56 protein-coding genes and 4 pseudogenes (2 of these 60 cut by a window edge) are annotated in these 56,174 nt (G+C 66.1%); 38 read left to right on the top strand and 22 right to left on the bottom strand.

Going from position 1 to position 56,174, the window contains the following annotated elements; translation table 11 throughout:
* Positions 1-285: the 3' end of an alpha/beta fold hydrolase gene (locus tag ACVWWN_RS24005; RefSeq protein WP_457146082.1), read on the top strand. Its footprint begins 579 nt before the window's first position; the window shows 285 of its 864 coding nt (coding positions 580-864); its start codon lies beyond the left edge, outside the window; its stop codon occupies positions 283-285.
* A 12-nt stretch (positions 286-297) separates the two neighbouring features.
* Here ACVWWN_RS24005 and ACVWWN_RS24000 read toward each other — a convergent pair whose 3' ends face one another.
* Entirely contained in the window at positions 298-2,835 is a 2,538-nt protein-coding gene (locus ACVWWN_RS24000; protein WP_457146081.1) for a DEAD/DEAH box helicase, read from the bottom strand.
* A 132-nt stretch (positions 2,836-2,967) separates the two neighbouring features.
* On the opposite strand from ACVWWN_RS24000, the gene ACVWWN_RS23995 reads away from it, so the two are divergent.
* Together ACVWWN_RS23995 and ACVWWN_RS23990 are read left to right on the top strand one after the other, a co-directional pair.
* Complete coding sequence (locus ACVWWN_RS23995) at positions 2,968-4,425, top strand: phospholipase D-like domain-containing protein (RefSeq protein ID WP_457146080.1); 1,458 nt, start codon at positions 2,968-2,970, stop codon at positions 4,423-4,425.
* A gap of 191 nt (positions 4,426-4,616) precedes the next feature.
* Positions 4,617-5,021: a GMC oxidoreductase gene (locus tag ACVWWN_RS23990; protein ID WP_457146079.1), complete on the top strand. Its 405-nt coding sequence runs from the start codon at positions 4,617-4,619 to the stop codon at positions 5,019-5,021.
* Positions 5,022-5,115: 94 nt separating this feature from the next.
* Here ACVWWN_RS23990 and ACVWWN_RS23985 read toward each other — a convergent pair whose 3' ends face one another.
* The gene (locus tag ACVWWN_RS23985; protein WP_457146078.1) at positions 5,116-5,901 is read right to left on the bottom strand and encodes a DeoR/GlpR family DNA-binding transcription regulator; all 786 of its coding nucleotides are present in this window, start codon (positions 5,899-5,901) and stop codon (positions 5,116-5,118) included.
* Positions 5,902-6,035: 134 nt separating this feature from the next.
* On the opposite strand from ACVWWN_RS23985, the gene ACVWWN_RS23980 reads away from it, so the two are divergent.
* The 7 genes from ACVWWN_RS23980 to ACVWWN_RS23950 all read left to right on the top strand — a co-directional run bounded on the left by ACVWWN_RS23980 (position 6,036) and on the right by ACVWWN_RS23950 (position 13,842).
* A complete protein-coding gene (locus ACVWWN_RS23980) occupies positions 6,036-7,208 on the top strand; it encodes an SIS domain-containing protein (RefSeq protein ID WP_457146077.1) in 1,173 nt (390 codons plus the stop codon).
* Between the two features lie 6 nt (positions 7,209-7,214).
* Positions 7,215-8,210 carry an N-acetylglucosamine kinase gene (locus ACVWWN_RS23975; RefSeq protein WP_457146076.1) on the top strand — a complete coding sequence of 332 codons (996 nt, stop codon included), beginning with the start codon at positions 7,215-7,217 and terminating at the stop codon, positions 8,208-8,210.
* Entirely contained in the window at positions 8,207-9,517 is a 1,311-nt protein-coding gene (melA, locus tag ACVWWN_RS23970) for an alpha-galactosidase (protein ID WP_457146075.1), read from the top strand. Before ACVWWN_RS23975 ends, melA begins: the two co-directional genes overlap by 4 nt.
* Positions 9,518-9,579: 62 nt before the next feature.
* The gene (locus tag ACVWWN_RS23965) at positions 9,580-10,860 is read left to right on the top strand and encodes an ABC transporter substrate-binding protein (protein WP_457146074.1); all 1,281 of its coding nucleotides are present in this window, start codon (positions 9,580-9,582) and stop codon (positions 10,858-10,860) included.
* Between the two features lie 29 nt (positions 10,861-10,889).
* The gene (locus ACVWWN_RS23960; protein ID WP_457146073.1) at positions 10,890-11,810 is read left to right on the top strand and encodes a carbohydrate ABC transporter permease; all 921 of its coding nucleotides are present in this window, start codon (positions 10,890-10,892) and stop codon (positions 11,808-11,810) included.
* The gene (locus ACVWWN_RS23955; protein WP_457146072.1) at positions 11,807-12,715 is read left to right on the top strand and encodes a carbohydrate ABC transporter permease; all 909 of its coding nucleotides are present in this window, start codon (positions 11,807-11,809) and stop codon (positions 12,713-12,715) included. Before ACVWWN_RS23960 ends, ACVWWN_RS23955 begins: the two co-directional genes overlap by 4 nt.
* 35 nt (positions 12,716-12,750) lie before the next feature.
* Positions 12,751-13,842, top strand: coding sequence for an ABC transporter ATP-binding protein (locus tag ACVWWN_RS23950; RefSeq protein WP_457146071.1), 1,092 nt, complete (start codon positions 12,751-12,753; stop codon positions 13,840-13,842).
* Positions 13,843-13,888: 46 nt separating this feature from the next.
* On the opposite strand, the gene ACVWWN_RS23945 is transcribed toward ACVWWN_RS23950, so the two are convergent.
* On the bottom strand, positions 13,889-14,584 hold the full coding sequence (locus ACVWWN_RS23945) for an amidohydrolase family protein (RefSeq protein ID WP_457146070.1): 696 nt from the start codon (positions 14,582-14,584) through the stop codon (positions 13,889-13,891).
* 203 nt (positions 14,585-14,787) lie between these two features.
* On the opposite strand from ACVWWN_RS23945, the gene ACVWWN_RS23940 reads away from it, so the two are divergent.
* Complete coding sequence (locus tag ACVWWN_RS23940; protein ID WP_457146069.1) at positions 14,788-15,306, top strand: hypothetical protein; 519 nt, start codon at positions 14,788-14,790, stop codon at positions 15,304-15,306.
* Here ACVWWN_RS23940 and ACVWWN_RS23935 read toward each other — a convergent pair.
* Entirely contained in the window at positions 15,297-16,025 is a 729-nt protein-coding gene (locus ACVWWN_RS23935) for a cutinase family protein (RefSeq protein WP_457146068.1), read from the bottom strand. The two genes, ACVWWN_RS23940 and ACVWWN_RS23935, sit on opposite strands and share 10 nt — an antisense overlap.
* A 220-nt stretch (positions 16,026-16,245) precedes the next feature.
* On the opposite strand from ACVWWN_RS23935, the gene ACVWWN_RS23930 reads away from it, so the two are divergent.
* The 8 genes and pseudogenes from ACVWWN_RS23930 to ACVWWN_RS23895 all read left to right on the top strand — a co-directional run bounded on the left by ACVWWN_RS23930 (position 16,246) and on the right by ACVWWN_RS23895 (position 24,778).
* Positions 16,246-17,478, top strand: coding sequence for a cysteine desulfurase-like protein (locus ACVWWN_RS23930; RefSeq protein WP_457146067.1), 1,233 nt, complete (start codon positions 16,246-16,248; stop codon positions 17,476-17,478).
* 129 nt (positions 17,479-17,607) lie between these two features.
* Complete coding sequence (locus ACVWWN_RS23925) at positions 17,608-18,792, top strand: cupin domain-containing protein (protein WP_457146066.1); 1,185 nt, start codon at positions 17,608-17,610, stop codon at positions 18,790-18,792.
* A 213-nt stretch (positions 18,793-19,005) separates the two neighbouring features.
* Positions 19,006-20,069, top strand: a pseudogene (locus ACVWWN_RS23920) (aldo/keto reductase).
* A gap of 165 nt (positions 20,070-20,234) precedes the next feature.
* Positions 20,235-20,483: a BatC protein gene (locus ACVWWN_RS23915; RefSeq protein ID WP_457146065.1), complete on the top strand. Its 249-nt coding sequence runs from the start codon at positions 20,235-20,237 to the stop codon at positions 20,481-20,483.
* Between the two features lie 9 nt (positions 20,484-20,492).
* Positions 20,493-21,728 (top strand): cupin domain-containing protein, encoded by a 1,236-nt coding sequence (locus ACVWWN_RS23910; protein ID WP_457146064.1) that lies wholly within the window; start codon positions 20,493-20,495, stop codon positions 21,726-21,728.
* On the top strand, positions 21,725-22,615 hold the full coding sequence (locus tag ACVWWN_RS23905; protein WP_457146063.1) for a sucrase ferredoxin: 891 nt from the start codon (positions 21,725-21,727) through the stop codon (positions 22,613-22,615). Before ACVWWN_RS23910 ends, ACVWWN_RS23905 begins: the two co-directional genes overlap by 4 nt.
* Before the next feature lie 49 nt (positions 22,616-22,664).
* Positions 22,665-23,384, top strand: a complete 720-nt coding sequence (locus ACVWWN_RS23900) for an NUDIX hydrolase (RefSeq protein WP_457146062.1) — start codon at positions 22,665-22,667, stop codon at positions 23,382-23,384.
* A gap of 74 nt (positions 23,385-23,458) precedes the next feature.
* Positions 23,459-24,778, top strand: coding sequence for an acyltransferase family protein (locus ACVWWN_RS23895; protein ID WP_457146061.1), 1,320 nt, complete (start codon positions 23,459-23,461; stop codon positions 24,776-24,778).
* Positions 24,779-25,026: 248 nt separating this feature from the next.
* Here the strand turns inward: ACVWWN_RS23895 and ACVWWN_RS23890 are convergent, their stop codons facing one another.
* Positions 25,027-25,398, bottom strand: a complete 372-nt coding sequence (locus ACVWWN_RS23890; RefSeq protein WP_457146060.1) for a cupin domain-containing protein — start codon at positions 25,396-25,398, stop codon at positions 25,027-25,029.
* A gap of 286 nt (positions 25,399-25,684) precedes the next feature.
* Here ACVWWN_RS23890 and ACVWWN_RS23885 point away from each other — a divergent pair, with 286 nt between their 5' ends.
* Entirely contained in the window at positions 25,685-28,030 is a 2,346-nt protein-coding gene (locus ACVWWN_RS23885) for a Tex family protein (RefSeq protein WP_457149253.1), read from the top strand.
* A gap of 752 nt (positions 28,031-28,782) precedes the next feature.
* Positions 28,783-29,769, top strand: a complete 987-nt coding sequence (locus ACVWWN_RS23880; RefSeq protein ID WP_457146059.1) for an alpha/beta fold hydrolase — start codon at positions 28,783-28,785, stop codon at positions 29,767-29,769.
* On the opposite strand, the gene ACVWWN_RS23875 is transcribed toward ACVWWN_RS23880, so the two are convergent.
* The 8 genes from ACVWWN_RS23875 to ACVWWN_RS23840 form a co-directional block, all read right to left on the bottom strand.
* Complete coding sequence (locus tag ACVWWN_RS23875; RefSeq protein WP_457146058.1) at positions 29,766-30,497, bottom strand: cutinase family protein; 732 nt, start codon at positions 30,495-30,497, stop codon at positions 29,766-29,768. The two genes, ACVWWN_RS23880 and ACVWWN_RS23875, sit on opposite strands and share 4 nt — an antisense overlap.
* A 94-nt stretch (positions 30,498-30,591) precedes the next feature.
* Positions 30,592-31,227, bottom strand: a complete 636-nt coding sequence (locus ACVWWN_RS23870; protein WP_457146057.1) for a cutinase family protein — start codon at positions 31,225-31,227, stop codon at positions 30,592-30,594.
* A gap of 81 nt (positions 31,228-31,308) precedes the next feature.
* Positions 31,309-31,902, bottom strand: coding sequence for a class I SAM-dependent methyltransferase (locus ACVWWN_RS23865; protein ID WP_457146056.1), 594 nt, complete (start codon positions 31,900-31,902; stop codon positions 31,309-31,311).
* Positions 31,896-32,288 (bottom strand): DUF5078 domain-containing protein, encoded by a 393-nt coding sequence (locus ACVWWN_RS23860; protein ID WP_457149252.1) that lies wholly within the window; start codon positions 32,286-32,288, stop codon positions 31,896-31,898. The genes ACVWWN_RS23865 and ACVWWN_RS23860 overlap by 7 nt, the downstream gene beginning before the upstream one ends.
* A gap of 61 nt (positions 32,289-32,349) precedes the next feature.
* Positions 32,350-32,685: a DUF732 domain-containing protein gene (locus ACVWWN_RS23855; protein ID WP_457146055.1), complete on the bottom strand. Its 336-nt coding sequence runs from the start codon at positions 32,683-32,685 to the stop codon at positions 32,350-32,352.
* A 7-nt stretch (positions 32,686-32,692) separates the two neighbouring features.
* The gene (locus tag ACVWWN_RS23850; protein WP_457146054.1) at positions 32,693-35,626 is read right to left on the bottom strand and encodes an MMPL/RND family transporter; all 2,934 of its coding nucleotides are present in this window, start codon (positions 35,624-35,626) and stop codon (positions 32,693-32,695) included.
* Positions 35,623-36,051, bottom strand: a complete 429-nt coding sequence (locus ACVWWN_RS23845) for an MmpS family transport accessory protein (protein ID WP_457146053.1) — start codon at positions 36,049-36,051, stop codon at positions 35,623-35,625. The genes ACVWWN_RS23850 and ACVWWN_RS23845 overlap by 4 nt, the downstream gene beginning before the upstream one ends.
* A 157-nt stretch (positions 36,052-36,208) precedes the next feature.
* Positions 36,209-36,820, bottom strand: a complete 612-nt coding sequence (locus tag ACVWWN_RS23840; protein ID WP_457146052.1) for a TetR/AcrR family transcriptional regulator — start codon at positions 36,818-36,820, stop codon at positions 36,209-36,211.
* A 59-nt stretch (positions 36,821-36,879) separates the two neighbouring features.
* On the opposite strand from ACVWWN_RS23840, the pseudogene ACVWWN_RS23835 reads away from it, so the two are divergent.
* From ACVWWN_RS23835 to ACVWWN_RS23825, 3 genes and pseudogenes are all read left to right on the top strand, one after another.
* Positions 36,880-37,110, top strand: a pseudogene (locus tag ACVWWN_RS23835) (FAD-binding protein); the annotation flags it as partial.
* A complete protein-coding gene (locus tag ACVWWN_RS23830) occupies positions 37,107-37,862 on the top strand; it encodes a class I SAM-dependent methyltransferase (RefSeq protein WP_457149251.1) in 756 nt (251 codons plus the stop codon). The pseudogene ACVWWN_RS23835 and the gene ACVWWN_RS23830, both read left to right, overlap by 4 nt.
* A 5-nt stretch (positions 37,863-37,867) precedes the next feature.
* A pseudogene (locus ACVWWN_RS23825) lies at positions 37,868-38,324 on the top strand (secreted hydrolase); the annotation flags it as partial.
* 218 nt (positions 38,325-38,542) lie between these two features.
* Here ACVWWN_RS23825 and ACVWWN_RS23820 read toward each other — a convergent pair.
* Positions 38,543-38,865, bottom strand: a pseudogene (locus tag ACVWWN_RS23820) (aromatic ring-hydroxylating dioxygenase subunit alpha); the annotation flags it as partial.
* Positions 38,866-38,951: 86 nt separating this feature from the next.
* Between ACVWWN_RS23820 and ACVWWN_RS23815 the strand changes: the two are divergent.
* Entirely contained in the window at positions 38,952-39,944 is a 993-nt protein-coding gene (locus tag ACVWWN_RS23815) for an esterase family protein (protein ID WP_457146051.1), read from the top strand.
* 83 nt (positions 39,945-40,027) lie between these two features.
* On the opposite strand, the gene ACVWWN_RS23810 is transcribed toward ACVWWN_RS23815, so the two are convergent.
* Entirely contained in the window at positions 40,028-40,420 is a 393-nt protein-coding gene (locus ACVWWN_RS23810) for a hypothetical protein (RefSeq protein ID WP_457146050.1), read from the bottom strand.
* Between the two features lie 107 nt (positions 40,421-40,527).
* Between ACVWWN_RS23810 and ACVWWN_RS23805 the strand changes: the two genes are divergently transcribed.
* The 4 genes from ACVWWN_RS23805 (at position 40,528) to ACVWWN_RS23790 (ending at position 42,203) form a co-directional block, all read left to right on the top strand.
* The gene (locus ACVWWN_RS23805) at positions 40,528-40,974 is read left to right on the top strand and encodes a ketosteroid isomerase family protein (protein ID WP_457146049.1); all 447 of its coding nucleotides are present in this window, start codon (positions 40,528-40,530) and stop codon (positions 40,972-40,974) included.
* Positions 40,938-41,345 carry a hypothetical protein gene (locus ACVWWN_RS23800; RefSeq protein ID WP_457146048.1) on the top strand — a complete coding sequence of 136 codons (408 nt, stop codon included), beginning with the start codon at positions 40,938-40,940 and terminating at the stop codon, positions 41,343-41,345. Before ACVWWN_RS23805 ends, ACVWWN_RS23800 begins: the two co-directional genes overlap by 37 nt.
* A 41-nt stretch (positions 41,346-41,386) precedes the next feature.
* Entirely contained in the window at positions 41,387-41,572 is a 186-nt protein-coding gene (locus tag ACVWWN_RS23795) for a hypothetical protein (RefSeq protein WP_457146047.1), read from the top strand.
* 67 nt (positions 41,573-41,639) lie between these two features.
* Entirely contained in the window at positions 41,640-42,203 is a 564-nt protein-coding gene (locus ACVWWN_RS23790; RefSeq protein ID WP_457146046.1) for a hypothetical protein, read from the top strand.
* 6 nt (positions 42,204-42,209) lie between these two features.
* Here the strand turns inward: ACVWWN_RS23790 and cmaA1 are convergent, their stop codons facing one another.
* Complete coding sequence (gene cmaA1 / locus ACVWWN_RS23785) at positions 42,210-43,091, bottom strand: cyclopropane mycolic acid synthase CmaA1 (RefSeq protein WP_457146045.1); 882 nt, start codon at positions 43,089-43,091, stop codon at positions 42,210-42,212.
* Positions 43,092-43,114: 23 nt separating this feature from the next.
* Here cmaA1 and ACVWWN_RS23780 point away from each other — a divergent pair, with 23 nt between their 5' ends.
* Positions 43,115-43,480 carry a DUF732 domain-containing protein gene (locus ACVWWN_RS23780; RefSeq protein WP_457146044.1) on the top strand — a complete coding sequence of 122 codons (366 nt, stop codon included), beginning with the start codon at positions 43,115-43,117 and terminating at the stop codon, positions 43,478-43,480.
* Here the strand turns inward: ACVWWN_RS23780 and ACVWWN_RS23775 are convergent.
* From ACVWWN_RS23775 to ACVWWN_RS23760, 4 genes are read right to left on the bottom strand one after another with little or no spacing between them, the layout of a single operon-like run.
* On the bottom strand, positions 43,477-44,247 hold the full coding sequence (locus ACVWWN_RS23775) for an SGNH/GDSL hydrolase family protein (RefSeq protein ID WP_457146043.1): 771 nt from the start codon (positions 44,245-44,247) through the stop codon (positions 43,477-43,479). The two genes, ACVWWN_RS23780 and ACVWWN_RS23775, sit on opposite strands and share 4 nt — an antisense overlap.
* A 10-nt stretch (positions 44,248-44,257) precedes the next feature.
* A complete protein-coding gene (locus tag ACVWWN_RS23770) occupies positions 44,258-45,205 on the bottom strand; it encodes an ankyrin repeat domain-containing protein (protein WP_457146042.1) in 948 nt (315 codons plus the stop codon).
* A 56-nt stretch (positions 45,206-45,261) separates the two neighbouring features.
* Positions 45,262-46,074: a hypothetical protein gene (locus tag ACVWWN_RS23765; RefSeq protein ID WP_457146041.1), complete on the bottom strand. Its 813-nt coding sequence runs from the start codon at positions 46,072-46,074 to the stop codon at positions 45,262-45,264.
* A gap of 45 nt (positions 46,075-46,119) precedes the next feature.
* Positions 46,120-46,728, bottom strand: coding sequence for a TetR/AcrR family transcriptional regulator (locus ACVWWN_RS23760; protein WP_457146040.1), 609 nt, complete (start codon positions 46,726-46,728; stop codon positions 46,120-46,122).
* Positions 46,729-46,794: 66 nt separating this feature from the next.
* Here ACVWWN_RS23760 and ACVWWN_RS23755 point away from each other — a divergent pair, with 66 nt between their 5' ends.
* Genes ACVWWN_RS23755 through ACVWWN_RS23745 form a run of 3 tightly spaced genes read left to right on the top strand, consistent with a single transcriptional unit; the run spans position 46,795 to position 49,214 of the window.
* Positions 46,795-47,652 (top strand): hypothetical protein, encoded by an 858-nt coding sequence (locus tag ACVWWN_RS23755; RefSeq protein WP_457146039.1) that lies wholly within the window; start codon positions 46,795-46,797, stop codon positions 47,650-47,652.
* Between the two features lie 26 nt (positions 47,653-47,678).
* The gene (locus tag ACVWWN_RS23750; protein ID WP_457146038.1) at positions 47,679-48,989 is read left to right on the top strand and encodes an NAD(P)/FAD-dependent oxidoreductase; all 1,311 of its coding nucleotides are present in this window, start codon (positions 47,679-47,681) and stop codon (positions 48,987-48,989) included.
* A gap of 33 nt (positions 48,990-49,022) precedes the next feature.
* A complete protein-coding gene (locus ACVWWN_RS23745) occupies positions 49,023-49,214 on the top strand; it encodes a hypothetical protein (RefSeq protein ID WP_457146037.1) in 192 nt (63 codons plus the stop codon).
* On the opposite strand, the gene ACVWWN_RS23740 is transcribed toward ACVWWN_RS23745, so the two are convergent.
* Complete coding sequence (locus ACVWWN_RS23740; RefSeq protein WP_457146036.1) at positions 49,211-49,432, bottom strand: hypothetical protein; 222 nt, start codon at positions 49,430-49,432, stop codon at positions 49,211-49,213. The genes ACVWWN_RS23745 and ACVWWN_RS23740 overlap by 4 nt on opposite strands.
* Before the next feature lie 9 nt (positions 49,433-49,441).
* Positions 49,442-50,122: a TetR/AcrR family transcriptional regulator gene (locus ACVWWN_RS23735; protein ID WP_457146035.1), complete on the bottom strand. Its 681-nt coding sequence runs from the start codon at positions 50,120-50,122 to the stop codon at positions 49,442-49,444.
* A gap of 177 nt (positions 50,123-50,299) precedes the next feature.
* Between ACVWWN_RS23735 and ACVWWN_RS23730 the strand changes: the two genes are divergently transcribed.
* The 5 genes in view from ACVWWN_RS23730 to ACVWWN_RS23710 are tightly spaced (at most 8 nt apart) and all read left to right on the top strand, a layout consistent with a single transcriptional unit that may run on beyond the window.
* Positions 50,300-52,282, top strand: a complete 1,983-nt coding sequence (locus ACVWWN_RS23730) for a dipeptide ABC transporter ATP-binding protein (protein ID WP_457146034.1) — start codon at positions 50,300-50,302, stop codon at positions 52,280-52,282.
* 1 nt (position 52,283) lies between these two features.
* Entirely contained in the window at positions 52,284-53,153 is an 870-nt protein-coding gene (locus tag ACVWWN_RS23725; RefSeq protein ID WP_457146033.1) for an ABC transporter permease, read from the top strand.
* 8 nt (positions 53,154-53,161) lie between these two features.
* Positions 53,162-54,166: an ABC transporter permease gene (locus ACVWWN_RS23720; RefSeq protein WP_457146032.1), complete on the top strand. Its 1,005-nt coding sequence runs from the start codon at positions 53,162-53,164 to the stop codon at positions 54,164-54,166.
* Positions 54,167-54,796, top strand: a complete 630-nt coding sequence (locus ACVWWN_RS23715) for a cysteine hydrolase family protein (protein ID WP_457146031.1) — start codon at positions 54,167-54,169, stop codon at positions 54,794-54,796. It abuts the gene before it with no gap.
* Positions 54,793-56,174 carry the 5' portion of an ABC transporter substrate-binding protein gene (locus ACVWWN_RS23710; protein ID WP_457146030.1) on the top strand. 211 nt of this gene lie beyond the right edge of the window, so only the first 1,382 of its 1,593 coding nucleotides appear in the window; it begins with the start codon at positions 54,793-54,795; the stop codon falls past the right edge of the window. The genes ACVWWN_RS23715 and ACVWWN_RS23710 overlap by 4 nt, the downstream gene beginning before the upstream one ends.

Genomic DNA, 56,174 nt, shown 5'->3' with positions numbered 1-56,174 from the left:
TTCAAGGGCGACCTGCACTTCTACTCGGTCGACCACGACCTGCGGAACAAGCTGGGTGAGATCGACGGCGAGCAGTGCCCGGTCGTCATGCTGACCGGTGACTACGACTACCTCACGACACCAGAGGACAGTGCCCGGACCGCGGCGCAGATCACGAACGCCGAATTCATCGAGATGACCGAAATCGGCCATTTTCCGATGAGCGAGAACCACGCCGTCTTCCGCGGCTACCTCTTGCAGGCTCTCGAGATCCTGCAGAAGCGGGCACACACGCAGACGGTTTGACATCGATAGGCGCTAGTCCATGCGGGCGGCATCGATCAGGCGAATGACTGCCACCCCTTCCTCGTCGGAGGCCTCCAGGTCCACCTCGACGTCGAAGCCCCAGTCGTGATCGCCCACCGGATCGTCGAGGATCTGCCGTATGCGCCACAGTCCGGGTTCCCGGTCGATGATCAGCATCGCCGGGCCCCGGGCGTCGGCGCCGATGCCCACGTCGTCGTGTTCGGCGAAGTACGCTTCGCCGGCCTCCTGCCAGCGCTGGGATGTCCACCCAGAATCGGCGTCCAGCTCACCGAGGTCGTGCCAGCGGCGTCGCGCGAACAGCTCCACCCGCCGGAACAGCGCATTGCGGACCATCGCCGTGAACGCGCGCTCGTTTCCGGTCAGCGGGCGCGGCCGGGCGGGCACCGAGACCGGCGCGTCGAGTGGCTGGTCCGGACTGGTGAGCTGCTCCCACTCGTCGAGCAGACTCGAATCCACTTGGCGGACAAGCTCGCCGAGCCATTCGACCATGTCGGTGAGTTCCTCGCTGCGCGCCGTGGCGGGCACCCCTGACCGCAGCGCCTTGAACGCATCCGAGAGGTAACGCAGCACCGCGCCCTCTGACCGGGTCAGGCCGTAGACGCTGACGAACTCCCGGAAGGTGAACGCCCGTTCCCACATCTCGCGGGCTACGGACTTCGGCGACAGGTGTGCGTCGGCCGCCCACGGGTTGGTCTGCAGGTAGGTCTCGTAGACGTGTCCGAGCAGCTCTTCCAGCGGCTTGGGATAGGTGACGTCGTCGAGCAGTTCGATGCGCTCGTCGTACTCGATGCCGTCGGCCTTCATCTGGGCGACGGCCTCGCCGCGCGCCTTGTTCAGCTGTGCCGCCAGGATCTGGCGCGGATCCTCCAGGGTCGCCTCGATGACCGAGACGACGTCGCGTGCATAGGTTTGCGCTGCCGGGTCGAGCACGTCGATCGCGGCGAGTGCGAACGTCGACAACGGCTGGTTGAGCGCAAAGTCGGGCGGTAGGTCGACGGTAAGTCGGTAGCGGCGCCCATCGGTGTCGGGTTCGGGGAGTCGCTGCAGCACGCCGGCCTGCAGCAGCGAGCGGGCGATGCCGACGGCCTCGCGGATGTGCCGAAGCTGGCGTTTGCGCGGCTCGTGGTTGTCGGTGAGCAGCCTTCGCATCGCTTCGAATGGGTCGCCGGGACGGTCGACGACATCGAGGATCATCGCGGTGGTGATCCGCATGTGGCTGGTCAGCGGCTCGGGGGCGGCCTCGACGAGCCGGGTCATGGTCGATTCGCTCCAGGGCACCATGCCTTCAGGCGCCTTGCGGCGAACCAACTTTCGGCGCTTTTTCGGATCGCCGGCAACTTTCGCGAACTGTTTGAGATTTTCCACCTCGTGCTCGGGTGCCTGGACGACGACGGTGCCTGCGGTGTCGTAGCCCGCCCGGCCGGCCCGGCCGGCGATCTGGTGGAATTCGCGGGCGGTGAGCAGTCGGGTGCGGGTGCCGTCGTACTTCGACAACGCCGAGAAGACGACGGTCCGGATGGGCACATTGATGCCGACGCCCAGAGTGTCGGTGCCGCAGATGACCTTGAGCAGGCCGGCCTGCGCCAATTGCTCCACCAGCCGTCGGTACTTCGGCAACATCCCGGCGTGGTGAACGCCGATGCCGTGTCGCACCAGTCGTGACAGCGTCGTGCCGAAGGCCGAAGAAAAACGGAATGCGCCGATCAGGTCAGCGATGGCTTTCTTCTCCTCTTTGGTGCTCACGTTGACGCTCATCAACGCCTGTGCCCGCTCCAGCGCCGAGGCTTGCGTGAAGTGGACGACGTAGATCGGCGCCTGCTTGGTGTCGAGGAGATCACCGATCGTCTCGTGCATCGGCGTGGTCGCGTAGGAGTAGTACAGCGGAACCGGACGCTCGGCGTTGGCGACCAGCGCCGTCGGGCGGCCGGTGCGACGGGTGAGGTCGTTGCGCAGGAACGTGACGTCGCCGAGCGTGGCCGACATCAGCAGGAACTGAGCCTTCGGCAGCTCCAACAGCGGCACCTGCCATGCCCATCCCCGGTCGGGGTCGCCGTAGAAGTGGAACTCGTCCATCACCACCAGACCGATATCGGCTTGGCTACCCTCACGCAGCGCGATGTTGGCCAGCACCTCCGCGGTGCAGGTGATGATCGGTGCGCCTGCGTTGACCGCGGCGTCGCCGGTGAGCATGCCGACGTTCGCCGGACCGAACACGTCGCAGAGGGCGAAGAACTTCTCGCTGACCAGGGCCTTGATCGGAGCGGTGTAGTAGCTGGGCCGGCCCGCCGCCAGTGCCGCGTACAACGCGCCGGTGGCGACCAGCGACTTGCCCGAGCCGGTCGGCGTGGCCAGGACGACGTTCGCGCCGCTCACCATTTCGATCAGCGCCTCCTCCTGCGCCGGGTAGAGCACGGTGCCGTTGTCCTCGGCCCATGCGGCGAAGGTGGTGAACAGGTCGTCGGCGTCGGCGCTCTTGGCACGGATGGCCGACAGGTCGCTGGGGTCGTCGAGCAGGGGAGTGCCGGTCATCGGCTGGGTGGTGGAAGGGACATGATGAGGACCAGCGTGCCTGACCGCGTCGCTCGGCCGCACAGCGCATCACCGAGATGTGGTAGACACAGCGCATGTCCGCGCTGAGAGCTCCCGACTGAACGGGCTGACATGGACGACGGTCGATTGCTGGCTCCAGGCCAAACCTGCTGGCGCCTGGCGCGGGCAGATCAGTTCGCCTGCATCATCGATGCTGCTGACTACTTTTATTTCGCGAAGGTGGCGATGCTGCGTGCCCAACGCCAAATCATTTTGATCGGTTGGGATTTCGACACCCGGGTGACGTTCGAACGGGGTGGCAAAACGCTGCACGCCCCCAACCAGCTGGGCCCATTTCTTCGTTGGTTGGTCCGGGCCCGGCCGGAACTCGAGGTTCACCTGCTGCGGTCGAACGTGCGCCTGCTGCCGGCGTTCGAAGGTCTTTGGGGCCGAGTGACCCCGGTGGCCCTGTTGAATTGGCTGAACAGCGAGCGGTTGCGTTTTGCCATCGACGGTGCACATCCGATCGGCGCCGTCCCTCATCAGAAGCTGATGGTCGTGGACGACGCCCTGGCCTTCTGCGGCGGTATCGACTTCACCCTGGACCGCTGGGACACCAGCCAGCACGAGGACCGCAGCCGCTTGCGTCGGGCGCTCGGACGCAGCTACGGTCCCCGACACGAAGTCGGCGTCGCGGTGGATGGTGCCGCCGCCGGCGCCCTCGGTGAGCTGGCGCGGGACAGGTGGCAGACGGCGACCGGTCAGTCATTGGTGTCGGTCGACGACGCGGAACGGGTCTGGCCGCGCGAACTGGAACCGACCATCCTCGGCATCGACGTCGGCATCGCGCGCACCTTGCCGGAGTTCAACCGCCGCAGCGAGATCCGTGAGGTGGAAGCACTCAACGTCGCGGCGATCGCGGCTGCCCGCCACACAATCTATTTCGAGAACCAGTACCTTGCTTCTCGTACCATCGTCGATGCGCTTGCCGCCCGCCTGCACGAACCCGACGGTCCGGAGATAGTCATCGTGATGCCACGCAACTCGGAGAGCCGCCTCGAAGAGCAGTCGATGGACAGCGCACGATACCGGCTCCTTCAATTGCTCTGGGCAGCAGATGATCACAGCCGTCTCGGGGTGTACTGGCCGGTGACCGACGGCGGCACGCCGATCTATGTCCACTCGAAGGTTCTTGTGGTCGACGATCGGTTGCTGCGTGTCGGGTCATCCAACTTGAACAATCGGTCGATGGGATTCGACAGCGAATGCGATGTGGCCGTGGAGGCGGAACCGGGAACCGCAGAGCACGAAGATGTCTCGCGCAGAATCAGGTCGGTGCGTCAGCGGTTGCTCTGTGAGCACCTAGATGTGTCGGTGGATGATTTCGAGCGCGTCGCCGACCGAAGCGGATCGTTCCTGCAGGCTATCGAGGCACTCCGGGGGCAGGGCCGAACGTTGCGGCGGTTCAGCAGTGACACGGTGGCGGGTGAGGCCAGTCTGCTGGCCGAGAACGACCTGATGGACCCCGACCACGTCCCAACCTCGCTGACCCGCAGCGTACAGCGATGGATTGCGGGGTTCGCCGAGTAGTTGTGAGTGGCCGATACCGCACAGACCGTCGCAGTTCCCGCCGCCTTCGGAGCGCAATTCAAGACCGATATCGACTGGGCCTACGACACCGAGCGTCAGCAGCACGTCGACTCACCCACCTAACTTTCCTCGCGGCAAGACACTGGCCGGATCGTCATCGCTCAACCTGATGGTCTGCTCCCGCGCTACACGTGGAGGACCGGCTGTATACCCACGAGCTGTCGGATGCCTGGATCGCTCCGGCGGATTTCAGTGAGCCGGTAGACCGCGAGCTGACCAAGAAGGGGATGCGGGAGCTCCCCTCGATCGCCGGCATGGAACCGCTCAGGCGACTCATCGACAAGCCCTATCTGCCGTCGCAACACGAACTCGATGACCGCACCCTCGACGAGCACGTCCGGATGCACACTCAATCCGAATATGACCTGTCCGGAACCTGCGCCATGGGCATCACCGAAGACTCAGTGGTCGACCCGCAGTTACGGGTCCGCAGTGTCGAATCCCTGCGGGTCGTAGACGCGTCGATCATGCCGCTGATCACCCGCGGCAACACCGACGCGCCGACTATCATGATCGGCGAGCGCGGCGCCGACTGATCAAGGCCGCCGCCTGTCATTGACACCGAAACCGGTGCGTGCCGGACCATCGGTACCCTCCTGGCTGCGGCCGACCTCCGCACCGGACCGACGATCAGTCGTCGACGACTTCGACGACGTGGACATGCACGCCGGCCGCCGTGATGCGTTCCAGCTGTTGCGGATCGGCCGTGGAGTCGGTGACCAGATGATCTATCTGGTCCAGCGGCACCATCTTCGCGAGCGTCACCTTGCCGATCTTGGAACCGTCCACGGCGACGACGACGCGCTGGGCGTTGGTGGCCATCGCGATCGCCGTGCGGGCTTCGGCCTCGTCGAAGGTGGTCGCGCCGACTTCGGCGGACATCCCGTCGGCACCGAGCACCGCGGTGCCGACCGTGATCACCTGAAACGCGTGCTCCGACATCGGGCCCACCGCCTCAAGGGAATTCGCACGCACCAAGCCGCCCGTGGCGATCACCTTCATGTGAGCGTCGACGGCGCAGTCGGCCGCTATCGTGAGCGAGTTCGTGACGATCGTGATGTTCGGCCGCCCCTTGAGCGACCTGGCCACCTCGCCGGTGGTGACACCCCCCGTCAGCGCAACCGCCTGCGGGCCCGCCGGCACCAGCGCAGCGGCGTGCTGGGCGATCCGTCGCTTGATGGCGATCATCCGGTGATCACGTAGACGCACCGGAATCTCGCTGCCACTGGGGTCCAGCGCTCGGGCGCCGCCGTGGGTTCGCACCAGCAGGCCCTGTTCTTCGAGTTCGCTGAGATCGCGGCGCAGCGTGGCCGCGGAGACGCGCAACTCCGCACAGAGCACATTGGACCCGACTTCTCCGCGGTCGCGCAGCAGTGAGAGAACTTCGCGCATCCGGTCGGTGCGCCTGATCGACATTGCTGACTCCTTCCGATGAGGCCGCGGCGATCAGTTTTCCTGATCGTTTCGCCCATTTGCAGCGCGCGCTTTGAGCGAGCTTCTCATGATCGACAAATGTTCCACACGTCCCGTCCAGCTAAGCCGGTGGCACAGTGAGCACGGCTCGGCCATCCCCGTCTCCGGTCCGCACCGCTTCCGCGCAAGTGGACGGTGGCGCGACGATTGTCGAGATCGGCCAGCAACCCGACGCATGGCGTGAGGTCGCACAACGCTCTGACCAGGGGATCGACGGGTTCATTGCCGAGATCACCCGTCGCCCCGACCTCCGGGTGATTCTGACCGGCGCCGGCAGCTCGGCCTTCGCCGGTGACATCGCGGCTCCCGCGCTTCGGCGCCATCTCAGCCGCCGCGTCGAAGCCATCGCGACGACCAGCATTGTGGCCAACCCGCTCGATTACCTGGAGCGCCGTACCCCGACCCTGATGGTGTCGTTCGGCCGGTCGGGCAACAGCCCCGAGAGCCTGGCCACCACCGAACTGGCCGACCAATTCGTCGACGACATCTGGCATCTGATCCTGACGTGCGATCCCGACGGGCAGCTCGGCCGCAGACACAGCGACCAAGTGAATTCGCGGGTGGTCTACATGCCCGAGCGCACCAACGACTCCGGCTTCGCCATGACGTCCAGCCTGACCTCGATGCTGCTGTCGTGTCTGCTGATACTCGGTCCGGGCGAACGCAAAGATTCGGAGGTTCTCGCGGGCGCCGCCGCCCACGTCGTCGATCTGCAGCCCGAGATCCGGGCACTCGCCCAGCTCAAGAAGCATCGGTTTGTCTACCTCGGCAGCGGACCGCTGGAAGGACTCGCACGGGAATCGGCCCTGAAAATGCTGGAACTGACCGCCGGAGAGGTGGTGACGTATTTCGATTCGCCGTTGGGCTTCCGGCACGGACCCAAGTCGGTGCTCGATCGGGACACGCTCGTGGTGGTGTACGTCTCGACCGACCCGTACACCCGTCGCTATGACCTCGACATCATCGCGGAGATCCGGGCGCAACTCGGGGCGGACGCCGTCACGGTGATCAGCACCGAGCCGACCCCGGCGGGTCTGGGGCCAGCCGTCGTCGTACCCGGTCTTGCCGGCATGGATGACTCCCTCGTCGCGCTCGGCTACCTGGTGTTCGCGCAGTACCTTGCGCTGTTCACCTCACTCGAATACGCGAAGACACCCGACAACCCGTTCCCGTCCGGCGAGGTCAGCCGCGTCGTCCGGGGCGTCACGATCTATCCCGTGACCACCACCGACAATCCGAACGGGCGGTGATCGATGATGTCCTGTTATCTCGGTGTCGACGGCGGAGGCTCGAAGACGGCCTTCGCGCTCATCGATGATACGGGCGACGTGACGGCCCGCGCGACCGCCCCGACCTCGTACTACTTCAACGACGGCTTCGACGTCGTCGAACGCGTTCTGGCACAGGGCGTCGCGGACATCTTCGCGCAGGCGGGAATCGACACGTCGCAAATCGACGCGGCGTTCTTCGGCATCCCCGGGTACGGAGAGGCCAGCAGTGACATCGAGCAGCTCGACGCCGTCCCGGGTCGCGTGCTCGGACACGAGCGCTACAGCTGCAACAACGACATGGTGTGCGGATGGGCCGGGTCGCTGGCCGGCGAGGATGGCATCAACGTGATCAGCGGTACGGGATCGATGACGTACGGCGAGCGAGCAGGAAACGGACGCCGTGTCGGCGGTTGGGGTGAGTTGTTCGGCGACGAAGGCTCAGCGTATTGGGTTGCTACACAGGGTTTGAACGCGTTCAGCCGGATGAGCGACGGGCGGCTGGCTCGCGGGCCGCTCTATGAATTGCTCAAGGAGCGACTGCAGGTATCGCACGATCTCGACGTCGTCAGCCTCGTGATCGAGAATTGGGCCGGAAACCGCGGATCCATCGCCGCCCTGGCCACCACCGTCTGCCAGGCCGCGCGTGCGGACGACGGGGCGGCGGCGCGGATTCTGTCCGGCGCGGCCGACGAACTCGTGGCACTCATCGAAACCACCCGAACGCTGGTCGGTTTCACCGAGCAGGAGTCGGTGCCGGTCTCCTACTCGGGCGGAATGTTCTCCGACGACGGCTTTCGGGAACTGTTCCTGGCTGCGTTGCAACGGCTTCCGGCGAGATACGACCTGCGACGCCCCCTTCTCGACCCCGCGGTGGGCGCGGCCCTCTACGCCGCCAAGCACAGCGGTCATCCGTTGCCCCCGAGTTCCCTACAGCAGCTCATGGATACCCGAACACTTTCCGAAGAGGTCAAGACACCATGAAACCCACTATCGTCATCATCGGCGCAGGCAGCGTCGAGTTCACCCGCGAACTGCTCGGCGACATCCTGTCGTTCCCGGAGCTCGGCCCGGTGCGGGTCGTCCTGCACGACATCGACGTCGAGCGGCTCGAGACGGCGGTGGCTATCGCCCACGCCACCGCCCGCGCGGCCGGTGCCCAGCCGGAGGTGGTTGCCACCACCGACCGCCGCCGCGCGCTCGACGGCGCCGACTACGTCATCAACGTCATCCAGGTCGGCATGCTCGAGGCGACGGTGCGCGACTTCGAGATCCCCGCGAAGTACGGGTTGAACCAGACCATCGCCGACACCATCGGTATCGGTGGCATCTTCCGCGGCCTGAGGACCTTTCCGGTGCTGGCGGGCATCGCGCGGGACATGGAACAGATCTGTCCGGACGCCTGGCTGCTCAACTACACCAACCCGATGGCCATGAACGTGACGTTCCTGCACCACGTCGCTCCGCGGTTGAAGGTGCTCGGGCTGTGCCACTCGGTGTACTGGACGATGGTCGGCCTGTGCGAGCTCGTCGACGTGCCCTACGACGAGGTGTCCTACTGGTCAGCGGGCGTCAACCACCAGGCGTGGGTGTTGCGGTGGGAGCGCGGCGGTCACGATCTGTATCCGATGCTCGACGAGCGCATCGCCGCCGATCCGCAGCTGCGCCGGCGTGTGCGGGTCGACATGTACCGCCGGCTGGGCTATTACCCCACCGAGACCAGCGAGCACAGCAGCGAGTACGTGCCGTGGTATCTGCGTCACCCCGACGAGGTGGACCGCCTCCGAATCCACGTCGGCGAATACGTCTCCATCAGCGAGGCCAACGTGGCCGAGTACCTGCGTGTCCGAGCGGAATTGGCGGGCACCGAGACCCTTCCCATCGACACGGGCTCCACGGAGTACGCGCCACAGGTGATCCACTCCCTCGAGACGGGGACGACGCGGGTCATCTCGGCCAACGTCGTCAACGACGGGCTCATCACCAACCTGCCCCGTGGCCTGGCCGTCGAAGTCCCGACGGTGCTCGACACGCTCGGCGCGCATCCGATGCACGTCGGTGACCTGCCGCCGCAATGCGCGGCGCTCAACCGCGGATTCCTCGGTCCCGTCGAGTTGGCTGTCCGCGCCGCCGTCGACGGGGACCCGCGCCTGGTGCGTGCGGCCGCCATGGTCGATCCCAACACCGCCGCCGCGCTGACCGTCGATCGGATATGGGAACTGTGCGATGAACTGACGACCGCGCACGGAGACCTGCTCCCCGAGCCGCTGCGCGCGACGCTGGCGCTGTGAGACCGGCCGACCATGAACCACCAACAGCTCACCCAGATGTCGCCAACTAAGGAGTGTCCATTGTGATTCGACCACGGGTCTGCCTCGCATTGATCGCCGTCCTCGCCTTCGTCCTCACCGCCTGCGGTGGGGGAGGCTCGTCGCCCTCGGGTCCCACCGAGATCGCGGTGTGGCACGGCTACCAGGACACCGAAGGTGACGTCTTCAAGGGTCTGGTCGACCAGTACAACAAGGACCATCCCGACGTGCACGTGAGCGAGCTGTACTCCAGCAACGATCTGGTGCTGCAGAAGGTGCTGACCGCGGTGCGCGGCGGCAGTGCGCCCGACGTGGCCTACATGTTCGGATCATGGTCCCCGAACATCGCCAAGATTCCCCAGGTCGTCGACATGTCCGGCGAGGTCACCAAACCCGACTGGAAATGGGACGACTTCTACGAGGGCGAGCGGCAGGCGGCCACGGTCGGCGACAAGGTCGTCGGCATCCCCGCGTTGGTGGACAACCTCGCGATCGTCTACAACAAGAAGCTCTTCGCCGATGCCGGGGTGGCACCGCCGAACCCGAATTGGACTTGGGACGACTTCCGCGCCGCCGCGGCCAGGCTGACCGATCCGTCGAAGGGACAGTACGGCTGGCTCATCCCCGCCGACGCCAGCGAGGACACCGTCTGGCACTACATTCCGATGCTATGGGAGGCCGGCGGCGACATCCTGTCACCCGACAACGGGCACGCCGTGTTCAACTCCGACGCGGGTGTCAAGGCGCTCACGGTGCTGCAACAGATGGCGGTTACCGACAAGTCGCTCTACCTGGACACCACCAACGAGAACGGGCCCAAGCTGATGAACAGCGGCAAGGTCGCAATGCTGGTCACCGGGCCGTGGGACCTGAGCCAGCTGCCCGACATCTCCTACGACGTCCAGGTGATGCCCACCTTCGCCGGTTCGAGCGGCGCCCATCAGACCATCTCGGGGCCCGACAACTGGGTGGTGTTCAACAACGGCGACAAGAAGAAGCAGGCGGCGATCGACTTCGTCAAGTGGTTGACGGCGCCCGAACAGGTCAAGTCGTTCTCGCTGGGCACCGGCGATCTGCCCACCCGCACCTCCGTCGGCCAGGACCAGTCGGTCCTCACCAAGCTGAACGAGAACGTGCCGGGCACCGCGGCGTTCGTGCAGAACCTGTCCAACGTGAAGAAGGTCCGGCCCCAGGTCGAGCAGTATCCGGCGATATCGGAGGCGATGGGTCAGGCGATCGTGTCCGTCATGCTCGGCAAGGATCAGCCGGCAGATGCGCTGAACACCGCGGCCAAAGCCGCGGACGAGGCACTGGCCGGGAAATAGGCTCCTAGACATCAAGAAACATCGAGGACATGCCTGACGACATCGCCGTGCGGCCCCCGCCATCCTTACTCAGACACTTCGGCCGCTCGGAGACCGTGGCCGGCTGGGCACTGGTGAGTCCTGGGGTAGTGCTGATCGGCATCTTCGGCCTGGTGCCGGTGCTCATGTCGCTGCAATTGTCGTTTCAGAAGTCGGACCTGCTCACGCCCGAGACGCCGTGGGTCGGCCTGGCGAACTACCGGAAGCTGGCCGACGACCCTGTTTTCGTCGAGGCGATCAAGCACACGATCATCTACACCGCGCTGTTCGTGCCCGGCACGATGCTGGTCGGCCTGCTGGTCGCCGCGGCTATGAACCGTTCGCTGCGGTTCATCTCGGTTTACCGGACCGCGGCCTACGTCACCATGGCGGTCTCGACCATCTCGCAGGGCATCATCTTCCTGTGGCTGACCGACCGTGACTACGGTCTGGTCAATGCGGCCCTCAACACCGTCGGTCTCCCGTCTCAAGGATTCCTGGCCTCGCCGTCGCAGGCGCTGTATGTCATCGTGGCGATGACCATCTGGGGCTGGACCGGCTTCTCGGTCATCGTCTACCTTGCTGCGCTGCAGGGTGTCCCAGCCGAACTGCACGAGGCGGCGGCCATCGACGGGGCACGTGCCTTCACCCGTTTTCGCACGATCACGGTGCCCTTGCTCGGGCCCGCGAATCTTTTCCTCATCGTGTGGCTGACGATCAATGCGTTGCAGCTGTTCGACGAGGTCTACGCCACCACCCGTGGTGGACCGCTGCGCGCCACCACCGTGATCGTCTACTACCTGTGGGACCGCGCCTTCGTGAAATTCGACGCGGGGTACGCGGCCGCGATGGCCTACGCGCTGTTCGTCGTCATCCTGGTGATCACCGGCGTTCAGTTCCGCTTCGCCCGTAAGCATGTGCACAACTCATGACCACCACACAAGTGCCTCCCACCGAAGCGCCTGCGCCGCAGACACTGTTGTCGAGACGACGCCTGAGGCTGCGAATGCCTTTCAGCCCTTGGCATCTGGTGCTCATTCCGCTGACGTTCATATTGATCGTCCCGCTCCTGTGGATGCTTATCACCTCTCTGGAAACCGAAGGGGAGGCCAACCACTTTCCGCCGGTGCTCTTTCCGGAGAGACCGCGGTTCGAGAACTACTCCGAAGCGTGGGCCGCGGCGCCGTTCGGGCACTTCTTCCTCAACAGCGCTCTGGTCACGCTGGTTGTCCTGGTGAGCAACCTGGTGGTCTGCAGCCTGGCCGGCTACGCCTTCGCCCGCATCCGGTTCCTGGGACGCGGAACGCTTTTCGTCACCTTGATGGCGACGCTGATGGTGCCGTTCCAGGTGACGATGATCCCGGTGTTCCTGATCGTGAAGTGGTTCGGGGACAACGTCTGGGCGGGCCTGGGAATCGACCACATCGGTGCGTTGATGCTGCCCAACCTGGCGACGGCGTTCGGCATCTTCTTTCTGCGTCAGTTCTTCCAAACCGTGCCTGTGGAACTCGAGGAGGCCGCCCGGGTGGACGGGACGTCGCGGCTGGGTGTGCTGTTCAAGATCGTGCTGCCGTTGTCTCTGCCCGCAATGTCCACGCTGGCCGCGCTCACGGTACTGACATCCTGGAACGACTTCCTGTGGCCGCTGATCGTGATCACCTCGCAGGATCAGATGACGGTTCCGCTGGGGCTCAGCTATTTCCAGGGAGCTCACTTCGTCAAGTGGCCGCTGTTGATGGCGGCCAACGTGATGAGCCTGTTGCCCATGCTGCTCGTCTTCATCGGCGCACAGCGATATTTCGTCCAGTCGGTGGCCAGCACCGGGATCAAGGGCTAGATGATGCGACGAGAGCGATGGGAAGGAGTAATGCGTTGGCGGAAGTAGAGTTCCGTGACGTCACGCGGCAATACCCAGGCGAAGTTGTCGCGCTCGACGGTCTCGATCTGACGGTCGCAGACGGGGAGTTCCTGATTCTGGTCGGACCTTCGGGGTGCGGCAAGAGCACCGCATTGCGACTGCTGGCCGGACTTGACAAGCCGACGTCGGGCGAGATTCTGATCGGGGGCTCGGTGGTCAACGGACTGGCGCCGGGGGATCGTGACATCGCCATGGTGTTCCAGAACTACGCCCTCTACCCGCACATGACGGTGTACCGGAACCTGGCTTACGGCCTCCGGCAACGCCGGACGCCTCGCGCCGAGGTCGACCGACGGGTCCGCGAAACGGCCGAACTGCTGCAGATAGCTGAACTCCTCGACCGCAAGCCAGGCCAGCTCTCGGGCGGCCAACGCCAACGGGTCGCCATGGGCCGCGCGCTCGTGCGGAAACCGCAGGCATTCCTCCTCGACGAGCCGCTGTCGAATCTGGATGCGAAACTCCGCAACCAGGTCCGCGGCGACCTCAAGCGTCTGCACCGCGAGCTTCCGGTGACGTCCATCTACGTCACCCACGATCAGGTCGAGGCGATGACCCTCGGGGATCGGCTGTGCGTGATGTCGAAAGGAGAAGTGCAGCAGATCGGAACCACCGACGACGTCTACAACCGCCCGGCCAACACGTTCGTCGCGGCGTTCATGGGCAGCCCTCCGATGAATCTGATGTCCGGCGTCATCCGCTCCGGGGTCCTGCACGTCGGCGGCACGGTGGTGACTGCGGTCCCGTCCCCCGACGGCCCGGTGACCGTAGGAGTGCGTCCCGAGCATGTGCAGTTGCACACCGCCTACGCCCACGGCATGGTGCCGGCCCGCGTCGACTTCGTCGAGCCCCTGGGCAGCCACGTCCTGGTGACTGCGCTGGTCCGTGCCGAGGAGCAGGCGGACACGCGGGTGGTCGTGCAGGCCGCGGCGGGCACGGTGTTGGACTCCGGCGCCAAGATCGGCCTCGCCATGCCGCCGCAACGGACATACTTCTTCGACGCCGAAACGGGAGACGCCCGCCGCAATCGCGAGCACATCTCGCTCTGACGAGAGCCCGTGTCCACCACCGAATGGTGCACCCGAATGCCGTTCGTCAGATCTTCAGAATGCGCTCCGCATTGGCGTGCGCGATCTTCTCGCGGTCTTGCGGGCTCAGCGTCGTCCGCTCGAAACCGGCTACCGCATCGTGGGAGGACTCATAGGGGTAGTCGACGGAAAACATGATGGCGTCGGCCCCGACTTCCAGTACGGCACCGGCCAGCGCTGCCGGCGAGAAGACCCCGCTGGTGGTGAAGACGATGTTGGTGCCCAGGTAGACAGAGGGCGGCCGCTGCAGCCGATAGTCGGGCGACGAAGTAGTCGCATAGCGGGAGTCCAGTCGGCTGCGCTGGAACGGCAAGAACTCGCCCATGTGTCCCAAAATCATTGTGGCACTTGGATGCCGGTCGAATACACCGCTGCAGAGGATACGCAGCGCGTGCCCCGATACTTCGGCGGCCCAGCTCCACATCGCACCGTAGAGCTCCGGGTGGCCGTTCAGCACCCGCCAGTCGTCGGCCGGCGGGGCCCCGGGATGCAGGTACAGGGGCACGCCGAGAGACTCGACCGCTTCCCACACTGGTTCGTAGAGCGGATCGTCGAGATAGCGACCGCCGAGGTGGTCGTTGACCAGCGCGCCGCAGAAGCCGAGTTCGTCGATGCACCGATTCAGTTCTGCGGCGGCCGCAACGGGATCCTGAAGGGGGAGAGCGGCAAACCCGCGGAACCGGGTGGGGTGCTCAGAAACCACAGAGGCCAGGTGCGGACGCCGTTTTCTGGCTCGTCCCGCCGGACACCCGTGCACCAAGCCTGGAGGTCGCGTTCTCCGGGTTCACCCGCGCCGCCGCCGCGGCCCTCACAGCCACGGGCGTCGGGCATGTCGTCGGTGTCTCCGCGCTCGGTCGCGGCACTCCCGCCGCGGACAGCGCAGGCCTCGTCACCGCATCCCTTGCCATGGACGACCTCATCGCAGGCACAGGAGTGGCCTATCGAGCACTGGCCAACCCGTCGTTCATGAGCAACCTGTTACGCCAAGTGGACTCGATCCGCGATGGCGGGGTGTTCACGGGGACCGTCGACCCCGAGCGGAAGGCACCGTCGGCCGCCACCCGTGACATCGCCGCAGCGGCAGCGGACCTGCTACTGGACCGGTCGTGGACGGGGACGGGCAGCGTTGCGGTGCTCGGGCCCGAGGATCTGTCCGCACACGACATGGCGCGCATCATGTCCGAGGTTCTCGAGCGCCCGGTGCGCTACCGACGACAGTCGCTCGCCGATCTCGGCGCCGCGATCGCCGGTTTGGGACTCGGCGACGCGTTCATCAAGGGCATGGTCGACATGATGCGGGCCAAGGAGGAAGGCCTGGACGACGGCCTACCGCGGACGCTCCAGACCGCGAGTCCGACGACCTTCCGCCGGTGGTGCGCGGAGGTGCTCAAGCCGGCTGTGCTCGCCGAGTCGTCCTATTCGTGAGCGCCGGCCTGCTCGACGGCGTTACCCGACCCGCCCCGCGGCAGCTTGCCCGCGGCAAAGTCTGCCGCCTGGTCCGTCAGACCATTGGCGGCATACAGACCGTGAGCTCCGTTGTCGCCACCCCCCGGTGCGCAGACAGGATCGTCCGGAATGCACAGATCGATGGTCTTCGCCGTATACCGTGAGCCGACGTTGATCGGCGGTGCCCCGGTGTAGATCATCTGCAGGAAGCCGCTCGACGGTTTGCCGAAGAGCGCCACTGCCGCGACGTGATCGGCCACCGAAGGCGCCATCGGGCCGCTGAGGCCGGGCGGCAGCGTGAAGCCGGCCGGGACGGAGTCCTCGGTGATGTAGGCGGCCACCGCGGCACCCTGCGAGTAACCGCCGAGCACGATCTTCGTGTTCGGGCAGTTGGCCGCCGTATCGCGGACCTTGTTGCTGGCATCGACCACACCGTCCGCGGCGGTGGCAAAGTCCAGGGACGCCGGGTAGTTCACCGGATAGACGTCAATCGACTTGCCTGCCGCCTTCGCTTGAAGCGAGTCGACAAAGGCCTGTCCGATGGCACCGACGCCGGGCGGCTCGAACGTGCCCCGCGCGAAGACCACTTCCACGTCGGGACATGGAGCCGCGTACGCAGGGGCAGCGACGAGGGATGAACCCGCCACTGCCATCACGACTGGCGCTGCGGCAGCGAACCAACGACCAATTGTCTTCATTACGACCGTCCGATCTCTCATTCCAACCGCGGCCGGCACCATTGCTCCCCGACGGACGGACAGTTTATACCCGGGAGTTTGGCGTCCGAAACCCGAAATATCTGGCAAATATCGTCGGACACATTGGCCTGCAACAACTTCCGTCACCGCATTGGGACGAGGAGTCCGCCGACCGTCGAAGCGCCGGGCGTACCGCTGCGTCCGATGAGAGACTTCATCCGTGGACCGCCCGACCGACGATGCCAGTGAGGAATCGGCGTTCGATGTCGACGTCATCCGCGAGTACTTTCCGGCGCTGGGTGACCGCACCGCCTACTTCGATGGGCCCGGTGGCTCGCAGACACCCATTCCGGTCGCAGACGCGATCCGCGGCGCGTTGCTCCGGCCGTTGTCGAACCGCGGGACCACCACCACCGCTGCGCGAAATGCCGAAGAGATCGTCGTCCAGTGCCGGCAAGCGATCGGCGATCTGCTCAACGCCGACCCCGATGAGGTGATCTTCGGACGCAGCATGACGGCGCTCACCTTCGAGTTGTCCCGGGCGCTGTCCGCCCAATGGCGCCAGGGCGATGAGATCGTGGTGACGCGGCTGGACCATGACGCCAACATCCGGCCGTGGGTGATCGCCGCCGCCGAGGCAGGTGCGGTCGTCCGGTGGGCCGATTTCGACCCCGCGACCTCCGAACTGCCTGTGCGCAACATCGAGGAACAGCTGAGCGCGCGCACGCGCCTGGTCGCGGTCACCGCCGCATCCAACCTGATCGGCACCATGCCCGACGTGCGGACCATAGCCACCCGCACACACGCCGCCGGAGCTGTGCTCTACGTCGACGGCGTTCACTACACCGCCCACCGCGCCGTCGATGTCCGCGCTCTCGGAGCTGACTTCTTCGCGTGCTCGCCCTACAAATTCCTCGGCCCGCATTGTGGTGTCGTGGTGGGCAGACGCGACGCGCTTGCCGAATTACGGCCCGCTAAGTTGTTGCCTTCCAGTGACAAGGTGCCCGAGCGGTTCGAACTCGGCACCCTACCCTACGAACTGATGGCCGGAACAACCGCAGCGGTCGAGTTCCTCGCCGGCATGACGCGTGCAAGCGGTGCCCGGCGCGGCCGCCTGGTGGCTGCGATGAATGCGCTGGAGCGCCACGAGGACACGCTTCGGCGGCAGATCGAGGCCGGCCTGTGCGAGCTTGCCTCCGTGACCGTCCACTCGCGTGCTGCCGAACGGACACCGACGTTGCTGATGACCGTTGCCGGGCGCGATGCCACAGCGGTCAGCGCGGTGCTCGCGATGCACGACATCAATGCGCCCGCCGGTTCGTTCTACGCCTATGAGGCATCCAAACGACTCGGGCTGGGCGAGGCGGGCGGTGTGCGGATCGGGTTGGCGCCGTACAACACCCGAGGCGACGTCGACCGGCTCATTCGGGCGCTGGCCGCAAATCTGAAGTAGCGCCCGCGCGATCATTTAGCCCATTTAGCTTGGGCGTAAGGTCGCGCAGTGGAACTTCCGCAACCCCCACCCGCACACCGACTTCGAGGAAGCTCTGGGAGCGCCCACCGACCTGCGCGAGGTCGCTCGATGCTGAGCCGCTGCATCACCGTCGACCCCCAAACCTTCGCAAACGAACACTGGGGGCGCTGGCCGCTGCTCAGCCGGCACGACGGGCTACCCCGCGATTTCAGCGACCTGCTTTCGGCGCAAGTCGTCGACAAGTTGCTCACCGAGGGTGGGGTACGCGCACCGTTCGTCCGACTGGCCAAGGAGGGCGATTTCCTTGCTCAGGATTGTTTCGTCGGACCGGGCGGGTTCGGCTCCGAGGTACCCGACCGGGTGGACACGGCGAAGGTACTCAACCAATTCGCTTCTGGTGCGACCATTGTGCTTCAGGGACTGCACGTGCTGTCGCCACCGCTCATCGACTTCGTCCGGAGCATGGTCGACGATCTGGGGCACCCGGTGCAGGCCAACGCCTACGTCACGCCGCCGGAAAGCCGTGCGTTCGATCCTCACTACGACGTCCACGACGTGTTCGTACTGCAAACCGAGGGCCACAAGCACTGGACCGTCCACCAACCTGTGCACACCGATCCGCTCGTTACGCAACCTTTCACCGACCACCGGTACGCGATCACCCAGCGCCTCAAGGACGAACCCGTCATCGACACCGTGCTCGCGCCAGGAGATGCTCTCTATCTCCCGCGCGGATGGGTACATTCGGCGCGGTCACTGGGCACTCTGTCCATTCATCTAACCATTGGGGTGCCCGCCCTCACCGGCCTGGTTGTGATTCGTGTCGTCGTCGATGAACTGGAGAAGGCCGAAAACCTCAGAACGTCCCTGCCGATGGGCATCGACCCGACAAATCGTGACGACATGACGGCGATGACGACCAAGCTCATTGCGGAACTGATCGAGACGATGCAGCGCCACGCGGACCGGACGCGACCTGCGCCGGTCCGGCCGTTGGCCTCCCTGGCGGCAGCCGACCATGCCGGTACCACGACGGTGCGGTGGCGCCACGGCCTCATCGCAACGATTCAACGGAACGATGAACGAGTTCTTCTGAAGCTGCCGGACCGCACGTTCAGCTTTCCGGAGTCGTGCGCGGATGCGGTGGCCGCACTGCACGGCGGGCTTGTCGTCAACGCGAGCGCACTCCCGGGACTGGACACCACCGACGGCGAGGTGATGATTCGCAGACTTCTGCGTGAAGCGGTCGTGGTGCCAGCTGAACAGGATCAGTACGGCCCGGCCGGCGGATGACCATGGCGGCAAGACCAGCACGATGTCCGACATGCCGACCATTGCCACGCCGGGCGCGATGCAGCGGCGATCAGTGCGGATCGGGTTGGCGCCGTACAACACCCGAGGCGACGTCGACCGGCTCATTCGGGCGCTGGCCGCAAATCTGAAGAAGCGCCCGAGGTTCTTTCCGGCGATCATCAGCTCACGTGGCGCGGGCGTAAGGTCGCTCCCATGGAGTACCGCAGCCTCGGACGAACCGGAATCCAAGTCAGCCCGCTATGCCTCGGCGCGATGATGTTCGGCGGGTGGGGGGAGCCCGACCACGACACGTCGATCACGACGATCCACGCCGCATTGGATGCCGGCATCAATTTCATCGACACCGCCGACGTCTACTCGCAGGGCGAATCGGAGATCATCGTCGGCAAGGCGCTCGCGGGCGGCAGGCGCGACGACGTGGTGCTCGCGACGAAGGTGCACAGCCAGATGGGCGTTCCGACCGATGCGCCTGCCGGCACCCAGGGCGATCCCAACAAGCGCGGAAACTCCCGGCGCTGGATCATCCGCGAGGTGGAGGACAGCCTGCGCCGACTGAACACCGACTGGATCGACCTATACCAGATTCACCGCCCTGACCCGCACACCGACGTCGAGGAAACCCTGGGCGCGCTGACGGATCTGCAGCGCCAAGGCAAGATTCGTGCCTTCGGCTCGTCGACGTTCGCCGCCTTTCAGATCGTCGAAGCGCAGTGGGTCAGCGAACGGCGCGGACTCAGCCGGTTCGTCACCGAGCAGCCGCCTTATTCGCTGCTGGTCCGCGGCATCGAGGCCGATGTCCTGCCGGTGGCACAGCAGTACGGGATGGGCGTGTTGCCCTGGAGCCCGCTGGCCGGCGGCTGGCTTGCCGGGGCTACCGCAAGGACAAGGAGCTACCCGAATCCCGGCGGCGCACCCGGCTGCCGGCCCGCTATGACATGACCACCCCGGAGAACCAGCGCAAGCTCGACGCCGCCGACGCTCTTGGAAAACTCGCGGCTGATGCCGGACTGCCGCTGATCCATCTCGCGCTCGCCTTCGTCCTGCAGCATCCGGCGGTCACCGCGCCGATCATCGGCCCGCGCACGCTCGACCACCTGAAGTCTCAGCTCGGCGCGACCGAGGTCACGCTCTCCGCGGACATTCTCGACACGATCGACGAAATCGTGCCGCCCGGGTCGACCATCTCGCCGGCCGATCGGGGCTACCAGCCGCCGTCGTTGACCGATCCGTTCCTGCGGCGCCGCCGCACCGCGTAGGCACCGCGTCCGGATACGGGCCGGGTCCCGGTTTACCCGGCATCGACGCGCCGACGTCAGAGCGGTCCGTTTATCCAGCGCCTTCGGGGGCAATCCTCGCGTGGCCGCGTTGAAACACGTTTCCCGTGTCAGCCCTGACGCGGCTCGAGGAAGGAGATGGTTTTCATGGCGATCGATGACGACGACATCACGACCTCCGGCGGCGGTGGCGAAGGGCCCGCCGACGGCGGCTCAAACCCCGGGGGTCACGACGGCGGCGCCGACGGCACCGCCGGTGCCGAGGGCACCGCTGACGGCGGTTCCAATCCCGAGGGTCACGACGGCGGCGCCGACGGCACCGCCGCTGGCGAGGGCACCGCTGACGGCGGCTCCAATCCCGAGGGTCACGACGGCGGTGCTGACGGCACCGCGTGAGGTAGCTCGATGCTGAGCCGCTGCATCGCCGTAGATCCCCAGACGTTCGCCGACGAACACTGGGGGCGCACGCCGCTGCTCAGCCGATGCGACGCGTTACCCCGCGACTTCGGAGACCTGCTCTCGGCCCACGACGTCGACGAGTTGCTCGCTGAGCGCGGGGTACGCGCGCCGTTCATCCGCTTGGCCAAGGAGGGCGAAGTCGTGGCCCGGGATTGTTACCTTGGACCCGCCGGCTTCGGCGCGGAAATGCCGGACCAAGTCGACTCCGCGAAGGTACTAAACCAATTCGCTTCGGGCGCAACAATCGTGCTCCAAGGACTGCACCGCCTGTGGCCACCGCTCATCGATTTCGTCCGGAGCATGGTCGACGATCTGGGGCATGCCGTACAGGCCAACGCCTACGTGACGCCGCCGGATAACCGGGGCTTCGATGCCCATTACGACGTCCATGATGTGTTCGTGCTGCAGACCGCAGGCCACAAACATTGGACCGTACACGAGCCGGTGTACGCCGATCCACTCGCTTCCCAACCCTGGACCGACCACCGCGACGCGATCACAGAGCGTGTCAAGAACGAGCCTGTCATCGACACCGTGCTCGCGCCGGGCGATGCCCTCTATCTACCGCGCGGATGGGTACATTCGGCGGGGGCACTGGGCGCCGTGTCCATCCACCTGACCATCGGGGTGTCCAGCCTCACCGGCATGGATGTCGTTCGTGCCGTCATCGACCAATTGGAGACCACCGGTGACTTCAGGAAGTCGCTGCCGGTGGGCATCGACCCGACGCATCGCGACGAGATGACGGCGACCACCACCAAGCTCATCGCGCAACTGACCGAGACGATGCGTGACCGTGCGTTCGACCTCGCTGACGGCGCCGCCGGCCGGTTGGCACAGCGCTACGCGGAGCGGACCCGGCCTGTGGCGGTCCGCCCACTGGCCTCTCTCGCCGCAGCCGACCACGCCGGCAGCACGACGGTGCGGTGGCGGCACGGACTCGTCGCCACGATCCAAAAGTGCGGTGACCGAGTTCTGCTGAGGCTGCCGGACCGCACGATCAGCTTTCCGGAGTCATGCGCTGATGCCCTGGCTGCACTGTACGGCGGGCTCACCGCCGACGCGACCGGTCTGCCCGGACTGGACAAGGCCGACGGCGAGGTGGTGCTTCGCCGGCTTCTGCGTGAAGCGGTCGTGGTGCCGGCCGACCACGACCAGTACCCCCCGATTGCCGGCGGATGACGGCCGGCGCCGATCGAACGCCGTGTAGTGACCAGTCGCTGGCTCGTAACGACCCGATGTACGGCACCGCGTCGGCCGGCTCATCGTGGATGATGCTCGAACTGGGCGGGCCCTGGGGGGATTCAGCCTTCCTGCAGTCGCCGACGATCATCGAACCGACGCTGGGACGTGCCATCGTTCGTCGTGCCGAAGCGGCGGGCATGCGGATCGCCGCGATCCGCCGACATGGCCGTCGTTCTGCCACGCCACGGTGGCGGTGGTTCATCGCCCAATCACAGGTGGGCGCGGAATCAATGCATCACGGCGAGGTGAGCGATCCCCGGCGATACCTGGACATCGCGCTGGACGGTTCCGACGGGCAACTTGCTGCCGGTCCGCTCGTCGCGGTCTGCGCCCACGGCAAACATGATCAGTGCTGCGCGGTACGCGGACGCGGTGCGGTAGCGGCAATCGCGGCAGAGTATCCCGAACTGACCTGGGAATGTTCGCATCTCGGTGGCGACAGGTTTGCGGCGACCATGCTCGTTCTGCCGGAAGGACTGTGCTACGGGCGTGCCGACCTGACCGATGCGGCGAACCTTGTACGGCTGTATCTCGACGGGCGACTGGACAATACATATCTGCGCGGACGAACTTCGCTTCCGCATGTGGTACAGGCGGCTCAGTATTTCGCACGCCAGGAGTCCGGCGACGACAGCATCGGTGCGCTCGGCCTTCTACACCTCGACGCTGGCGACGCGAATACTCGCGTCGTTCTCCAGGGTGATTCAGGTCCCCTTGAGCTCATCATCAGCGAGCAATGGTCTGCCCCCCTGCTGTCCAAATGCGGTGCGACGGTGCCCGGCCGCGTCCGCACCTACGCCCTGGTGTCGGTGGGCCATCGCTGAAAGCGCGTCCGGCGGCAGGAAACATTTCGCGCCTGCCTATGGTCGAACGGTGACGATCACCTATGACGAGGCGCTGCGTGAGCGGATCCGGGCACACCTGGCCGGTCACGACCGGCGCGCCGTGACCGATCCAGCGAAACGGCATGCGGCCGTAGCGGTCGTGCTCGTCGACTCGGAGGCCGGTGAGGACAGGGTGGATCCGGCGGATCTGGACGACTGGATCGGTGGTCGCGAGATGCCGGAAGCCGGCCTCGACGGCCGCATGGTCGACGTGTCCGGTGGTGCTGCCTTTCTGCTGTGCCGTCGGGCATCTCGCCTCAGAGCCCACGCCGCGCAGTGGGCGCTGCCGGGCGGCCGCCTCGATCCCGGGGAAACCGCCGTCGACGCCGCGCTGCGGGAACTGGATGAGGAAGTCGGCGTCAGGCTGCCCGAATCGTCGGTGCTCGGGATGCTCGATGACTACCCGACGCGGTCCGGATATGTGATCACTCCGGTGGTGATCTGGGGCGACGGAAGGCTCGATCTGCACCCCGCGCCCGACGAGGTGGTGGCGGTTTACCGGGTCGGGCTGCACCAACTGCAGCGAGAGGATTCGCCGCGGTACATCACCATCCCCGAGAGTCCGCGTCCCGTCGTGCAGATTCCGCTGGGAAACGATCTGATCCACGCACCGACGGGTGCGATGCTGCTGCAACTGCGGTGGCTGGGGCTGGAAGGCCGCCACGACCCCGTCGACGAACTCGAGCAACCGGTGTTCGCCTGGCAGTAGGTCGCCGCGCCAGAGAAGGAGATTCGGGTAGTCCTACTCAGCCACGGACGCCCCCTGCCCGGCATGCTGAATACATGGCGCACAAGGACCTGATGCTCGACGCCTGCACAGGCGCCGACACCACCGCAGCCGGCCGCGACCGTGCCGTCGATGTCGTTCGGATCGCTTCCCTGGTGGTCGTGATGTTCGGGCACTGCGGGCTGCTTCTCGCCACCATCGACACCGGCGGCCTCCATATCGGCAACCTGCTGGGGGAGCTGCCCGCGATCACCCCGCTCACATGGCTCGCGCAGGTCATGCCGCTGTTCTTTCTCGCGGGCGGCGCCGCCGGCGCCTACGACTGGCGCCCCGGCACACCGTGGGGGACGTGGCTCTTCACCCGGGCACAGCGACTGTGTCGCCCCGTGTTCTGGTATCTGGCGGCGTGGTGTGGCGGCCTGCTCGTCGCGCGCACGGTCCTCGGCGCGCAATCCGCCGAGGATCTCGGGCGCGAAGTCGTCGCACTTCTGTGGTTTCTCGGCGTGTACCTGGTGGTGCTGGCCTTCGTACCGGCGCTGACCCGGTTGCGGACCGGCCGTGCGGTCGTCCTGTTGGTGGTGTCCCTGCTCGCCGGCGCGGCGGCCGTCGACGGAATTCGGTTCGCCGTCGGCACGGATCTTTCCGGTGTCGCCAACTTCCTCATCGTCTGGCTCATTCCGGTCGTGATCGGCGTGGCCTACGCTCGCCGGCTGATCGGCCGACGCGCGGCGCTCATCGCGGCCGCGACGGCGTTCACGGCGCAGGTGGTGCTTGCCGTGGCCAAGGTCTACGAAGTATCCCTGGTCGTGACGGGCACCGAGCGGATGTCCAACGTGACGCCGCCGACCGTGCTGCTCGCGCTGCAGTGCACATGGATGTCGTGCCTTTTCGTGGCTGCCGCGGGCGCGATCGGCCGGTGGGCCCTGAGGCCGCGGGTCTGGCACGTGCTTTCGGTGGCCAACAGGGGAGCGATGACGATTTACTTGTGGCATATCCCGGCGATCGCGGTCGCGACCTTTTCACTGCACGCGTTCGGTCTCGACGCGTACGACGTGCACGCGCCCGGGTTCTGGGGCCTGCTGGCGCTTCGAGAGCTGGCATTCGCGGTCGTGATGACGGTGACGTTCTGGCTGCTGTCGCCACTGGAGTACCTCCGGCTGCCGTGGTGGGACGCGCCGGTCCGCGCCACCGGGGCCCGGTCGGCGGTCGCGGGTGCACTGGTGTGCGTCGCGGGCGTGGTGCTCGTGCTGCTGGCCAAGAACGGAATGGACGATGTCGCCGGGTTGACGTGGCTGGGATGCTTCCTGGCTGCCGCGGCGGCCGCTCGGGTGACCGCCGGCGTGGTGGCACGCTCGTCTGCCGGCCCATCTGCGTGACTGGGTAACCCGTCCGGCCGGTCGTCGGCCGGTCGGCTATTCCAGCGGCTTCAAATCTTGGCTTGCGATCGCGGAGTAGGGCCACTTGGCGGCCATAATGCCGCTGGTGGCGTGGATGACACCCCCGGCCCGCAGACCACGCCCCGAGAACCGCCTGGCTCTCGGGGTCGACCACTACTTTCCTGAATCCCTGGATCTCGCCCGTCTCGATGGCATGACCGCATTCGAATTCTTTCTCCGCCCTGTGCCTAGTCGGTCGCAACGTGCGGTGGGTCGTAGATCACCAGGAACACAAGATCATCGTCGCCGGTGTTGACGAGGCTGTGTTCGACATGTGCGGGGACCTTTACGAATGACCCTGGCTTGGTGTCCCAGGTCTGCTCGCCGAGCTGTACGCGGGCGGTGCCGCTCAGGAAGTAGAACGCGTGGTTGTAGTCGTGGTGATGCAGCGGAGATGCGCCACCGGCGCCGAACTTGGTTACTTGCGCACTGAACAGCGTGGAGTACTTCGCTCCGACCAACTCGTCGCTGATCCAAAAGTTTTGACCGAGGTCTGTCTGGTGCCAGACGATGTCTTCCGGCGCGTACACGTTCGGCATCGCGGTGTCGCTTTCACTCACTTTTATCCTCCTTTTATCCTCGCTTGCTCTGTCTGCACGGATTGCGGCCGACATATTTCGTCACATCGGTGGTCGCACGTATTGTTCAACGCCAGACGACCGGTTTTGCGTGTCGGCGACCAGCGGTCGAGTCGAACTCGATCTGCTCGAACCACTGAGGCTCGCCCTTGGCGGCGCGCTGGCTTGTCTGATCCATGCCTCCGCGTTGGCGCCGACACGCCTGCCGCGCCCGCGCCGACGCGTCAGTGACATTCGGTAGTGTCTCGGCGTGCCTGGAAGTCCTGCCGTGAAATCCGTAAATACCCGTCTTGCTGAAGAACTCGCCGTCAGCGAGGCGCAGGTCGCCGCTGCTGTGCGACTGCTCGACGAGGGCGCAACCGTGCCGTTCATCGCGCGGTACCGCAAGGAGGTCACCGGCAGCCTGGACGACACGCAGCTGCGCACCCTCGAGGAGCGCCTGGCATATCTGAGGGAACTCGACGACCGCCGAGCCGCGGTGCTCGCCTCCATCGACGAGCAGGGCAAGCTCACCGACGAGCTCAGGACCGCGTTGATGGCCGCCGACACCAAGTCACGGGTCGAGGACATCTACCTGCCCTACAAGCCGAAGCGCCGGACCAAGGCGCAGATCGCCCGCGAAGCCGGCCTCGAGCCGCTGGCCGACCGCCTGCTGTCCGACCCGACCCTCGTTCCCGACGACGCGGCCGCCGAGTTCATCGGCGAGCAGGTCGCTGATACCGCCGCGGCGCTCGACGGCGCGCGTCACATTCTCATCGAGCGAGTGGCCGAGGACGCCGAACTCGTCGGTGCCATCCGTGGCAAATTCTGGGTCGACGGCTCGCTGCGAACCAAGCCGTGGTCGGAGGAAGCCGCGAAAAGCCCGGAGGCGCAGAAGTTCCGGGACTACTTCGAGTTCTCAGAGCCCCTGGAGAACATGCCGTCGCATCGGGTGCTCGCCGTCATGCGCGGCGAGAAGGAGCAAGCCCTCGCGCTCAGCTTCGACGGCGGCGACGACGAGGTCTACCAGGCGATGGTCGCCCAGACGCTCGGTGTCGACCGGTCCTCGTCGGCGCCTGCCACGCCGTGGCTGGCCACCACCGTCCGGTTGGCGTGGCGAACCAAGCTGATGATCACCGCGGCGGTCGAGGCCCGCATGCGGCTGAGGCAACGTGCCGAGGACGATGCGGTCGCGGTGTTCGCCAGGAACCTCAAGGACCTGCTACTCGCCGCCCCGGCCGGCACTCGCACCACGCTCGGCCTCGACCCGGGCTTCCGCACCGGCGTCAAGGTGGCCGTCGTCGATGCCACCGGCAAGGTGCTGGACACGTGTGCCATCTTCCCACATCAGCCTCAGCGGCAATGGGATTCAGCCAAGGCCGCCCTGGCGGCACTGATCGCACGGCACCGTGTCGAACTCATCGCGATCGGCAACGGCACCGCGTCGCGTGAGACGGATGCCCTGGCGGCCGAGCTCATCGCCGACATCCGCGCCTCCGGCGCCGACGCGCCCGTCAAGGCGATGGTCAGCGAGGCCGGAGCATCGGTGTACTCCGCATCCGCGTATGCGGCACACGAACTCCCGACGCTCGACGTGACGCTGCGCGGTGCGGTTTCGATCGCGCGGCGCCTGCAGGACCCGTTGGCCGAACTCGTGAAGATCGAACCGAAGTCGATCGGTGTCGGGCAGTACCAGCACGACGTCACGCCGGGCACGCTCGCCCGAAGCCTCAACGCCGTGGTCGAAGACGCCGTGAACGCCGTCGGGGTCGACCTGAACACCGCGTCGGTCCCGCTGCTGGCGCGCGTGTCGGGCGTGACGGACTCGCTGGCCGAGGCGATCGTCGCCCACCGTGAATCGGCGGGTCCGTTCCGCAACCGCAAGGCACTCCTGAAGGTCCCACGTCTGGGCCCCAAAGCGTTCGAGCAGTGCGCAGGGTTTCTCCGGATCAATCACGGCGATGACCCACTCGACGCGTCCGGTGTCCACCCGGAGTCCTACCCGGTGGTCCGCCGGATCCTGGACCGGTCGGGGGTGACGCTGGCCGAAATCATCGGTGACGAGCGTGCCCTGCGGTCGCTTCGGCCCGTCGATTTCGCCGATGACCGGTTCGGCATCCCCACGGTGACCGACATACTGGCCGAACTCGAGAAACCCGGACGTGACCCGCGGCCCGCGTTCACCACGGCCACGTTCGCCGACGGGGTGGAGAAGATCGGGGACCTGAAGGTGGGCATGGTGCTCGAGGGCGTGGTGACCAACGTCGCGGCCTTCGGCGCCTTCGTCGACGTCGGCGTACACCAGGACGGGCTCGTGCATGTCTCGGCGATGGCCGATCGCTACGTGTCCGACCCCCACGAGATCGTGCACTCCGGGCAGGTGGTCCGCGTGAAGGTTCTCGACGTGGACGTCGAACGTCAACGCATCGGTTTGAGCCTGAGACTCAACGACACGCCGAAGCGTGATCAGAACAAGCGCCAGGACCGAGGTGCCAAGACCGTCCGGGGCGGTGCCGGTCAGAGCCGAGGCGAACAGCGAAACACCAACCGCGACAAGAGCTCCGGTCGTCGTGGGTTGAACCAGCCGGCGGGATCGATGGCCCAGGCGCTGCGCGACGCAGGTTTCGAGCGCTGAACGTCCTCAAAATTTCAGCCCCGAATACAGCACGCCGTCCGGGTCGGCCCCTGGACGGGCGGCGGCGAGCCGCACGAGATTCCCCGAAGCACTCCTGCGCCGGCGTATCCGACTCGATGTAGTTGACGTAGCGTCCGACCGAATTTCTTGCACCGCTTGGTGTGCGATGGTTCAGCCACCGGCTCGCCAGCTGCCTGGCGCCGCCACCGAAACGCGGTGGTGGCCGGGTCCTCGTCGCGAGAGCCCCCGCGGCAACTGGCGCAGGTCGATGACCATTGCGCCACTCGCCGTTGCAGCACCGATGTGCAAGTGTCCACCACTACGTGACCCGATCTGGATTCGGCGGCGAAGCGTGCGTTGAAAACCGCCTTGGCGGAGGCGTATTGGTCATTCGACGGCAGCACAACCGTTCCGTCGACGGCGTCGACGAGGCTGGCGCACCCGTGCGGCCCAGAGACGGCAGGCGATGTCCGCGATGGGGCAGGCGCAGGCGAATCCGCTGCCGATCGACACGACCCACCAATCCGGCGGCGACCGCGCCGAGTGCGCCCCGGAGGAGGGCCCGGCGTGCGATCTCTCGCGCCATGGCCGGCTGGTAGCCAGCCGACGGCGAGCACAATGCGCAAAACCCGAAAAACGCCTGTTAAACGGCTTGTGAGTACAAGCGAGCCACGGTCGGCGGCGCTCCGTAACTTCGAGCACAACGAGATGCCGGAACCTTCCCGGTATCGCCACAGACCGAGGAGAACACGATGTTGGCCGCACCTGCGACGTACCGTCCGACCACGTCGCCGCAGCGACTGAATGCCAAGCGGGACGGCTATGTCGAGCGGACGGTGACGACCGATGACGGCGTGCAATTGGCAGTCCGCGACTACGCCGCTGCCGGCACCCGCAGGCATACCGTCGTTCTGCTGCACGGCCTTTGCCTGACGCAAGACAGCTGGGCCGCGCAGATCGGCGCGCTACGGAACCGGTGGGGCAACTCCGTTCGAGTTGTCACCTATGACCACCGTGGCCACGGCAGCTCGGGTGGCGCAGGCATGCACACCTACCGGATCGAGCGTCTCGCCGCCGATCTCGCCGAGGTACTGACGGCGCTGGAAGTCGCAGGCCCAATGACCCTGGCGGGACACTCGATGGGCGGCATGACGGCGCTGGCCTATCTGGGGCGTCCCGCTGCCGACCGGCCGGTGGATCCCCACGGCCTCGTCCTCGTCGCCACCGCGGCGGGCAAGATCGCCGAGCGGGGCATCGGGCGCTTTCTGGCCACACCGGCGACCGGAATCTTGTTCGGGCTCATCGACCGGATGCCTCGGGGCGTTACCGACCAGGCCGTGCACGCGCTGGCGAAGCCACTGTCCGCCGCTCTGAGCAGATATCCGGGCACGGGCGCGCAGCGGAGCGCGTTGGCCGCCGTCGCTGCGGTCGCGGTCCGCACAACGTCGATGAGCACCGCGGCCGGCTTCCTTCCGAGCCTGAAGCGCTACGACGAGTACGACACGCTTGCGTCCATTGCCGCCAACACGGTCGTGCTCAGCGGCGGGGCGGACATGCTGACGCCGGCCGATCACGCCCGCGACCTGGCCGCGGCCATACCGGGCGCCACCCATCTGCACATTCCCACCGCCGGGCACATGCTGCTCCAGGACGCGTCGCACAGCGTCAGCACCGCGATCAACCGCGTGATGAGCACGGACAGCTCGCCCGCGCCGCAGCTGGCGAGTAGCGCGTCCTAAGCGGCGGGAGTCACCGGCTGGAGGCGCTCGGCAGCGAAGGTGGCCGCCTGCGCGGTCAGCCCGTTCGCCGCATAGAGCGTGTGCGCGAAGTTGGGGGGACCGACCCCGGCGCCGTTACAGATGGTGTCGTCGGGGATGCACAGATCGGTCGTCTTGGGCACATACAGCGGGCCGATGACGATCGGTGGCGCACCGACGTCCCCTAGCCACTGCGCCGACGGCTTCCCGAACAATGCCACCGCGGCGACGTGGTCGGCGACCTCCGGCGGCATCGGATTGGGAACGAAGGCCCTGAACTCGGCCGGAATCCCGTCCGGCACCACGGCTGCGGTGACGTAGCCCGCGACGGCCGCGCCCTGAGAGAACCCACCGAGCACCATCCTGGTGTTGGGACAGTTGGCCGCGGTGGATTCGAGATGTGTGCCCGCATCCCTGATGCCGTCGATGACGCTGGTCGCGAACTGAATGCGGTCGCCGAAATCGCTGCTGGCCGCGTAGTTGACCGGGTAGACAGCTACCGTCCTGTCGCCGACTTGAGAGCGCACCTCATCGACGAATGCCTGGCCGATCCCGCCGACGCCCTGGGCCTCGCCAGTGCCTCGCGCGAACACCACCTCAACGTCGGGGCACGGATCAGCCAAAGCGGACGGGGCTGCGGCGCCTAGCAACAGTGCCCAGCTCGTCAAGAGCAGGGCACCTAGGAAACGGGCGATACGGCGAACATTCATGGGCAAAATCCTCGGGAGGGCGGGAGCGCGGTTCAGTTTTCCACTGGTACCCCGACCTTTGCTAGTCCAACCATCCGAAGGGTCGTCGGCACCTTCAAAGCCGGCCTGCAGCGAAGGCCGCGGCCTGTTCGGTCATGCTCGTCCGAACATAGGCGACATGCGCCCCCATGTCCCGGCCTTCCGAGCAGATCGGGTCGTTGGGAACGCACAGGTCGATGGTCTTGCCGGCGTACGGCGGCCCGATCGAGGGCAGCGGCCCGGTGGCCAGCGAGTCGGCGAAACTACTCTTGGGAGCCCCGAAGAGGGCGGCCGCCGCGACGTGATCGGCGATCTGAGCAGGCATGGCTGTGGTCGACAGATCGATCACCGCCGCGCCCTGCGAGTATCCGCCGAGCACCATCCTGGTGGTCGGGCAGTTCGCCGCCATCCACTGAATATGGCTGCTCGCATCGTCGGCGCCGGCGGGCGTGCTGGTCTCGAAATCGTTGCTGGCCGGATAGTTAACCGCGTATACCCCGACCGAACGGGCGACCAGTCGGGACCGCAGCGAGTCGACGAACGCCTGACCCACCCCGCCTAGGCCGGGTGGCTCCGTGGTGCCGCGTGCGAAGACGACCTCAACATCCGGGCACGGGGCGGCGCCGGCGATGGGCAGGTCGATCAGTGCGATCGGCAGCGCACCGGCCGTCGCCACGATGGCTCCGAGGATGCGTGCGGTCAGGGGGTTCATGCTGATATGTCGCCCACCGACCCCGAGATGTCACATCTCGGACTTGATGCCGATGGTGATCAGATCCGATACCAGTCGGGTTCAGGCCGGTCGGCGCACCCGATGCTGCTCGTCGACGACGAAGCCGGCGGCCTCGAACATCGACCGCATCGCCGCAGGGGAGGGGTTGTGCGACGGGTTGAGGCGGATGGCCGTCAGCCACTGAATCGGCAATGGCCGGCGCGGGCTCAAAGTCGCCACCGCGGCAAGCCCCCGGGGTGCCAGCACGCGATGGAACTCTTGCAGGGCAGCGGTCTGGTTGAAGAAATGAAACGCCGAGGTGGTCACGACGGCGTCCAGGGCACCGTCATCGAACGGCAGGCTTTCCGCAGGCCCCTTCCGCCAGTGCACCTTCGCCGATCGCCTCCTGGCCTGGGCGAGCATCCCGTCGGACATGTCAACGCCGTACACCTCGTCGAGGTGCACCTCACGCTGAATCCGATCGGCGAGGATGCCTGTGCCACAAGCGATGTCGGCGGCTCGGCGTGAGGCGCTGGCCTCGAGTACCGCCATCATCTCGTCCTGGGCGGGCCGATACACCCAGTGCTGGAGGAACTGCTGGTCATACAGGGGAGCGGCGACTCCCCAGAACCGGGTTACCGCGTCGTTGAGATTCCGTCGTGGGGCGGTCACCAATTCCAGACCGTTGGGTCGTTCGCCGGATAGTTGGCACAGACGTCGGTGCCGTGCGCGGCGACGCCCTTGTTGTTGAAGAACAGCTTGGCCCAGTTGCCCCAGTGGGTGGCCATCTGCTCGTAGTAGACGTTCGTCGCGGTGTCTTCGGAATACTGCCGCCGTGCGGCGTAATCCAACGAGAAGAACCAGTAGATGCGGTCGCGGGCGCCCTGCTGGATATCGGCGGGCCGGTTCTTGTAGTCGGTCATGTAACGCTCGTAGTAGACCGGTTCGACGTCGCGCACCGCGGCCATGTACTGGTCGACGGTGCAGGTGGTCTTGAGTATCCGATTGGGGATCGGATAGTCGTCGGAGGCATCCGCGGACGCCGACGCAGGAGACAGCATGGCAGCCGCGCTCAACGCGGCGACCGCGATACCCGATTTGACTAGCACTTTTGACTCCTAACTATCGCGCCGCGGCCTCGAGGACCGGCAGCTTATCGGGGCAGTAGGTCCGCAGCGCCGCGCCGAGGAACTGCCAGGACTGCTCCGTGTCGCTGCCTTTGGGCAGGTTCAGCGAGACGAACTGCGCCGACTTGTAGGCGTCCGTATCCAGGCCGTTGTTCAGCCGCTTACAGACGATCTTCCCGATCCAGGCGTTGTAGTCCTTCTGTCCGTAGATGCCGTACGTGTGCAGTTCACTCGCGAAGTCCGAGTCGGGGTCGGCCTGCGCCGGCGCGGCGAAAACCAGGGCGGGCGCCATTGCCGCACATACGATCGAGGCGAATCCAATTGCCTTCATAACCCACCTATCTTATTGGGCCGGTTGGGTGTTGATCATTGCCACCGCCACCGCCACCGCCACCGCCACCGGCGCCGGCACCGACGCTGACCGGGGTTTCGGCCGTGTGGCGTGTCGGTTTCGGCCAGGGTTCCGGAACCGGTCGGTTACGCACGGTCTGCGGCCACCAGAACCACTTGCCCATGAGCGCCGCGATCGCCGGCGTCATGAACGACCGGATCACCAGGGTGTCGAACAACAGGCCGAGACCGATGGTGGTACCCACCTGGCCGACCACCCGTAGGTCGCTGACCACCATCGACATCATGGTGAACGCGAACACCAAGCCGGCCGACGTGACCACCGACCCCGTACCCGCCATTGACCGGATTATGCCCGTCTTGATGCCGGCGTGGATCTCTTCCTTGAACCGCGACACCAGCAGCAGGTTGTAGTCCGAACCCACCGCCAACAGGATGATGACCGACATCGCGAGGATCATCCAGTGCAGAGGTGCGCCCAAGATGTACTGCCAGATCAGCACGGACAACCCGAACGATGTGCCCAGCGAGAGCAGCACCGTACCGACGATGACGGCGGCGGCGACCACGGCCCGGGTGAGCAGCAGCATGATGATGAATATCAAGCAGAGCGAGGCGATCCCGGCGATCAGGAGGTCGAAGCTCGAGCCCTCCCTCATGTCCTTGTACGTGGACGCGGTGCCGGCCAGGTAGATCTTGGAGCCCTCCAAAGGGGTGCCCTTGATGGCTTCGAACGCCGCATTCCTGATCTGGTCGATGTGCGAGATGCCCTCAGCTGTGGCGGGATCCCCTTCGTGGGAGATGATGAACCGCACCGCTTTGCCATCCGGAGACACGAACATCTTCATGCCGCGCTTGAAATCCGGGTTGTCGAACACCTCGGGCGGCAGATAGAACGAGTCGTCGTTCTTCGACGCGTCGAAGGCCTGGCCCATCGCAGTCGAGTTCTCCTGCATGGCCTTCATCTGATCCTGCTGACCCTTTTGGCTCTGATACATGGTCAGCGTGATGTTCCGCATGTTCCGCATCGTGTCGATCATCGACGGCATGATGGCGACGAGCTGTGGCATCAGCGTGTCCAGGCGATCCATCAGAGGCATCAAACTCTGGATGTCGTCGGTCATCGTGTCGATGCCGTCGAGGGTGTCGAACACCGAACGGATCGACCAGCAGACCGGGATGTCGAAGCAGTGCGGTTCCCAGTAGAAGTAGTTGCGCAGCGGGCGGAAGAAGTCATCGAAATCGGCGATGTGATCGCGCAACTCCTGGATGTCGACGACCATCGTGTGCATCTTCTGGACCATGCCGTGCGTGGTGTCCGCCATCTGCTGGGTCAGGCTCTGCATCCGCTCCATCGTGTTGATCGTTGTCTGCATGTCGTTGGCCTGCGTCAGCATGTTCGCCATGACTTTGTCCATATAGTCCTGGTTCATCTGCTGAGTGGTGCCGTTCATGCTGATCTGGAACGGGATCGACGTGTGCTCGATGGGGGTGCCCAGCGGCCGGGTGATTGTCTGCACCCGTCCGATACCCGGAATGTGGAAAACGGCCTTGGCGATTCGGTCGACAACCAGCATGTCGGCCGAGTTGCGGACATCGTGGTTCGTCTCCACGAGCAGCATTTCCGGATTCATCCGCGCTTGTGGGAAATGCCGGTCGGCCGCCTGGTACCCCTGGTTGGCGGGGATGTCGGCAGGGAGGAACTCGCGGTCGTTGTAGCTCGGCTTGTATCCCGGAAGGGCAAGCAGGCCGACGAGCGCAAGGGCGATGGTGGCGATCAGGATCGGGCCCGGCCACCGCACCACGGCGGTACCGACACGGCGCCAGCCGCGCGTCTGCATCTTGCGCTTCGGCTCGAACAGCCCGAACCGACTACAGATGGTCAGCATGGCCGGCGCCAGGGTAAGTGCGGCGAAGACCGCGACGAGCATGCCGACGGCCAGGGGTACGCCCAGGGTCTGGAAGTACGGCAGCCGGGTGAAGTGCAGACAGAAGGTGGCGCCGGCGATGGTCAGGCCGGACCCGAGGATCACGTGCGCGGTGCCGTGATACATGGTGTAGAAGGCGGTTTCGCGATCCTCACCCGCCCCGCGCGCCTCGTGATAGCGGCCGACGAGAAATATCGCGTAGTCCGTTCCAGCCGCGATCGCCAGTGTGGTGAGAAGGTTCACCGCGAACGTCGACAGCCCGATGATGTTGTAGTAGCCCAGGGTTGCGACGATGCCGCGGGCCGCCGCCAGTTCGAGGAACATCATCACCAGGACGAGCAACACGGTCACGATGGAGCGGTAGACGAACAGCAGCATCACGAAGATGACGCAGATCGTGATCGCCGTGATCAGCTTGATGCTCCTGTCACCGGACGACTGCTGGTCGCTGGTGAGTGGCGCCGGCCCGGTGACGTAGACCTTCAGTCCCGGCGGCGGCGGTGTGCTGGCCACCGTGTCCCGGACCGCTTCGACAGACTCATTGGCCAGGGTCTCGCCCTGGTTGCCGGCCAGATAAAGCTGAACGTAGGCGGCCTTGTTGTCGGCGCTCTGGGACCCCGCCGCGGTCAGCGGGTCCCCCCAGAAGTCCTGGATGTGCTCGACGTGCTTCTTGTCGGCCTCGAGCTTGTCGATCAGGCCGTCGTAGTACTTGTGCGCCGCATCGCCCAGCGGTTGATCGCCTTCCAGGACGATCATCGCCGAACTGTTGGAGTCGAATTCCTGGAAGTCCGAACCGACGCGCTGCATCGCGATCATCGACGGCGCGTCATTGGGTGCCAGCGACACGGCGTGGGCCTCGCCGACCTTCTCCAGCTGCGGTGCGATGACATTCACCACGACGATGACCGCCAGCCAGCCGAGCAGGATCGGGACCGAGAAGAGCCGGATGAACCGGGGGATCATCGGGTGCGCGCCGACATGTGTGTTGGTCATGCCGATTTCACCAGGCAGAAGGTCTGGGCGTTCAAGCCGGTGGTCGTCCTCTCGTCCTTGACGACGTCATCGACCGTGATCCGACACGTGATGCTGTCACCGTCGCCCTGCGCCACGATGTTCGGACTGGCGGCCGGCGCCGTCGTCGTCAAATCGAGCGTCCAGGGCAGCGGGGCGTTCACCGCCTTCTGCGGCTGCGCGTCCAGATCCAGGTAGTTGATGGTCGCCGTCGTTCCCGTGCCGAAGATCTCGTACTTGACGCGCTTCGGGTTGAAGGGCTCCGGGTCGTTGACGAGTCCGGCACCCGGCCGCGTCAACTCCGTCCTGCCGAAAACCTCGCGCAGCCGGTCTACGCAGAAGGCGGCGAGCAACACCACCAGCACGATGACTATTACCACCCAAGAGCGTCTGGCAACCTTCAGCATTAGTTGCTTCGCTCCCGATGTCCGCCGCTCATGTCCGCGCCCTCTTCTTTGCTTTGCCGCCGTTGGGTTCCGCTTAACTTAGCCGGTATAAGTTCTCATCGCGAAACAGATTAGCCCAAATAAGTGTGTCGCTCCTCACGACCTGTGTACGGCTGCGTCATGGGTCACCCCGGCTCTCCTTTCGCAGCTCGAAACGATCCAGATACTGCTCGACGAAGGCCGTGGCTTCGGCGTGGCCGCGGGTGATTCCGAGGTGCTGCTCGAGCACCACCATCCGCGGCAGGATGGCCACGATCATTGACAACACGACCGGCGGGAACGCCGCCATGTCGGCGCCGTGCGAGCGCAACGCCAGCGTCACCACGCTTTCCTCCACGTCGCGGAAGCGGTCGGCGTAGGCGGCGATCTCGCTGCGGATGGCCTTGCGGTGGTTGGCCAGCGCCATGATCTCCATCCAGAGTCGCGCGTCGTGCTCGGAGCTGAGCCGCCACAGCGCGTGCAGCGGTTCATCGTCTGAGAGCGCCTCGCGTTGGCGCTGGAGGTTCATCTCGGCGCGGGTCCGCACCACCTCGACGAACAGGTCGTCCATGGTCGGGAAGTAGTAGTGCACGAGCGCCGACTTGACCCCCGCCTTGGCCGCCACCCGGCGAGACGTCGCCGCGGCATAGCCCTCGTCAAGCATAATTTGGGCGGTCGCCTCGACCAGCGCGACACGAGCCGCTGACTCCCGGCCAGCCCTTGACCGCTCCTCAACGGGGCTGCTAGACATAGCCGCAGCCTAACTGTTGGGCGATCGCCCAACAACTCGAGGGAGTGGTGGCGAATGGCCCCACCGGCGCCGGGACGTGCGGTGGCTTGATCACCAACGAACACGGGCAGGTTCTCGACGCGCATGTGCAGGTCATCGACGGCCTGTACGCGACCGGTAACATCACCGCCACGGTGATGGGCCGGAACTATCTGGGCGCAGGCGGGAGTATCGCCAACACGATGATCTTCGGTTATGTGGCGGCCCGGCACGCGGCCGGCCGAAGGATCGCGGGGGAGAAGACCGCCTGATCAACGCTGAGACGCATACCAATCGTCGTCGGGCCGAGGCGTTCGGCTCCGCCGCAGAGGAGTACGACCGCTACCGGCCGCGCTATCCCCGGTCTCTGATCGCCGACCTGGTGACCATTCCGGGCATGCGGATTCTGGATGTCGGCGCGGGAACGGGCATCGCGGCAGTGCAGTTCGTCGAGGCGGGAGCGGATGTCCTCGCGGTCGAACCCGACGCGCGCATGCTGCGGGTGGCCGCCCGCAAGGAGCTTCTCGTCGAGCAGGCGAAATTCGAGGACTGGTCGCCGGCGGGCCGACTCTTCGACCTCGTCGTGTTCGCGCAGTCCTTCCACTGGGTCGAGCCACGGATCGCGTTGATGAAGGTCATCAGGATGCTCCGGCCTGGTGGTCGTCTGGTGTTGCTGTCGAACCGGATCAGACCCACGTCTCCGACCCCGAAGAAACTGGCCCCCGCATATGCCGGTCTGCTCGACATATCCCAGCGCCCGTCGGTCGACGCCGTCCGCGACGACGGGCTGGGGGCGTTGCTCATGGAGTCCGGCTTCACGTTCGAGCAGTGGCACGTCGTGGAGCAGCTGCATTACAGCACCGACGAGTGGATCGACATGGTCTGCACCTACTCCAACGTCCTGACCCTCGAGCCGAGCGTGCGCGCCGAGCTCCGATCCCGCCTTGCGCAGCGGATCGGCGCCGCCGGCGTCAGTGCCCAGAACGCCGCCATCGCGGTGGTCTGCACCCCACGCTCCCTCTAGGACCCCATTCTCACTTCCAGACCGGGCATGGCCATGACCGGAACGCTGGCGTCGGGAACGGAGCCCGAGCGGGTCAGCCCCCGGACGGGCCATGTCGACCGGCGCACCATCAACCTCGACAGCGGGGCCGACCTGAGCATCTGGCGCCAATTCGACCACACCGATCATAATGCGCTGCAACCCTTTTCGGGATCGACGACGAGTTCACCGGACACCGATCCCGAGTGCGCCGACGATACCGAGGTCTCCAGCTACGGGAGATGGCCGGAGTCGGTGCGCACATTGGCCAAGCCGCCGGCCGACGCGCGCTACCTGCCCGATCGCCATCGCCTGACCTCGCGCGAGCTCGACCTCGACCTGACCGGAGAGCCAGTGGTGCCTGCCCCGGCACATGCCCTTCCGCTCGAGCACATGGACGGTCCGTACCGCTACCACGGAACGCTGCACGGTGCGCCCGTCAGCGGATCCCATTGCTCTTCGGGTGCATCCTCGAGATCCAGGATTCCGTTGAGCGGGACACCGGACGGTGGTCCGCGCCGAATGAATCGAACACGGTGCAGTTGCTGCGGGAGATCGTCGCGAACGTGCCCTGTGCACCGTCGCGCACGAGCGAGATCCACAGGAAAACCGGCGCACTCTGCGGCGGGCAATTCGGTCAATTTCGCCTTGTCCGAACGTGTTTCGGGGAAGACCCCCTTGCCCGGTACGCCGACCAGGTCGTACGTCCACGCGTGGTACGGACACGACAGCCGTCTGACGCCCTGGTCAGCAGGATCGACACCGCCCCTTCACGGTTTTCGTGCAGAAGGTGCCCGGGCGGGGGAGTTCCGAGCTGTATCCGACCGGTTGGGGACTGGTTGGCAGCATCGTCTTGTCCCGGGCGAGCCGCTCGGCCGACGTATACGTATCGGGCGATGCGCTCGGTGGGCGTCATGTCGGTTGTCTTGTCGCTCGCCAGTTTCGGGGCGCGGCGGGTGAGTCGACGCGACGCTGACTCAGCAATGTCCGCTTTCGCAAAAGCCGCTGCTGAACCCCATCCCCGGCGTATCGTCCGCTAAAGCCGGGTCGGGGCCGAGGTGGGAGGCAGCGATGGCGTTTCCGGGGTGGAACTGGCTGAGGCGGCTGGCGGTCGCGGCCACGGCCGCCGCCGTGTTGCCCGGATTGACAAGCATCTCAGGCGGATTCGCGACGGCGGGCGCGTTCTCCAGCCCGGGGCTGCCGATCGAGTACTTCGAGGTGCCGTCGCCGGGGATGGGTCGCGACATCCGGGTCGAGTTCATGAGTGGCGGGCCCGAGGCGCACGCGCTGTATCTGCTCGACAGCATGGAGGCGGGCGACGATTTCAACGGCTGGGACATCAACACCCAGGTCTTCGACTGGTACCACCAGTCGGGCCTGTCGATCGTCATGCCTGTCGGCGGCAAGTCGAGCTTCTACAGCGATTGGTACGCACCGGCCGTCGGCAACGGCGACACCTACACCTACAAGTGGGAGACCTTCCTGACGAGTGAGTTGCCCGCCTGGCTGGCGGCCAACAAGAGCGTCCCGCAGACGGGCAACGCCGTGGTGGGCCTGTCGATGGGCGGATCATCGGCGCTTGTGCTGGCCGCCTACCACCCACAGGAGTTCATCTATGCGGGATCGTTGTCGGGATTCCTGAACCTCTCGGCCGGAGACTGGCCGGGCAAGGTCGGCATCGCCATGATGTGGAACGGCGGGTTCGATCCCGCGGCGATGTGGGGCCCGCCAGGTGACCCGGCCTGGGCCCGCAACGACCCCACCGTCCAGGCGGGCCGACTCGCCGCGAACAGCACCCGCATCTGGATCTACTGCGGCAACGGAACGGCGACCGACCCCGCGCTCGCCAGCCCGGACGCTCCCATCGCGGGCCTGGGCTTCCTCGAGGGCTTCGCCATCGATTCCAACTTCGCCTTCCGGGACGCCTACGTCGCGGCGGGTGGGCGCAACGCCGTGTTCAACTTCCCCGACGGTATCCACAGCTGGGGTTACTGGGGTCAGCAGCTTCAGCAGATGAGACCCGATATTCAACGCGTGCTCGGGGCGGCGCTGCCGACCACATGAGCCGCGCGACCGCAACCGCGGAGCGCCTGCTCGCCGAGGAAGTGGCTGCATCGCCGGCGGCCGTGGTCTCCGTTCGCGAGGATCTACTCCGACGTCGCGCCAGGAGCGTCGAGCACGCTGACCGCGATGCCGTACGGCAGGAACCTCACCCTGCGCGTGGTGTCGGTGTTGTCCTTGTTCGCGCGTAGCGCATCGAGTTCGGTGGGATAGACCTGCTCGATGTGGGCGCCGCCGTCGGCGTCGACGGTGTAGATCGCCCAGACACCGTCGCCCTTCTCGCCGGTCGTCTCCGGTTGGCTCTTCGCGCGCGAGTAGCGCGAGAACTCATCGAATACGGTCGCCCATCCGGCGCGCTCACCGGACGTGGTGAAGAACTTGCTGACGCCGTCGAGCGCGTCGCGCAGGCCCTCGCCGGCCTCGCGCACCACGCGATCGAACTCGTCGGGGTCGAATCCGAATGGCCCATTGGTGCTCATCTGCGGTTCCTCCTCATGGCCGTACGCCGCAGCAATGCGGTAACCACAGTGTGCCTGTGAGTCGCGTGGTAGTCGACTGAAGGCAGGGCCAGGTGGTAGGCAACCTCATGACATTCACCGGCGCCGAGATGCTGGCGATCGCCGAGCGCTCGCCGGCGGTCGCCGGTGCACGTGACCGCAACGCGTGGGTGGGGCTGTTCACGGCGACCGGGCGGGTCGAGGACCCGGTGGGTTCGCAGCCTCACCAGGGACGAGCCGCAATCGGTCGGTTCTTCGACACCTTCATCGGTCCCCGCGAGATCACCTACCACCCCGAAGTCGACATCGTGATGGGCCCGACTGTGATCCGAGACGGGATGCTGGAGGTCAAGATGACATCGGCCCTGACCATGAGGGTCCCGACATATATCCGCTACGACCTGCAGGACGACGCAGGAGAGCTGAAATCGCTACGCTCTCGGCCTTTTGGGAGCTGCCGACAATGGTCGGGGAGTTCCTGCGAGGTGGCCTTCCCTCGGTGCCGGCCGGTCTGCGCCTGTCCAGGCTGTTGCTGAGAGATCAAGGATTCACGGGGACCGTCGGATTTCTCAGCGGGTTCAGCGGTATGGGCGGCGGCGGAAAGGAACTGTTCGCGGGCTTTCTGGAGGATGCGTGTGGCGGCGACGAGGTCGGAATGCGGCGATGGCTGGCCGGCGACGTGCGAATCTCGAGCGGTGACGACCTTCCGCTCACAGCGTCCGACTTGCGCAATCACTTGTCCGGGGCGACGTGGCGCAAGCTCATCGGCGCCGGCCACAGCTTGGTGGCGGCCACCGAGCGCGCCGGACAGCGCAGTGTCGTCTTCTGCGATATCGGGGATATCGGCGATCGCGCCTCGGTGCCCGCCGCGATCACGCAGGTCCGGGTCTTCAGCGAAGGGGCCTGAGCGCTGTTTCACCGCGATGTCGACGGGGTAGCCCGGCCCTCATGAACCGCGGCAAGGACGATGACGAATCCGAAACCGATGTCGACGACGATGACCATGTCGCGGCTTCCCGCGCGGGAAAAGACGGCGCGGATGACGGCACCTATGTCGGCCAGACGGCTTCCGACGACGCGCTTGACGTCGGGGAATCCGGCGCCGAGGCTCGCCGGGAGAACAGCGGCGGGTAGTCGGAGCCGTCCCGATTCGGTGGCGGTCGCGCGCTTCAGTCGGCCGGCGTGAGACGGTAACAGCACCATGGACGCCGACGACTACATGACCTACGAGGAATTCGGGCGCAAGTTCTTCGAGATCGCCGTGACCGAAGAGCGCGTCGGCGGGGCGATCGCGGCTATCGCCGGCGACGCGTTCGAGATGGGCCCGATGGGTCAGGGGCCGGGCAAGATCGCCAAGGTGACCGCGCGGGTGCGGATCCAGGAACCCCGGGTGACCAGAAAGGTGGCCGAGGCGATCACCTTCGACATCCGGATCCCCCTCGAGATCGACATGGTTGTCGACCTTCGGATCGACAAGCCGAAATTCATGGTGTTCGGCGAGATCGCGCTCCGGGCCACGGCCCGCGCCGCCGACCCGTTGTTGCTGATTCTCGATGTCGAGAAGCCGCGGTCGTCCGACATCGCGATCCATGTCACGTCCAAGTCGTTGCGGGGCGAGCTGGTGCGGATCATCGGTGGCATCGACGCGGAGATCAAGCGGTTCATCGCCGCACACGTGTCCGGCGAGATCGACAGCCCCGAATCGCAAGCGGCCAAGATCATCGATGTGGCAGACCGTCTCGATGCCGCGTGGACGGGCATCTGAGCGAGGCTATTTCCCCAGCGTGAACTGGTTGACGTCGATGTACCCAACGCGGAACATCTTCGCGCATCCAGTCAGATATTTCATGTACCGCTCGTAGACCTCGTCGGACTGGATCCTGACGGCCTCGTCCTTGTGCGCCTCGAGCGCCGCCGCCCACAGGTCGAGGGTGCGGGCGTAGTGCGGCTGCAGTGACTGCACTCGAGTGACCGTGAAACCGCCTTCGGTGGCGCGTTCGGTCACCATCGGAATCGACGGCAACCGGCCGCCCGGAAAGATCTCGGTGACGATGAATTTGACGAACCGGGCGAACTCGAACGACAGCGGCATGCCACGCTCGGCCATCTCGGTTGGGTGCAGACCGGTGATGGTGTGCAGCAACATGATTCCGTCGTCGCGCAGTGCGCTGAAGGCCATGTCGAAGAACGCGGGATACCGCTCGTGCCCGAAGTGCTCGAAGGCGCCGATCGACACGATGCGGTCCACCGGTTCGTCGAACTGTTCCCAGCCCTGCAGGAGGACGCGTTTGCTGCGTGTGCTGGGCGAACCTGCGAAGCGTTCATCGACGTGGGCCTTCTGATTTTCGCTGAGCGTGAGGCCGACGACGTTGACGTCGTAGCGTTCGATCGCGCGCATCATTGTCGAGCCCCAGCCGCATCCGACATCGAGCAGCGTCATGCCGGGCTGCAGGCCGAGCTTGCCCAGCGCGAGATCGATCTTGGCGAGCTGCGCCTCTTCCAGCGTCATGTCGTCACGCTCGAAGTACGCGCAGCTGTAGGTCTGTGTCGGGTCCAGGAAGAGCCGGAAGAACTCGTCGGACAGGTCATAGTGCGCCTGGACGTCCTCGAAGTGCGGTTTCAGGCTTTCAGGGTCCTTGGGGTGCCTCGGCATCGTGACAGCGTACGATTCTCGGGGTGGTTTCCAAACGCGTGATCTCTGTGGCCGCCTCGGCAGGCGTGCTCGCCACGGGTGTGGCGCTGGCCGCGCCCGCCCAGGCCGACCCGACTGACGACGCGTTCCTGTCGGCGTTGTCCAATGCCGGCGTCGGATCGATCGATCCGGCCAATGCCGCGGCCCTGGGCCAGCAGGTCTGTCCGATGCTGGCCGATCCGGGTCAGACGGCCGCCGACGTCGCAGGCAAGGTCGCAGACGCGGGCGGCATGTCGCTCGGCCCGGCGACAATGTTCACCGGAATCGCGATCCAGATGTTCTGTCCGGCGGCGGTGTCGTCGATCGCGAGCGGCAATTCGCCGATTCCGCTCGGCATGCTCGGCTTCTAAGCCGCCAATCTTTCCAGCCGCGGTCGGCGCGGACCACGACCCTCACCGCTGGACCGTCCTCGAAAGTGCCGCCAGAGCCACGGCATCAGCATGTTCTGCGTCCACAACACCTGCGAGTAGGCCTGCGACCTCAGTGACTGACGGCTCGTAGCACCGTCGCTTTCGGCCCAATCATGGTTGCTGCCAGGCAAAGCCAATGCCTCGGCCGCCGCCTCGGCGAAGCGCCTGTGTCCCTCCGGTGAACCGTGCACCCGGTCGGGGCTCCACGTGTCCGGCACCGTCATGGACGGAGCGTGATAGAGGTCGACGAGCCTGAACCCGTGGCGGTCCGCCGCAGCCCGGATGGCGTCGTTGATGCGCAGCACCCGAGGCACCAGGACGCGGCCGACCGGGAGAATCCGGGCAAGATCGGGAAAGGTCGTCGTAGTGACCGTCGCGCCTGATCGTCCGAGCCGCGCGTGCAGCTCGTCCAGCTCTGCCAGGGCGCCGTCGAAATGGGGCCCCGGCCGAGTGACGTCGTTCATCCCGATGCACACCGTGATGAGGTCCGGGTCCATCGCCAAGGCGCGGGGCAGTTGGTCGTCGAGGACGTCGCGGATCTGCTTTCCACGTACCGCGAGGTTGGCGTAGGCCAGGCCGGGGTAGTGAGCGTCGATCATCGCCGCGAGCCGGTCGGCGAATCCCGTCAACCCGGCGGTGTCGTCACCGTCCCACAGCCCTTCGGTCTGGCTGTCACCGACCGCGACATATCGCGAGAAGCCCGCCACAGCGGCGACTCTAGCGGCGAAGCGCCGCGTCCACCTGCGGCGCACCGGCGGCTGCGGCGAACTCGAGGTGGCGATCGGTGACCTCGGCCCCACCGGACCGCAGGATGTCGATCACGTCGGCGACGTCGCCGGCCCGGTATGCCACATGGCGTGCGCCCACCGCCCACCAAGACATCAGCGAGTCGAGTCCGCGGTCCGGCTGTGCTCCGAGTTCGACCAACGCGGCGACCGTCGCCGGCAGGACTTGCCGGGCGGCCAGCTCGATCGGCTGGGTGCCGCTCGGCGTCTCGGCATCGACCGAGGCTCCCGCGCCGACCAGCGTGCGCACGATCTCCCGGTTGACGTGGTCGTGGTCGCCGGTCAGCGCGTGCAACGGTGCGGAACCATCGGAGTCGAGCAAGCAGGGGTCCACCCCGCGGGACAACGCGTGGGACAAGGCCACCGTGCGACCGAGCCGGACGATCTCGTGCAGGATCGTGGTGAACTTCTCGCCTCGCGCCGACAGCGCGATGCGACGGCCCGCGTCCGCGCCGGCGTCGATCAGCGCCAGCGGGATGCCCGGCGTCAAGGACCGCAGCCCATACCAGAGCGGCGTGGCGCCGCAGGCGTCCACCGGGTCGGGTTCGGCCCCGAAGGCCAACATTTCGATGACCCACGAGCTTCCGCGGTGTGCGCGGTCGAACAGGTCGAGTACGTCCGGCGCCAGCGGCACGGTCCACGCCGGGTGCTCGACCCCCAGCGAATCCAACACCTGCAGGGCGCCCGCGCGCTTGTCACCCAGGTCGAACCACGGCCAGGGCCCCTCGCCCTTGGCGATGAAGTCCGCGATGGCGATGCGCGACTCCGAGACGGTCGACCTGCCGTCATCGTCATAGTGGGACCGGAACACCAGCTCGTCGCCGTCGCGCGAGACGACGACGGTTGCCGGGCCCTCCTGGAACCGCGCCAGCTCCGTCACCGCACAAGCATCACCGACGACTTCGGTGGATTCTCACCGGCCCCGGTCACGAGCGATTACAGGAGGCGACCCAACCTAGTCAGATTCAGCGGCACACCGACGACACTCAGCTGAGTGATGATGTCCTCCAGACGTTTTGGCGGCACATCCAGGTGCCACTCGGGCAACGTGCCGGACACGCACACCATATCGGGAGCAAACGTGATGGCGGTCAGCTGAAGACCGTGTGGAAGCTCGGGAAGGCGCACCGGATACGCCGGCGTGCGCCCCGGCAGGGTCCACCGTGATTTGCGCAACACAAGGCCGCGCGGTCTCAGCCGCAGCGTCGAGCCGTCGAGTTCTGCGTCGACCTCCAGATGGCCGATCATCGGCCGCCTGGCCAGCCGGAGCTGGGCCACCCCGTCTGGGCCGACCCCGCCCGACAGCCGGGGCGCCGCCCACAGGAACAGGTCATCGAGGAGCCGGGCGGGAATCTGCACGGTCAGCTCCACCGGCGCGGCGACCAGCACCGGCGGCGCCGCCGGGCGAAAGTGCACATTGTGCAGGACCGCGGTGGCACTGTCGAATCGGTTTCCGTGCCAATCGAGGTCGCGCGCAGCGAGTCGCACGTCGTTGAGCTGGCCGACCGACAACCCACGCACGTCGAGCCGGGAATCGAACTCGGTGACCGTCAGCGTCAGGTCGCCGCCGTCGAGGCGGACGGTGAGCCGGCGTCCCACCACCAGCCTGCGCAGGGTCATGAACAACGTTCGGTACGCGGCGGCGGCGCCGCTGCTGACCGGAGCCACCGCGGCGGACGACCACAGCGAGGCCAGCAGATCGATCGGCCGGAACAGATCGAATCGACGAAGCGGCTCCGGGCGCGTCATGGCACCAACCATCCCGCATCGCCTCTGATGGGCCAACCTTTCCGATCAGTCAGCGGGGTGGGTGAAACTGAACACCAGGGCCCGCATCGACCTGCCTACGGCGTGCCGGGTCTCGACGGGGTCGGGGGAGTTCGCGATGAGCATCGCACCGCGCGTCAACGCCCCGAGCAGCAACCGGGTGGTGGTCTCCGGGTCATCGACCTGGATGGTCCCGGCTTCCGCGGCCGCCGTCAGCGCATGCACGATCACGGCGTGCGCATAGCGTTCGTCCAGCTCGGTGTAGCGCGCCAAGCCCAGGACGGCCGGCCCGTCGACGATCAGGATGCGTTGCACGTCCGGCTGCAGCACGCCGTCCAGAAATGCCTCGAAGCCGCGGGCCAGCTCCTCGATGCCATCCGAGGCCCCCTGCGCGGCTTCGGCAGACGCGGTCATCAGATCGGTGTGCGCCCGGACGAAAACCGCCTCGAAAAGTGCTGTCTTGGTAGGGAAGTGGTGGTAGAGAGCGCCGGTGGTGACGCGGGCTTCGCGGGCCAGGTCCTCGACCGACGTGCCCCGGAAACCGTTCTCGCCGAAAAGCAGGCGGCCGGCCGCGATCAACGCCGCCCGGGTCTGGGCAACCTGTTCGGCGCGTAGCGATGCCGGCTGCTCTGACATCTCTCTCCTTCGCGACTGACCAGAACAGCCTATTGACATAGTCATATTATGTGAAATAGTCATCCTATGACAGCCGCACCCGTACAGCTCACCGGACCGGCCGCGGACACCCGCCGCGAGTACAGGCGCACACTCGACGCAATGCGTCACGCCGTTGCGCGAAGCGCCGCCCTCTGGCGGGACATGGACAGGCCGGACGCTCCCGCGCCGGGCCTGAAGTGGACCGCCGCCGAAACCGCCGCTCACGTGGTCGGTGACCTGCGTGACTACACCCAGGCGCTGACACGCCACGCGAATGGCTACATGACACATGCGAATCGGTGCACCGAAGCGCCGTCACAACTGAGCGCGAGGGTCAACGCGCGCCATCTCGAGGAGGTGCCGCAACGAAACCTGCACCGGCTCGCCGACATGCTCGAGGTGCAGGCGGCCGCATATCTGGACGCAGCGGTGACCGCGGACACCGCTGCCGAGATCGCCACGCCGAACGGACTGATCCTCGGCCCGTCGACGATGGCCGCGCTGCTACTGGGCGAACAGGTCATCCACGGGCTGGACATCGCGCGGGCGGCCGCCCTGGCGTGGACGGTCAGCGCCGACGACGCCCTGTTGGTCTTTCCCGGTGTGATGACCGTCGCACCGCAGTACCTACGGCCGAACCGGGCGGCGGGAGTGCACATCAGCTTCGAGTTGCGAATGCGCGGCGGTGGGGCCTATCGGCTGGCCGTCGACGACGGCGCCGCCGTCGTCACCCCCGCGGGCCGGCGGGCAGACTGCTCGATCACCGCCGACCCGGCCACCTTCCTCCTGGTCGGCTACGGCCGGATCTCCCAGTGGTCGCCGGTGCTGCGGGGTCAGCTCCGGCCCGGCGGCCGCAAACCGTGGCTCGCGATGAAGTTCGCAACACTGCTGCACTGCCCGTAGGAAAGCGTTCGCTTACAGTGGTGGCAATGACCTCTGTGGTAATCGTCGGAAGCGGGTTCACCGGATTCGAGTGCGCCCGGCACTTGGCCCGGAAGCTGCGTAAGCACGACGCGTCGGCCGAGATCATGATCGTCTCGCCGGTTGACTACATGCTGTACACGCCGCTGCTGCCGGATGTGGCAGGTGGCGTGGTCGACGCCCGTTTTGTCGCGATCCCGCTCGCCAACACGCTTCACGGTGTGAGGGCGATTCGCGGCAAAGTGGACGCCGTCGACTTCGACGGTCGCACCCTGACGTTCACCGACCCGGAGGGGCGGGCGCACGACCTGTCCTGGGATCGTCTGGTCTTGACCCCGGGATCGGTCACCCGGCTGTTCGATGTGCCGGGCCTGGCCACCCACGCACGCGGGCTGAAATCGACAGCCGAAGCGCTGTACCTCCGCGACCACGTGCTCGAACAACTCGAGCTGGCCAACAACGAGGACGATCCGACCGTGGCCAAGGCGCGACGGTCCATCGTCGTCGTCGGTGCGTCATACTCCGGCACCGAACTGGTCGCGCAACTCCGCGCACTCGCCGATGCGGCGGCGGAACAGCTGGGCTTCGAGAAGGCTGATGTCAGTTTCGTGCTGCTCGATCTCGCCAAGCAGGTGATGCCCGAAGTGGGAGAGCGGCTCGGCGCCGCGGCGATGCGCGTGTTGAAGGCGCGCGGCATCGATGTCCGGCTCGGAATCACGCTCAAAGAAGTTTACGCCGATCACGTTGTGCTCAGCGATGATTCGCGCATCGACACGCACACCGTCGCGTGGGTCACCGGAGTCACCGGCGCACCCCTCATCGAGAAGCTGGGTCTTCCGACGGAGAGCGGCAGGCTCAAGGTGCAGACCGACCTGCAGGTGCCGGGCCACCCGGATGTGTTCTCGGCCGGCGACGCCGCCGCGGTGCCCGACGTCACCCAGCCCGGCAAGATCACCCCACCCACCGCCCAGCACGCGACGCGACAGGGAAAGGTGTTGGCCCGCAACGTCGCCGCGAGCCTCGGATACGGCAAGAAGAAGACGTACAAGCACCGCAACATGGGGCTGGTCGTCGATCTGGGCCCGCGCTACGCCGTCGCGAACCCGCTGAACATCCAGCTGTCCGGCTTTCCGGCCAAGGCTGTCACGCGCGCCTATCACCTGTACGCGATTCCGCGCTTCGTCAACAGGTGGGCGGTGTCATTGGCGTACCTGACCGACGCGTTCTTCGACCGGTCGGTGGTCTCGATCGGGCTGTCGTCGGAAGAGGACGCCCAGTTCTTCGCCAGCGAGGGCATTCCGATGCCCAAGCCCGACTGATTCGAATCCCGGCAAGCCGGGAATGTGGTGTCCATGGCTACCTATCGCGTGTTGAACCCCCAAGGCGATGTCGTCGACACCAAGGACATCGAGAGCGCAGATGATGCGCATGCCTGGTTCGTGGATCAGAAGGCCGAACCCGAACTCGGCTGGCGGATGGAAGTCAAGTCCGATGACGGCGACTGGGCGTTCTTTGACGACAGTGAGGGCGACCGCAAGTACTAACCCCTGTCGGTCACGTACCACTTTCCGATCGGCGGCGCGTGACTGCTCTGCACGAAGACGAAGCGGGGCTTCTGGAAGGCAAACGCCCGGTAGTCGCCCAGATAGCACGTTTCACCTGTCTTGATCTTGGTGACCGTCTGCGTGGTGGGGTCGAAATCGATCGTGCCGTCATCGGTGATGTCCAGCCGCCAGCGCGGCTGAAATGTCACGTCGCTCACGCGACAAGGTTACTGAGTGACCGCGGTGTACCGGGCCATTTCGTGTCGACTCCTGACGCGCAGCACGGTTGTCGGGCTGTCGGCGACGCCGAGCACCCGGATACAGGCGTCGGCGACGTGTTCGGGCAACGCGGCGCGTTCGGGGCTCAGCTCGCTGGTCCACATGTGCACGAGCGACTCGACCAGGCGGAACGGCAGGTCCCCTGCGGCCTCATCGACGCCGGTCCCGGACACGATAACCTTACTCAGCGCCAGATAGTGAAGCCGCAACCGCTCGCGGTCCGACCAGAACTGTTCGAGTCGGGCCCCGCGTAATTCGGGCTGCAGATACAGCGCACCGAGGTTCCAGCGGCCATTGATCAGTTGACCGCCGTCGAACATCGCCAGCGCATGCAGATGCTCGGTCGCCGTGAGCGCCGGCTCGGCGTCCATCAGGATCGGAATGAAGGACAGTGTCGGCGTCACCGTCTGGCTCAGCAGCGCGCACAGGATGTCGTCCTTGGTTCTGAAGTAGTGGTAGAGCGAGGCCTGTCGGATCCCGACCGCCTCGGCGATGCTCCGCGTCGAGGTGCCGGCATAGCCGAGTGTGGTGAACAGTTCGCCGGCCGCATCCAAGATCTCGTCGCGCGCCGTGGTGCCGGGCCGTCGCTTCGTCGTCAGCCGTGGGCGGCCCGCACGAGTGATGGGCATCATGCCATCGTGGCGCATTGAGCAGGATAAACGCAGCGCCCTGCGTTTCTGTCACACGACAGAAACGCGCGACACGCATCGGTTACGTCGGGCCGCTATTGGTTACGCGCGCGACACCCAACGCGCCGGGGAGCCATGAAAACTGTCAAGTGACAGGCCAGGGCTAGGGAGCAGTAGATGAGCAGCGCGCTATCCGAGATCGACGGGAACCGCACCGCGTCGGATCCGCGAACGGCTGATGGGCTGGTCGCCACGGTCACCGACCTCCACGTCACGTTCCGGCGCAACGGTACCGAGGTGAAGGCCCTGCGCGGTGTGACACTGAGCGTCCGGGCGGGGGAGATCCTCGGCTTGGTGGGCGAATCCGGCTCGGGAAAGAGCGTGCTGGGATTCACGACGCTGGGGCTGCTGCCGTCGACCGCTGGGGTCCAGGGCTCGGTCCGAGTGGCCGGCTCCGACATGGTGGGCGGCAGCGCGAAGGCGTTGCGCAAGGTTCGCCGTCTCGATCTCGGTGCCATCTTCCAAGACCCGATGACCTCACTGAACCCGACGATGCGGATCGGTAGGCAGGTCGCCGAGGCGGCGGGAAGCGACGAGGAAGCGCTCAAGCTGTTGACCGCTGTCGGCATCCCCGACCCTCCGCGCCGGTTGCGCGCGTTCCCCCACGAACTGTCCGGCGGGTTGCGGCAGCGGGTAATGATCGCCATCGCGATCGCGGGTGACCCCGAGCTGATCATCGCCGACGAACCGACCACCGCACTCGACGTGACGGTGCAGGCTCAGGTGCTGCGCCTGCTGCAACGTCTTCGCGACGAGATCGGCTGCAGCATCGTGCTGATCACTCATGATCTCGGCGTCGCCGCCCAGATCAGTGACCGCATCGCCGTGCTCTACGCCGGTCGCATCGCCGAGATCGGCCCCACCGCAGACGTGCTCGAACAACCCGCGCATCCCTACACGCACGGACTGCTGCGCTCCCGGCTCACCCTGGAAACCCCTCGGCACCGCAGGCTGGCCGCGCTGGCCGGGGCGGTACCCAGCGCCGTCAAGCCACTACCGGGGTGCGCGTTCGCGCCCCGATGTGCGGTGGCAACGCCGGCATGCCAGAGCGCGCCACCGGCTCCGGTACCGGTGGCCGCCGAGCGGGTCAGCGCCTGCATCCTGCCCTTCGCAAGCGTCGCCGCGGAGATGAGTGCGCGGGTGACCATCGCCACCGAGGAGGCCGAACGCGAGACCGGATCCACCGGGGACGCCGAGCCGCCGGCAGTCCTGATGCACGATGTCACCAAGACGTTCTCGATCGGGCGGCACGGGAAACTCCAGGCACTACGGGGTATCTCCCTCACCGTGGCGCACGGAGAATCCGTCGCGCTGGTGGGTGAGAGCGGATCGGGAAAGTCCAGCCTGCTACGGGTCATCGCCGGGCTGGAGAAGGCGACGTCGGGAAGCGTCGAACTGGCGGGCGGCCGACGACCCCAGATGGTCTTCCAGGATGCCGGCGCCTCACTGACGCCCTGGCTGTCGGTGGGCGAGCTGGTCGAAGAGCGGCTACGGCGAAACGGCCTGACGCGCAGTAAGAGACGCGACGCGGTGGCCGAGGTGTTGCGGCGGGTGGGCCTTCCGCCGGACATCACCAGATCACGCGCCGCCCAGCTGTCCGGTGGACAGCGGCAGCGGGTGTCACTGGCCCGGGCCACCGTGGTACCGCCATCGGTCCTGCTGTGCGACGAGCCGACCAGCGCGCTCGACGTGTCGCTGGTCGCGTCGGTGCTGAACCTGATCGGTGACCTGCGCCAGACGCTGGACATGTCGGTCCTGTTCGTCACACACGACCTGTCGGTGGCCCGCGTCGTCGCCGACCGCATCGCCGTGATGTATCTCGGCCGAATCGTCGAGATCGGACCCGCCGACGACGTCATCAGGAACCCCGTACACCCCTACACCCGGGCGCTGGTCGACTCGATTCCCGACCTCGGTCGCGAATCACGGGTGCTTCCAGGCGAACCCGCGAGCGCATTGTCGCCTCCGGCCGGGTGCGCGTTCCATCCGCGCTGCCCTATTTCCGTCGACACGTGCTCGGAGAAACAGCTCGACGTCCGCCTGGAAGGCACTCCCGGCCGTCCTCACCAGGTGGCCTGCATCGAGCGGAAAGCGGGCTGAGATGACGATCGCCCTTCCCGCAGGCACCTGGCTGCGGGGCCGTGAGCACCGGTTGCTGACGCTGCCGAAGACACCGTCGGCACTGTTGAACTGGACCGCCCTCTCGATGGTGCTGATCGTCACCGTGGTGGCGATCGCCGTGCCTGTCATCTCACCGCATGACCCCCTGGTGCCCGCCGGGATGCCGTTGCAGGCACCCGGAAAGAACGGATTTCTTCTCGGTACCGACGCGGTCGGCCGAGACATCCTGAGTCGAGTGTTGTTCGGGATCCGGGCGAGCTGGTTCGCGGCCTTGGTCGTCGTCGCCGTCGGGCTGCTCATCGGCGGCCTGGTCGGGCTGATCGCCGGCGCCACGGGCGGATGGGTCGACAGCCTGCTGATGCGGATCACCGACGCCTTCCTTTCGCTGCCCGCCCCGGTGCTGGCGATCGCGGTGGTCGCCGCGCTCGGTCCGGGCTTCGTCCACACGCTGATTGCGGTGTCGATCGTATGGTGGCCGTTCTATGCCCGGCTGGTGCGCGGTGAAGTGGCCCGATTGGCGGCGCGTCCACATATCGAAGCCGCCAGACTCGCCGGTGTCGGTTCGATTCGCCTCGCCGGTCGCCACCTGCTGCCCGGTGCTGTGCCGAATGCTCTGGTCGCCGCCAGCCTCGACATCGGTACCTTGATCCTCACCCTGGCGTCGCTGTCGTTCCTCGGTCTGGGCCAAGCCGCTCCGGCACCCGAACTGGGTGCGGACACGGCACGAAACCTGACCTATTTCCTGCAGCAGTGGTGGGTCCCCGTGATGCCGGGCCTCGCGGTCCTCGTGCTGGCCCTTGCCGCCAATATCGCCGGCGACGGCCTCCGCAATCTGATGAAGACGAGCTAGGTGTCGACATGCGGAATTTCATCCTGACCCGACTGGGCGCCATGGTGCTCATCCTCATCACGCTGATCGCCGTGATGTTTGTGCTGCAACATATTTCGCCGATGGATCCGGTCAAGGCCCAACTCGGCGCGAATGCCTCAGCCGAAGCCGTTGCAGCGCGCAGGCATACCCTCGGGCTGGATCAGCCGATGATCAACCAGTTCTGGCGCTACCTCACCTCGGCCGCCCACGGTGACCTGGGCACCTCCTTTCGCACCCGGCACGCGGTGAGCAGCGACCTCGGCGACTTCTTCCCTGCGACACTCGAACTGGCGCTGTACGGACTCGGCCTGGCGCTCGTACTGGCCGGGTTGTTGGCCTTCGGCACAACGCTGAAGTGGCCGGGTGCCGGAGTGCTGCGGGCCGTCCTGTTCACCGGCGCGTCCGCGCCGATGTTCCTGCTCGGCATTCTCGGGCTGATCGTGTTCTACCAAAAACTGGGATGGGTGCCGGCCAATGGCCGGATCAGCGTGGCGAATCCGCCGACGGGGCCCACCGGATTGCTGACGATCGACGGATTGCTGTCGGGCCGGTTCGATGTTGTCGCCGACGCCCTGCACCATCTCGTCCTTCCGGCGGTGGTGATCGCCCTCGGTCCCGCGGTGGCGATCGGGCGGGTCCTGCGCTCCAGCCTGCTGACCGACGCCGACAGCGACTACGCGAGAACCGCTCGCGCCAAGGGCCTTTCGGAAGGCCGGATCATGGTCGGCCACGTGCTGCGCAATTCCATCGGCGGCGCCATGTCGATGACGGGCCTGCAGGTCGGTCTGATGTTCTCGGGCGTGCTGGTCATCGAGCAGGTGTTCGGCTGGCCCGGCATCGGTCAGTACATCGCGCAAAGCATCCCGGTCGCGGACTTTCCCGCGATCGCCGGTGTAACGCTGATGCTGGGCCTGCTCTACGTCGCCATCAACACCTTGGTCGATCTGTTGCAGGCAGCGGCGGATCCACGGATAGCGGTAGGAGAGGGTTAGGTGCCCACACAGCCACTCATCGTGGGCACTGCCGTGCTGGTCGTCGTCGACATTCAAAAGGGCGGCGGAATGCCCGCGGTGGAGGTGGGATTTGCCCACATGCCCGGCCACGCCGAACGAGTCGACCGAGCCGGGAAACTGCTTGCAGCGGCCCGCGCTGCCGGTGTGCCCGTCGTCTTCTTCCAGGAGGTGCACCGGCCCAGCGGCGTGGATTTCGGTCGCGAACTCGACGGCACCGAGGGTGTGCACTGCGTCGCGGGTGAGCCGGGCACCGACCTCGAGGACTCACTGCGGCCCCTGCCTGAGGAGTTTCACATCGTCAAGCGGCGCTACTCGGGGTTCATCGGGACGGATTCCGAGATCGTGCTCCGCGGGCTGCGGGCCTCCACGCTGATCCTCATCGGCGGATTGACCGACGTCTGCGTGCATTACACCTTTGCCGATGCGCACCAGCGCGACTATTACGTCCGCGTTGTCACCGATTGCGTCGGCGGTTCATCGCAATACCTCCACGACGCGGCGCTGGCCGCCATGGAGTACCTCCAGACCGGCGCGTTGCGCACCACCGAGGAGATCCGCAATGCCTTCAAACAGCTCGACCAATCCGTCCCCGAAGGAGCAGCACGATGATTAAACGACGTCTGGCCGGCCTGAAAGTTGTGGCCGCAGCGGGATCCGTCGCGATGCTCACGCTGTCGGCCTGCGGTGGTTCGGATTCGGGCGGTGGCGCCCCGAACGCGGCACCGACCGACAAGGTGCTGCATCTGTCGTTCCTTCAGGATCCCGGCCAGCCGCCGGACCCGGATGTGTACTACGCGGGGCAGGGACTGCTCCTGACGACCAACCTCTACGAGGGCCTGCTGCAATTCAAGGGCGGTCAGGCCAAGGCCGAGTTGGAACCACTGCTGGCCACCGGGTACACCGCGTCGCCCGACAACAAGGTCTTCACTCTCAAGCTCCGTGAGGGCGTGAAGTTCCATGACGGCACACCGTTCACGTCGCAAGCCGTCAAGGCGTCGTTCGACCGGCGGCTGGCCGTCGGCGGCGGCCCGGCCTACATGGTCAAAGACATCGAATCGATCAGCTCGCAAGGGGATTACGGCGTCACGATCACGCTTAACTCCCCCAACTCGGAGTTCCTCGACTACCTCGCATCGCCCTACGGCCCGCGGATGATGAGCCCGACCGGGCTGCAGACGAACGGGGGGTCAGATTCCGCGCAGAACTACCTGACCACCCACGACCTTGGTACCGGCCCGTACACGCTGACCGATGCGCAGGTGGGTTCGCACTACGCGATGGCGTCTTTCCCCAACTACTGGGGTCCGAAGCCGTATTTCGAGAAAGTCGAGATGCCCGTCATCACCGACACGTCAGCCCAGCAGCTGCAGTTCAACAACGGTCAGCTCGCGGCGATCCTGCACGACCTGCCGTCGTCCGCGGTTGAGCAGTACCTGAACAACGGGAAGTATTCGCACTACTCTCTGCCGACCATGATGGCGGCCTTCCTGTACGTGAACCCCAACAAGGGCATCATGAAGGACCAGGCCATCCGCAATGCGGTGATCGACGCCATCGACGTCGCCCAGTTGGTCAAGCAGACGTTCTTCGGCCGCGGCAAGGTCGGCGCCCAGATGTACCCGCCGTACGTGCTGGCCGCCGACTACGGCAAACAGAATCTCACGCACGATCCGTCCGCGCTGACCAAGATCGCGGCGGCGTTACCCGCCGATCAGAAGACGGTGACCATCGGATATGACACCAGCAACCCCGACATGCAACTGATCGGCAACCTCGTGCAGACACAGCTCGCGTCGGCGGGACTCACTGCGAAGGTGCAGGGATATCCGACTTCGGAGATCTATGGCTGGATCGGCACGGACATGCAGGCGGCACCGGAGATCATGGCCAACACGGTGTGGCCGGACGCCCCGTCGCCCTACACGTGGGGCCACATCTCCTGGGACAAGGACGGTGGCATCAACTACCTCGGCTGCTCGTCGCCGCG

Source organism: Mycobacterium sp. URHB0021, from assembly GCF_054057895.1.
Note: the sequence above shows the minus strand (reverse complement) of the source record. Positions and strands in the feature narration are given on the sequence as shown.

Bases quoted from the DNA above. Each gene is read 5' to 3' on its own strand.
- ACVWWN_RS24000 (WP_457146081.1), bottom strand. From the start codon at position 2,835: ATGACCGGCACTCCCCTGCTCGACGACCCCAGCGACCTGTCGGCCATC.
- ACVWWN_RS23995 (WP_457146080.1), top strand. From the start codon at position 2,968: ATGGACGACGGTCGATTGCTGGCTCCAGGCCAAACCTGCTGGCGCCTG.
- ACVWWN_RS23985 (WP_457146078.1), bottom strand. From the start codon at position 5,901: ATGTCGATCAGGCGCACCGACCGGATGCGCGAAGTTCTCTCACTGCTG.
- ACVWWN_RS23975 (WP_457146076.1), top strand. From the start codon at position 7,215: ATGTCCTGTTATCTCGGTGTCGACGGCGGAGGCTCGAAGACGGCCTTC.
- melA (WP_457146075.1), top strand. From the start codon at position 8,207: ATGAAACCCACTATCGTCATCATCGGCGCAGGCAGCGTCGAGTTCACC.
- ACVWWN_RS23960 (WP_457146073.1), top strand. From the start codon at position 10,890: ATGCCTGACGACATCGCCGTGCGGCCCCCGCCATCCTTACTCAGACAC.
- ACVWWN_RS23955 (WP_457146072.1), top strand. From the start codon at position 11,807: ATGACCACCACACAAGTGCCTCCCACCGAAGCGCCTGCGCCGCAGACA.
- ACVWWN_RS23940 (WP_457146069.1), top strand. From the start codon at position 14,788: ATGGACGACCTCATCGCAGGCACAGGAGTGGCCTATCGAGCACTGGCC.
- ACVWWN_RS23935 (WP_457146068.1), bottom strand. From the start codon at position 16,025: ATGAAGACAATTGGTCGTTGGTTCGCTGCCGCAGCGCCAGTCGTGATG.
- ACVWWN_RS23925 (WP_457146066.1), top strand. From the start codon at position 17,608: ATGCTGAGCCGCTGCATCACCGTCGACCCCCAAACCTTCGCAAACGAA.
- ACVWWN_RS23915 (WP_457146065.1), top strand. From the start codon at position 20,235: ATGGCGATCGATGACGACGACATCACGACCTCCGGCGGCGGTGGCGAA.
- ACVWWN_RS23910 (WP_457146064.1), top strand. From the start codon at position 20,493: ATGCTGAGCCGCTGCATCGCCGTAGATCCCCAGACGTTCGCCGACGAA.
- ACVWWN_RS23905 (WP_457146063.1), top strand. From the start codon at position 21,725: ATGACGGCCGGCGCCGATCGAACGCCGTGTAGTGACCAGTCGCTGGCT.
- ACVWWN_RS23895 (WP_457146061.1), top strand. From the start codon at position 23,459: ATGGCGCACAAGGACCTGATGCTCGACGCCTGCACAGGCGCCGACACC.
- ACVWWN_RS23880 (WP_457146059.1), top strand. From the start codon at position 28,783: ATGTTGGCCGCACCTGCGACGTACCGTCCGACCACGTCGCCGCAGCGA.
- ACVWWN_RS23875 (WP_457146058.1), bottom strand. From the start codon at position 30,497: ATGAATGTTCGCCGTATCGCCCGTTTCCTAGGTGCCCTGCTCTTGACG.
- ACVWWN_RS23870 (WP_457146057.1), bottom strand. From the start codon at position 31,227: ATGAACCCCCTGACCGCACGCATCCTCGGAGCCATCGTGGCGACGGCC.
- ACVWWN_RS23860 (WP_457149252.1), bottom strand. From the start codon at position 32,288: ATGCTGTCTCCTGCGTCGGCGTCCGCGGATGCCTCCGACGACTATCCG.
- ACVWWN_RS23855 (WP_457146055.1), bottom strand. From the start codon at position 32,685: ATGAAGGCAATTGGATTCGCCTCGATCGTATGTGCGGCAATGGCGCCC.
- ACVWWN_RS23850 (WP_457146054.1), bottom strand. From the start codon at position 35,626: ATGACCAACACACATGTCGGCGCGCACCCGATGATCCCCCGGTTCATC.
- ACVWWN_RS23845 (WP_457146053.1), bottom strand. From the start codon at position 36,051: ATGCTGAAGGTTGCCAGACGCTCTTGGGTGGTAATAGTCATCGTGCTG.
- ACVWWN_RS23840 (WP_457146052.1), bottom strand. From the start codon at position 36,820: ATGTCTAGCAGCCCCGTTGAGGAGCGGTCAAGGGCTGGCCGGGAGTCA.
- ACVWWN_RS23815 (WP_457146051.1), top strand. From the start codon at position 38,952: ATGGCGTTTCCGGGGTGGAACTGGCTGAGGCGGCTGGCGGTCGCGGCC.
- ACVWWN_RS23810 (WP_457146050.1), bottom strand. From the start codon at position 40,420: ATGAGCACCAATGGGCCATTCGGATTCGACCCCGACGAGTTCGATCGC.
- ACVWWN_RS23805 (WP_457146049.1), top strand. From the start codon at position 40,528: ATGACATTCACCGGCGCCGAGATGCTGGCGATCGCCGAGCGCTCGCCG.
- ACVWWN_RS23795 (WP_457146047.1), top strand. From the start codon at position 41,387: ATGAACCGCGGCAAGGACGATGACGAATCCGAAACCGATGTCGACGAC.
- ACVWWN_RS23790 (WP_457146046.1), top strand. From the start codon at position 41,640: ATGGACGCCGACGACTACATGACCTACGAGGAATTCGGGCGCAAGTTC.
- cmaA1 (WP_457146045.1), bottom strand. From the start codon at position 43,091: ATGCCGAGGCACCCCAAGGACCCTGAAAGCCTGAAACCGCACTTCGAG.
- ACVWWN_RS23765 (WP_457146041.1), bottom strand. From the start codon at position 46,074: ATGACGCGCCCGGAGCCGCTTCGTCGATTCGATCTGTTCCGGCCGATC.
- ACVWWN_RS23760 (WP_457146040.1), bottom strand. From the start codon at position 46,728: ATGTCAGAGCAGCCGGCATCGCTACGCGCCGAACAGGTTGCCCAGACC.
- ACVWWN_RS23755 (WP_457146039.1), top strand. From the start codon at position 46,795: ATGACAGCCGCACCCGTACAGCTCACCGGACCGGCCGCGGACACCCGC.
- ACVWWN_RS23750 (WP_457146038.1), top strand. From the start codon at position 47,679: ATGACCTCTGTGGTAATCGTCGGAAGCGGGTTCACCGGATTCGAGTGC.
- ACVWWN_RS23745 (WP_457146037.1), top strand. From the start codon at position 49,023: ATGGCTACCTATCGCGTGTTGAACCCCCAAGGCGATGTCGTCGACACC.
- ACVWWN_RS23735 (WP_457146035.1), bottom strand. From the start codon at position 50,122: ATGCCCATCACTCGTGCGGGCCGCCCACGGCTGACGACGAAGCGACGG.
- ACVWWN_RS23730 (WP_457146034.1), top strand. From the start codon at position 50,300: ATGAGCAGCGCGCTATCCGAGATCGACGGGAACCGCACCGCGTCGGAT.
- ACVWWN_RS23725 (WP_457146033.1), top strand. From the start codon at position 52,284: ATGACGATCGCCCTTCCCGCAGGCACCTGGCTGCGGGGCCGTGAGCAC.
- ACVWWN_RS23720 (WP_457146032.1), top strand. From the start codon at position 53,162: ATGCGGAATTTCATCCTGACCCGACTGGGCGCCATGGTGCTCATCCTC.